We start from the raw sequence: 57,044 nt of genomic DNA on the forward strand, positions 1-57,044 counted from the left end.
CCTCGAGTGCCGCGTGGAGCTGGACGGCGAGGCGTCGCCAGGCACCGGCCCGGCCGTGGATCACGTCGCGGTCGTGGCGGTCGTCCCAGACGAAGAACCACGCGCTGTAGTCGCAAATCGCGGAGAGGAGGTCGTCGGGGGCTCCTATGTAGTAGCCCGCCATGAGGTCGGTGTAGCAAAGGCCATCGGCATATTTCTCCACCTTGTCGGCCGGCATGAGTCGCTTGTGGAGCAGCCAGGACCGCGTCTTCTCCTGAAGCTTTGGCCAATACGGATGCAGGTTGCGAGGAAACGCCTCCTCGATCGCCGGTAGTGCCAGCGCCGGTGGGACCACTGTCTGCGTCTGTGTCTGTGTCTGCACCCGAGTCCGTGAAGTGCCGTGTGAGAAAGCAGGCACGAACAAACCCCTCTCAGCCGCCTGATGGCGTGCGCCCCTGTGCTGTGCCGGGCGCGCGCCGTTGCGTATCCCCGCACTTTCTATTCAGCACTACAACTGACCGTTCTGGGAACGGATTTGCTCCCCTCACTACCCCCACGCGCCGGAAAAGTCCGCTTAGGTGACTGATTCCGGATCATCTGCGGCCGGGCCAGTTCGCACACCTGACCGCCGGGGCGGTCCGGGCCCCGAACGCGCGAGCGGCGCCCGGTCAGTTGAAATCCGGCCGGACGCCGCTCACGTGTCACTTGGTGCACTCGGGACCCAACAGGCCCTTCCCGCTCAGTCGTTGGGGACGACCTCGTAGCGCGGGGTTCCCTCGGCCATCTGCTTCAGGGCGTCCTTGCGCTCGCGCTTGGAGAGGCGGTCGATGTACAGGTACCCGTACAGGTGGTCCGTCTCGTGCTGGAGGCAGCGCGCGAAGTAGCCCGTGCCGCGGACCTTGACCGGGTTGCCCTTCTCGTCCTGCCCGGTCACCACCGCGTAGTCGGGGCGCGCGAGCGGCGCGTACGCCGTCGGCACGGACAGGCAGCCCTCGTTCGAGTCGTCGAGGCGGCGCTGGTCCGCGGGCAGCTCCTGGAGCACGGGGTTGCAGACCACGCCGGTGTGGCGCGCACCGTCGTCGTCCGGGCAGTCGTAGACGAAGACCTTCAGGTCGACGCCGATCTGGTTGGCGGCGAGGCCCACGCCCTCCGCGGCGCGCTGGCTGGCGAACATGTCGTCGACCAGCTGCGCGAGCTCGTCGCCGAACTCGGTGACGTCCTTGCACTCCTTGTGCAGGACGGGGTTCCCGACGACGGTGATCGGCCGCGACGTGCCGCGCGCGACGGCGGCCTCCTCGCGGGCGGCGTTGTCCTCGGTGTCGAGGACGAAGCCCTCGTCGTCCACGGGGAGCACTCCGGCGTGCTCGTGCTCGATGTCCTGCTGCGCCATGTCCGACGTACGCCTTCCGGTACCTGCTGCGACAAATTTTCCGGGGTACAGCCTACGGGGACCGGTCAGCAGACCTCTTCAAGGTCCCGCCAGTCCCTGGAGTCCGGGCTGTCGGCGACCCAGCCGTCGAGCAGCCCCCGCACGAGCGACGCGGGCGCAGCGACACCGCACTCGCGCTCGGGCGCCCACAGCTGGCCGTCCGTGCGGTGGCCGAGCGGCCCGGGATGTCCAGGCTCGCTGTGGTCGTGCGGGTCCAGGTGCTCGCCGTCGCCCTCGTCGGACGGCATCCGCGACTCGGAGCACATCCGGCACAGCAGCCGCACGGAGGACGACCAGTCCTCGGCGGCGTAACCGGCGTCGGAGGCGAGCTGCTCCAGGGCGTCCCGGTCGGCCTCGGTCGCGGCTTCCAGCAGGACGACCCAGGTGGGGACGGGCGAGGGGGCCCACAGCTCGATCTCGTCGAAGACGGGGTACGAGTGCCCGGCGGCCGTCGTCCGCTCCCCGTGGGGCACGCCGTCGTGCAGTACGACCTCGCCCCAGCGGCGCCCGGAGGACGGCAGCGGGATGGACAGGACCTCCACACGGGCGGGGTCGAGCCTGCGCCCCCACACCACCTCGGCCTCGCCCTCCGGCGAAAGACGCACCGCGGCACTGCCCAGGTCCATGCCGGTCGGCTCACCGGCGGCGGTCGCACCGCCCGGCACCTTCAGGCCGTACGCCTGCCAGGCACGCCGCGCGAGCGGCCAGTCCTGCAGGGCGGTGGCAGCGATGCCCACGTTCCACCAGTCGGGGGCGCCGCTCTCACGGTCGAGGAGGGCCACCGCGCGCAGGCCCGCGGCCCGCGCCTGCTCCCAGTCGTGCCGGAACTTGTGCAGCAGCGCGAGGTTGAACCAGGACTCCGACAGCCAAGGCTCGAGGTCGGCGGCTCGGGTGAGCAGGGCCCCGGCGTCCTCGTAGCGGCCGTCGCCGATGAGCGTGAACGCCCGATCGGTGGCCTGCCGCCATGAGGCGGAGGGCCGGTGCCGTCCCTTGCCGAAGATCCTCACGATTCCCGCCTGCATTCCCGCCTGTCGGTCCGGGGGACAGTGCCCTCGGGGGGCCTTCCCCCAAGGAGCACGGCCGGGGCCCCAGCCCCCGGACATCCTCTTCTTCGCATCCAACCACGTACGGCCGGACAGCCGCTCATTACCCATGGGTTACCCAGCCGGGGGCAGGGTCACCCCGCCCCTCGACACGACCCTGGCCAGGGATTCCACCACATCGGGCTGGTAGTCGCGCCCCGTGGCCAGACGCAGTCGCTCCAGGGCGGTGAGGGGGCCCTGAGGGCCTTCTCCCCGGGCCATCTCGTCGTATGCGTTGGCGGTGCGGACGATGCGCGCGGTGAGAGGCTGCTCACGGTAGGGGTCGGCCTGGCGCTCGACGACGACGGCGACCTCCGCGTCCACCCCCGTCTGGCGCACGACGGCCCCGCCGAGCAGCGCGATGCGGCGCTGCTCCTGGGCGGGCAGGGCGGCGGTGGCGCCGTCGGCGACCGGGTCGACGAGGGACAGCTGCCCGATGTCGTGCATGAGGGCCGCGTACTCCAGGACGGTGAGGTCGGGCTCGGAGAGTCCCAGTTCACGGCCCACGGCGCGGCTGAGCGCCGCGACGCGCAGGGCGTGACCCTGAGGCGTGTAGCCGGCGATCTCGGTCGCGCGGGCCAGCGAGGTGATCGTCTGCCGGTACGTGGTCCGCACGGCGGCGTACCGGCGGAACGCGAGCTGGGTCAGGAGGAGGGGCAGGCAGAAGACGGGCAGCGCCCACAGCCCGGCGACGGCCACGGCGAGGGCGATGACGGCGCCGGTGGCGCACACCGCGGAGCCGATGCCGATCATGGCCCGCAGCTCGTCCCTGAGCAGCGGCCCGAACGGCCAGCCGGTACGGGCGTGCGCCATGGCCGCGGCGAGGACGGCGTCGCACAGCGCGGTCAGGACGAGCAGCCCGACGAGCAGCAGCGCGTAGGCCGCGCCGTCACCGAGCCAGGCGCCGAACCTGCCCTGGTTGTAGAGAGGCTGGAAGCAGACGGCGGCGAAGGCGACGGTCAGGACGCGCCGCGCCATGTGGTCGGCGGACGGGCCGTGCCCGAGCGCGAGGTGCGGTACGGAGCCGACGAGCGCGGCCGCGACGCAGACGGCGACGACCTGGAGCGCTCCGTGATGCGTCGCCTGTCCCGCCGTCTCCCCGAGGAGCGCGTACGCGAGAGCGCCGGCGGCCCCCAGGGGTGCGCGCTCTCTGTCCCCTCCGGGTGATCCCCAGCGGGCGAGTTCACCGACGGCGATGAGCACACCGAAGGCGAGCGCCGTCCCGGGTTCCTGGACGCCGTCCCAGAGAGTGCTGCCGAGGGAGACGGCGGTGAGCGCGACGGCGAGGCCCTGGACGGCCGCGACCGTGGTGCGCGCCCGGCCACTTCCCGGACCCGGGGACCGCGTCCACGTCACCGCGGGGCCCCGCGCCGCGCGACGCGGGACCCGGGCACCTGTGCGGCGGCCTCGTCCGCGGTCACGGCGGGGTGCCACCCGTGCCGCCCGAGCGCCCGCACCAGCGCCCCGACCATCTGCGGGTCGAACTGCGCGCCCGCACAGCGGGACAGCTCGGCGAGCGCGACGTCGACGGGCCGGGCCCGCGAGTAGGACCGCGTGGACGTCATCGCGTCGAACGCGTCCGCCACCGCCACGACCCGCGCGAACTCCGGGATCTGCGGCCCCGTGAGCCCGTAGGGGTACCCGCTGCCGTCCATCCGCTCGTGGTGATGCAGGATCGCCGCCCGCGCCTCCCCCAGGAACCCGATCCCGCGCACCATCTCGTGCCCGTACTCGGGGTGCAGTTCGATGATGCGCCGCTCCTCGGGGGTCAGCGGGCCGTCCTTGCGCAACAGGCGGGTCGGTACGCCGAGTTTGCCGACGTCGTGCAGGATCCCGGCGAACCGCAGGACCTCGGCGCGCTCGTCCGCCATGCCGAGTTCGCGGGCGATCATCATGGACGCCTGGCCGACCCGCTCGCTGTGGCCGCGCGTGTACCCGTCCTTGATGTCGACGGCCTGCACGAGGGCCCGGATCGTCTCCTGGTGGGCGGCGCGCTCGCGGTGGTACTGGCCGAACACCCAGCAGGAGATGTACATCGGCAGCAGCACGAGGAGCGCGGCGAAGGGGCCGTACGGGCTGCGCCACAGGACGGCCATCATGAGGCCCGCGAGGCCGTGCACGGCGACGGGCCCGAGGGCGCGCGGGAAGAGGCCGCGCCAGGCGGCGCGCAGCGGGACGCGTTCGGCGGTGGCGAGGATGCCGCCGTCGAGCAGGGCGAGGGCGGCGCAGAAGACCAGGACGGCCGCTCCTGCGGGCACCAGCGCGTACGGGAAGTGGGGCGCGGACACGGCCGCGGCGCCGCCGAGCGCTCCGTGGACGCGGGCGGCGGCCCAGGTGGCCAGGGCGAGCTGCGCGGCGCGCCAGACGCGGCGCAGGCCGGCCGGGCGCCGGTCCGTCCTCGCGACGAGCGCTCCGGGCACGGCGACGAGTGCGGCCGCCGCGGGCGGCAGGAGGAACGCTCCGGCGAGCAGGACGGGGAAGAAGGTGCCCATGCCCTTGGGGACGCGCCGCCCGATCACGCGGCACTGGCCCGCGTGTTCGCATCCCGTGTAGAGGACGACGAGGAGTCCGACGGCGGGCCACGGTGTGGCCGGCCCCGCGGCGGGTGCCAGGCACGCGAGGGCGCCGCCGGCCGCGCACAGGACATAGCCGAGAGCCACTGGCGGAACCGTGCGCATACCGACCCCCCTCCCCGTGATCCCGCTTCAGGTTCCGGAGGATAGAGCGGTCGGAAGGGCGCGCGGGCGGCATCGCGAGGATTCCCCGGGCCACCCGACGGCGGATTAGCACATTCGGGTGACGGGGCGGGGAACGGCGGCGGGACGTGACGTATCGCCGTCACGTCCCGCTCGTCACCGCTCGGCCTCGCGGCCGCAGTCTCAGGCTTCGCGCAGCTTGGGAGCCGACGCCGTCACGTCCTGGTCGGGCACGGCCTGCCCCGACCGGATCAGGTCGATGCGGCCCATGACCTTCGACCGGAGGTCGCTCGGTACGTCGTCCTGCCCGCAGCACCGCTTGACCAGCTTCTTCACGGCCTGCTCGAGGCCGTACTTCTCCAGGCACGGACTGCACTCCTCGAAGTGCGTCTCGAACTTCGTGCAGTCGCTGTCCGGCATCTCGTGATCGAGGAACTCGTAGAGATGGTCGAGGACTTCACTGCAATCCGTCTCGTGCGGCTCTCCGCAGCTCATGAGCCCGAGCCTTTCGCTTCGTTCGACTCTCCGGCGCCGGCCGGGACCAGACCGCGGTCGCGGGCGTAGTCCTCGAGCATGCCGCGCAGCTGGCGACGGCCCCGGTGGAGGCGGGACATCACCGTCCCGATGGGTGTCCCCATGATGTCCGCGATCTCCTTGTACGCAAAGCCCTCTACGTCGGCGAGATAGACCGCGATGCGGAACTCCTCGGGGATCGCCTGGAGCGCCGACTTCACGTCCGAGTCGGGCAGGTGGTCGAGCGCCTGCGACTCGGCGGAACGCAGGCCGGTCGACATGTGCGACTCGGCGCGCGCCAGCTGCCAGTCCTCGATCTCCTCGGCGGCACTGCGCTGGGGCTCGCGCTGCTTCTTGCGGTACGAGTTGATGAAGGTGTTCGTGAGGATGCGGTACAGCCACGCCTTGAGGTTCGTGCCCTCGCGGAACTGGTGGAACGACGCGTACGCCTTCGCGTAGGTCTCCTGCACCAGGTCCTCGGCGTCGGCCGGATTGCGCGTCATGCGCAGCGCCGCCGAGTACATCTGGTCGAGGAACGTGAGCGCGTCACGCTCGAAGCGCAGACTGCGCTCCGCGGCGGTCTCCTCGGGCTCTTCCGCCTGCCCGTGTTCGGTCCCTGCGTCGGTGCCAGTGACCGGACCCACCTCCTCCAACGACGTGGCGGGGCCGAAGGAGACCCCACTCGAATCGGAGAATAGACGACCCTCGGTCGGAGCGGCCTGGCGATCCTGTCCGCCCGCCGTCCGAATGGGGGCGCTCTTCGCCGCGTGCAACACGCTCCACTCCAGGTCAGCGGCGCTGCTGCGGCTCGGGCAGATGGTCGAACCCATGCGGCGGACTTCCTCTCGTCAGCACTCGTCACAACTCGTGACTTGACTTCTCGCAAGTCTTCGACAGCACTCTCGTACCGTCTGTTCCGGACAACAGACGTCCGGGCCGCAACATTCCCGGGGGCTACGCGAGTGATCCGGCCCACTTCACGACCGCGTCCACGATGAGCGCGAGGGCCTCGTCCTGGCCGATGTCCGCCCGCTTCGGCACCGCGAATCCATGGTCCCCGTAAGGGATTTCGACGAGCTGGTACGCGGTGGAGCCGGGGAATTCGGCGGGCTTCCCGAAGGGGTCGTTGCCGCCCTGGACTACGAGCGTGGGGACCCCGGCGCCGAGCAGTTCGTCGGCGCGGGACTTCTCGGGGCGGCCCGGCGGGTGGAGCGGGAAGCTCAGGGCGAGGACGGCGGCCGCGCCGAGCTCCTGCGCCGTGCGGCACGCCACGCGCGCGCCCGCGCTGCGCCCGCCCGAGACGACCGGCAGCCCCGGCTTCTCCAGAGCGGGCCACACCCCGCGCCAGCCGACGTCCAGGGTCTTCGGTGCGGGTGCCACCTTCTTGCCGGCCACCCGCCACGGCTGCTCGACGAGGGCGACGGTCACACCGTGGGCGGGCAGCGCGGCGGCGACGGCCTTCAGGTCACGCGCCTCGATGCCGCCACCGGCGCCATGGCTGAGGGCCAGGACGAGCCGGGCCTTCTTCGCGGGGGCCGGATGCCAGGTGATGCGCGCTTCACCGGCGCCGGTCCCGACGGTCTCGGTCCTGGCGGTGGGCTCGGCGGCGTGCGCGGTCGTGTTCTTGGTCACGTCAGAAGAGTGTGCCCTCCTCGGGCCCCTCCAGCTCCTTGAGCAGCTCCGGCCCGTTGTTGCGCACGTTGCTGACCGACGTCGACACGGGGTACGCCCGCATCAGGCCCTCCGGCGGCGGCGCGAGCAGGGACTTCAGGTCGTCGGTGCGGGCCGGGTCGAGCCAGGCGTCCCACCGGTCCGGCGTGAGCATGAGCGGCATCCGGGGGTGGATGTCGAAGAGCGAGCGGGGCCCCTCGTCGGGCGCGACGGCGAGCGGCGCGGTCTCCGCCTCGGTGGTGATGACGGTGCAGGTCACCCACCAGGCGAGGGGGTGCTCGTCGGGCAGGGTGCGGTCGCGCCAGAACTCGTACAGGCCCGCCATCGCGAAGACGGAGCCGTCGGCGGGCGTGACGAAGTAGGGCTGCTTGCGCGGCCGCTTCTTCTTGCCCTCGACCTCCAGGTCACGCTCGCCGACCCCGGTGACCCACTCGTAGTAGCCGTCCGCGGGCAGGATGCAGCGGCGGCTCGAGAAGGCGCGGCGGAACGAGGGCTTCTCGGACACCGTCTCGGCGCGGGCGTTGATCATCCGGGCGCCGCCCTCGGGGGTCTTCGACCACGACGGCACGAGGCCCCACTTGAGAGTGCGCAGCTGGCGAACCGGATTCGGGTCGGCGGCGTCCTTCACAGAGCGGTCGAGTACCGCGTAGACCTCCTTGGTCGGGGCCACATTGAAGTCGGGCGCGAGGGTCTCCTCGGGCTCCCACTTCTCGATCTCAAAGATTCCTGCGAGATCCTCGGGCCTACGACTCGATGCATACCGTCCGCACATACGTGCCACAGTGCCAGATACTGGCCCGCCAGAGGGAGCCTCCCCAACCATGTACGTCACCGCGAGTACCGGCGCCGCCGACCTGTGGGACCGGGTCTTCGGCAGCCAGTCCGACCCCGACCAGTGGGTGGTGTTCGCCACAGCGGCACTCGCGCTCGCCGCGGTCGTCCCGCACAACATATGGCGCCTCTCCCGCAACGCGATCACCATCGCCCACGAGGGCGGGCACGGCGTCGTGGCCCTCGTCAGCGGGCGCCGTCTCGACGGCATCAGGCTGCACTCCGACACCAGCGGCCTCACCGTCAGCCGCGGCAAGCCGTCGGGCCTCGGCATGATCCTGACAGCGGCCGCGGGATACACCGCTCCCCCGCTCCTCGGGCTCGGCGGGGCCGCGCTGCTCGCCGCGGGACACATCACGGCCCTCCTGTGGCTGGCCACTGCCCTGCTCGTGGCGCTGCTCGTGATGATCAGGAACGCGTACGGCGCGCTGACCGTGATCCTGACCGGCGGCACCTTCGTGCTCGTGTCCTGGCTGGCGGGACCACAGGTGCAGGCCGCGTTCGCGTACGTCGTCGTGTGGTTCCTGCTCCTGGGCGGCGTACGGCCCGCGTTCGAGCTGCAGAGCAAGCGCAGGCGGGGCGGGACCGGTGACTCTGACGCGGACCAGCTGTCGCGGCTCACGCACGTGCCGGCCGGGATGTGGCTGTTCTTCTTCCACGCCGTCTCACTGTGCTCACTGCTCGGCGGGGGCCGCTGGCTGCTCGGACTGTGACCCCCTGCTCGGCGGGGCGGGGGCTCGTGATCCGGCCCGATCGCCTGAGCCCACTAAAGTAAAGGCATGACCGAAATCCCCGCGCACACCTCCCTCTGGCCCGCCCCCCACGCGAGCGGCCCCGTCTTCGCGACGGTTCATGTGCCGGGGTCGAAGTCGGTCACCAACCGCGCGCTCGTCCTGGCCGCGCTCGCCGCCGAGCCCGGCTGGCTTCGCCGCCCGCTGCGCTCGCGCGACACGCTCCTGATGGCGGCCGCCCTGCGCGCCATGGGCGTCGGCATCGAGGAGGGCGTGGGCCCGGACGGTTCCGGCGAGGCCTGGCGCGTGATCCCCTCGGGGCTGCGCGGCCCGGCCACGGTGGACGTGGGCAACGCCGGTACGGTGATGCGCTTCCTGCCCCCGGTCGCGGCGCTCGCCGACGGCCCGGTGCGCTTCGACGGCGACCCCCGTTCGTACGAGCGGCCGCTGAACGGCGTGATCGACGCGCTGCGCGTGCTCGGCGCCCGGATCGACGACGACAGCCGCGGCTCGCTCCCGATGACCGTGCACGGCAGCGGCGCCCTCGACGGCGGCCGGGTCGAGATCGACGCGTCCTCCTCGTCACAGTTCGTGAGCGCCCTCCTGCTGTCCGCGCCGCGCTTCAACCAGGGGGTGGAGGTGCGCCACGTCGGCGGCCCGCTGCCCTCGATGCCGCACATCCGGATGACCGTCGACATGCTGCGCACGGTCGGCGCCCAGGTCGACACCCCGGAGTCCGGCGGCGAGCCGAACGTCTGGCGGGTCACGTCGGGCGCCCTGCTCGGCCGCGATCTGACGGTGGAGCCCGACCTGTCGAACGCCCAGCCGTTCCTGGCCGCGGCCCTCGTCACCGGCGGCAAGGTCATCGTCCCCGACTGGCCGGAGCGCACGACGCAGCCCGGCGACCGGCTGCGCGAGATCTTCACGCTCATGGGCGGCTCCTGCGAACTGACCGAGCAGGGGCTCGAGTTCACCGGTTCCGGCTCTGTCCACGGCATCGACGTGGACCTGAGCGAGGTCGGGGAACTGACGCCCGGCATCGCGGCCGTCGCGGCCCTCGCCGACTCCCCCTCCACGCTGCGGGGCGTGGCGCACCTGCGTCTGCACGAGACGGACCGCCTGGCCGCGCTCACCAAGGAGATCAACGAGCTCGGCGGCGACGTCACCGAGACCGCCGACGGCCTGCACATCCGGCCGCGCCGCCTGCACGGCGGGATCTTCCACACGTACGACGACCACCGCATGGCCACCGCGGGCGCGATCATCGGCCTCGCCGTGCCGGGCGTGGAGATCGAGAACGTGGGGACGACCGCCAAGACCCTGCCCGACTTCCCCGACCTGTGGGCCGGGATGCTGGGGAACTGACGGGCGGATCGAGATCATGCGCCGCTACGGCAAGAACCCCGACGAGGACGACATCCGCGTCCGCCCCAACCGCAAGGGCAACCGCCCGCGCACGAACATCCGTCCGAAGCACGAGGACGCCGCTGACGGCATGGTCCTGACCGTGGACCGGGGCCGCCTCACCGTCCTCATCGACGACATCCCCGTCACCGCGATGAAGGCCCGCGAGCTGGGCCGCAAGGCGGCCGTGGTCGGCGACCAGGTCTCCGTCGTCGGGGATCTGTCCGGCAAGAAGGACACCCTCGCGCGCATCGTCCGCATCGGGCAGCGCACCTCCGTGCTGCGCCGCACGGCCGACGACGACGACCCGTACGAGCGCGTGGTCGTCGCGAACGCCGACCAGCTCGCCATCGTCACCGCCCTCGCGGACCCCGAGCCGCGCCCGCGCATGATCGACCGCTGCCTCGTCGCCGCGTACGACAGCGGCCTCGACCCGCTCCTCGTGCTGACCAAGTCGGACCTCGACCCGCCGGACGAACTCCTGAAGATGTACGGGGCGTTGGGCGTCCCCTATGTCGTCACCAGCCGGGACGAGCTGGAGAGCGGGGCGGCGGTCGCCCGGGTGCGCGAGCAGCTCGACGGCAAGATCACCGTGTTCGTCGGCCACTCCGGCGTCGGCAAGACGACGCTGGTGAACGCGCTGGTGCCGAAGGGCAGCCGGCGTACGACGGGCCATGTCAACGCGGTCACGGGCCGCGGCCGGCACACCACGACGTCCGCGCTCGCGCTGCCGCTGCCCGACGACAACGGCTGGGTGATCGACACCCCGGGCGTGCGCTCCTTCGGACTGCACTACGTCGACCCGTCCCGCGTCATCCACGCCTTCCCCGACCTGGAGCCGGGCACGGAGAACTGTCCGCGTGCGTGCAGCCACGACGAGCCGGACTGCGCGCTCGACGAGTGGGTCGCTCAGGGACACGCCGATCCCGCGCGTCTGTACTCACTGCGGCGGCTGCTCGCCACGAGGGAGCGACGCGAGGGCGACTGACCTCAGCGTTGTTTGCGACCGCCCCGCGACGGTAAGTGCATAATCGCACCAAGCCGGACGCAAGATCGAAACCGTACGAAGCGGTCACGGAAGTCGAAGATGCTGGAGGCAAGCACATGGCGTGGCTGCTGGTCATCGTGGCGGGGATTCTCGAGACCGGCTTCGCGGTCTGCCTGAAGCTCTCGCACGGCTTCACCCGGCTCTGGCCGACGATCGCGTTCTCGTGCTTCGCCCTCGGCAGCTTCGGCCTCCTCACGCTCGCCCTGCGCAAGCTCGACGTGGGTCCCGCGTACGCGGTGTGGACGGGCATCGGCGCTGCGGGCACCGCGATCTACGGCATGGTCTTCCTCGACGACCTGGTCTCCACCCTCAAGCTCGTCTCGATCTCGTTCGTGATCGTCGGTGTGATCGGGCTTCAGCTGTCGGGATCGGCGCACTGAGCCGCCACGCTCACACGACGTCCCGTACGCGCGGGAAGTGACAGGCAGCGCTCTGCTTCCCGGCCACCGGGCTCGCGGGCACCTCGCGCTCGCAGCGTTCCTTGTCGACCCCGTGGAGGTCCGCGTAGACGGGACAGCGCGCCCGGAAACGGCATCCTTCGTAGCGCTGCGTCGGGCTCGGCGGATCCCCGGCGAGCAGGATCCGGTCCCTCTGCCGCGCCCGCTCCCGCTCGGGGTCGGGCAGCGGCACCGCGGACAACAGGGCCTGGGTGTAAGGGTGCAGAGGCCTCTCGAAGACGTCGGCCACGGGCCCGGACTCGACGGTCCGCCCCAGGTACACGACGCTCACACGGTCCGCGATGTGCCGTACGACGGACAGGTCGTGCGAGACGAAGAGGTAGGCGAGGCCCAGTTCCGCCTTGAGCCGCTGGAGCAGGTTGAGGACGCCTGCCTGTACGGAGACGTCGAGCGCGGAGACGGGTTCGTCCAGGACGAGCAGCTCCGGCTCGACGGACAGGGCCCGAGCGATCCCGACGCGCTGCCGCTGGCCGCCGGAGAACTCGTGCGGAAAGCGCTCCGCGTGGGCGGGGTCGAGGCCGACCTGTTCCAGGAGCGCGGGGATCCGGCGCGCGATCGCCGCCCGGTCCGCGCCCTGGGCACGCAGCGGTTCGGTGATGATGTCGCCGACCGGCATCCTGGGATCCAGGGAGGCCATCGGGTCCTGGAAGACGATCTGCACGCGCCGCCGCAACGCCGCCCGCTCCGCCTTCCCGAGCCCGCCCACGGACTGCCCGAACAGCTCGACGTCCCCGGCCTCGGGCCGTGCCAGTTCGAGGAGTTCGAAGAGGGTGGTGGACTTCCCCGACCCGGACTCGCCGACGAGCGCGAGGGTCTCTCCGCCGCGGATGTCGAGGTCCACCCCGTCGACGGCGTAGACGCTCCCGACCCGCCGCCTGAAGGCGCTCCCCTTGAACACGGGAAACGTCTTCCCAAGCCCGCGCACCTTCAACACGGTTTCCCCCACCGGGCGTTCACCGCGATCGGCCATCCCGGGCACGGGGAAGACGTCCTGTGGGGTGAGCCCACCGATCTCGTCGGCGCGCACACAGGCGGCACGGTGAGGCGCCGTCGAACCCACAGGGGTCCGCAGGGAAGGCACCTCGCTCAGACACGCCTCCACCGCCAAGGGGCACCTGGGCGCAAACGCACACCCTCCGCCCAACTCCCCGGCCCCTGGCGGAGCCCCCGGCACGGGCACCAGCACATCCGCCGCCCCGTCGAGCCGCGGCACCGCCCCCATCAGCCCCAGCGTGTAGGGCATCCGGGCCTCCCGGAACACATCGTCCACGGGCCCGCTCTCGACCACACGGCCCGCGTACATGACAGCCACCCGGTCGGCCATCCCCGCGATGACCCCCAGGTCATGGCTGACCAGCACGACGGCCGCACCCGTCTCCCGCTGAGCCGTACGCAGTACGTCGAGCACCTGCGCCTGGATCGTCACGTCGAGCGCCGTCGTCGGCTCGTCGGCCACGATGACGTCGGGGTCGTTGGCCATGGCCATCGCGATCATGGCCCGCTGGCGCATGCCCCCGGAGAACTCGTGCGGGAAGGCGTCGGCGCGCGCGGCCGGTTCCGGGATCCCTACGAGGTCGAGCAGCTCGACGGCGCGTGCGCGCGCCGCTTCCCTGGACACGTTCTGGTGGGCCCGCACGGCCTCGGCTATCTGGTCCCCGATCCGGTACACGGGCGTGAAGGCCGACAGGGGATCCTGGAACACCATCCCGATCCGGCTGCCGCGCACCCGCGAGAGGGCCCGGTCGGACGCGCCGACAAGCTCCTGCCCGTCGAGCCGCACCGATCCACGGACGGCGGCGCCTGCAGGCAGCAGGCCGAGGAGGGCCAGCGCGGTCGCGGATTTCCCCGACCCCGACTCGCCCACCAGACCGAGGACCTCTCCCCGCTCCAGCGCCAGGTCCACGCCGCGTACCGCGGGCTTCCCGTCGAAGTCGACCTGGAGCCCGGACACCTCAAGCAGCACGGCGCGCACCCTTCCTCGTATTGGTCGGGCTCGTCGGATCGAACGCGTCGCGCAGCCCGTCCCCCACCAGGTTCACCGCGAGCACGAAGACGATCAGGAGCCCGGCGGGGAAGAAGAACATCCAGGGGTAGGTGATGGCCGCGCCCGTCGACGAGGCGATCAGGGTCCCCAACGAGACGTCGGGCGCCTGCACGCCGAACCCGAAGTACGACAGCGCGGTCTCGCTCATCACCGCGCCGCCGACCGCGATCGTGGCGTCGATGATCAGGAACGACACCACGTTGGGCAGGACATGCCGCCAGATGATCCGGAAGGGTCCGACGCCCATGTAGCGGGCGGCGCGCACGAATTCGCGTTCCTTGAGGGACACGGCCATCGAGCGCACCACCCGCGCGGTGATCATCCAGCCGAAGACGGCCAGCAGTCCCACGAACGCGAACCAGCCGCCTCCCCGCAGCCGCGGCGAGACGATCGCGATGATGAGGAACGAGGGGAAGACGAGGAGCAGGTCGACGACGAACATCAGCGCCCGGTCCGCCCAGCCGCCGAAGTACCCGGCGCACGCGCCCACGAGCGCCGCGAGCCCTGTCGAGAACAGGGCCACCAGAACCCCGATCACCAGGGACTTCTGGAGCCCGCGCACGGTCTGCGCGAAGACGTCCTGACCGATGCGGTTGGTGCCCCACCAGTGGTCGGCCGACGGGCCCTCGCGCAGCGCCGTGTAGTCGACCTTGCTGTACGTCCACTGGGCGAGGTACGGGCCGAGCACGGCGAGGGCGACGAGCAGCAGCAGGACCGTCGCCCCGGCGAGGGCTCCACGGTGGCTCAGGAAGCGGCGTGCGACGACGCCGGACCGGCCCCGGGGGCGTACGGCCGAGGGCACCGGGTCGAGCACGGCGCTGGTGGTGGTCATGGCAGGGGACGTCCTCGGGCGTCAGGCGCGCCGGACGCGCGGGTCGAGTGCGGCGTGCAGGGCGTCGGCGAGGAAGCCGGACAGCAGCACGACCACGGCGGCGAAGACATTGACGGCGACGACGGAGTTGACGTCGTTCTTGCCGATGGAGGAGACGAACCACTCGCCCATGCCGTGCCAGCCGAAGATCGTCTCGGTGAAGGTGGCGCCCGTGAACAGGGCGAGGAAGCCGTAGCTGAAGAACGTGGACATGGGGATGAGGGCCGTGCGCAGTCCGTGCCGCAGCAGCACCGTGCGCCTGGTCAGCCCCTTCGCCTGCGCCGTGCGCAGATAGTCGGCGCCGAGCACGTCGAGCATGGCGGAGCGCTGGTAGCGGCTGTACCCGGCGATGGCGCCGAGGGCGATGGAGATCGTCGGCAGCAGCAGGTGCACCGAGCGGTCCTTCAGGACGGCCCAGAAGCCGGAGTCGACACCCGGGCTCTTCTCGCCCGTGAACTGGATGAGCTCGGTCCCGGTCCGCTGGTTGAACCAGATGGCGCCGATCTTGAGCAACACGGCCAGCAGGAAGACCGGGGTCGAGAGCAGCGCGAACGAGGCGAGGGTCAGGGCCCGGTCGGACAGCCGGTACTGGCGCACCGCCGTCCACGCCCCGACGATCACTCCGAGCACCGTCCCGGCGATCGTGCCGAGCAGCAGCAGGCGCAGGCTCACCCCGATCCGCCGGCCGAACTCGGCGGCGACGGGCGACCCGTCGATGGTCTGCCCGAGATCGCCGTGCACCGCGTGCCCGGCCCAGGCCAGGAAGCGTTCGAGGAGTGGCTTGTGGTCGTTGACGCCCATCGCGGTGAGATGGTGGTCCACCGCCGAGGGCGACAGGGGCGGCTGGCGGCCCTCGTAGTACCCGCGCGGGTCGAGCGCGAGCGAGGCGATCAGGTAGGAGAGGCAGATGGCGACGAGCAGCAGGACCGCGTAGTAGCCGAGCCGCTTGGCCAGATATGCCGACACCGTGCCTGCCCTCTTAGCGGATTGCGCCGAACTCTCGCTGAAACACACCTGATGACGACTGGGGACCGTGCCCGGCTCCCCCCATCGGCTGTCATCGATGCAGGTCATCGGCTTTCAACTCCAGCATGATCGCGGGTTGTTGCTGTTTTGTGAAGAGCGCATGTCAAGGTCGCCGCACTCTTCCGCCGTCAACTCCCGCGGGTCTACGGTCTCGGCTGACATGCGGCCGCTCCGCCGCCGCAGCCCGGACCGAAGGAAGCCCCATGCGCAGATCCACCGTCACCGCCGTCGCCGCAGCCCTGTCGGCCACCCTGGTGCTGGCGGGCTGCGGGTCGTCCGACGACGACAAGCCGGCCCGGAAGAGGGCCGCGCCGGCGGTGGACGGTCAGGACATCAACGCGCATCCGGTGAGCGATCTCCGGCAGGGCGGGACGCTGAAGATGGGCCTGTCGACATGGCCCGCCAACTTCAACTGGAACACCCCCGACGGCTTCATGGGCGACGCCCAGGAGGTCGACGCGGCGGTGCTGCCCGACCTGTTCGACAACGACGCCAAGGGCGCCCAGCACGTCAACCCGAACTTCCTGGTCTCGGCGAAGGTCGTCTCCACCGACCCCCAGGTCGTGGAGTACGAGCTGAACCCGAAGGCCAAGTGGTCCGACGGAAAGCCGCTGAGCTGGAAGGACTTCCAGGCCCAGTGGAAGGCCCTGAGCGGGTCGGACAAGGACTACGAGGCGGCCGTCACCGACGGCTACGAGCAGATATCCAAGGTCGAGCAGGGCAAGGACGAGCACGGCGTCAGGATCACCTTCGACAAGCCGTACGCGGAGTGGCAGAACCTCTTCGACCCGCTGTACCCGGCGGCGTACATCGACACCCCGGAGAAGTTCAACAAGGGGTGGACGCAGAAGGTCCCGGTCACGGGGAACGCCTTCAAGATCAAGAACATCGACAAGACGGCCCAGACGATCACCATCGTGCCGGACCCCGGCTGGTGGGGTCCCAAGCCCAAGCTGGACTCCGTCGTCTACCGGATCGTCGACTTCACCGCGACCACCGAGGCATACCTCAACAAGGAGATCGACTCCGCCACCGCGCTGCTGCCCGAGGACTACAAGCGCCTCGTGAAGTCGACCGGCACGGACATCCGGCGCGGCGCGCGCTGGGACGAGGTGCACATCGCGCTCAACGGCGCGCACGGCCCGCTGAAGGACGTCCGCGTGCGCCAGGCGCTCGGCAACGCGATCGACCGCAAGGGCATCAACGCCGCCTTCAGCAAGGATCTCTCCTTCGAACTGAAGCCGCTCGACAACCACTTGTTCATGCCCAACCAGGAGGGCTACCAGAACAACTCGGGCGAGTACGGGAAGTACGACCCCGAGAAGGCGAACAAGCTGCTCGACGAGGCCGGCTGGAAGTCGGCCGGCGAGGGGAAGACGCGTACCAAGGGCGGCAAGGAGCTCACGCTCGAGTACACGCTGAGCGCGGGCAGTTCGTCGGCCCAGGTCGACCAGGCGGAGCTGGTGCAGCAGCAGCTGGCGGCCGTCGGCATCAAGGTCACGCTGAAGAAGGTCCCGGCGAACGACTACTTCCCGAAGTTCGTGAACACCGGCAACTTCGACCTGACGAGCTTCCGCAACGTCGACGCCGTCTTCAAGAGCGTCGTCGTCCCGACCTTCGTCCAGCCGCAGGGCAAGAACCTCTTCCAGAACTACGGCTCCATCGGTTCCCCGAAGATCGACGGTCTGCTGAAGAAGGCCCAGCGGACCACCGACACCACCGAGGCGAACAAGCTCTACAACGAGGCCGACAAGGAGCTGTGGAAGCTCGGCCACTCCATCGAGCTGTACCAGCGGCCGCAGATTGTCGCGGTCCGCTCGAGCCTCGCGAACTTCGGCGCCGATGGCCTCGCCAGCAGCGACTACACGAAGATCGGCTGGCTCAAGTAGCTGACCGGGTAGGTCGCTTCAGGCGGTGGCGCCCCGGCGCCGGTGCGGCAGCGCCTCTCTCACGAGGCGCCCCACCCCACCGTCGCCCGGCGGGGCTAGCAGACAGGACAGGGCGAGCCGGACGGCCAGTTCGCAGTCGCGGGCCAGCTGGTCCGCCTCCGCCCTCGGTCGCCCCGCCGAACGGAGCGCGGCCGCGGCCCGCTCGCGGACCAGCTTCACCAGGTCGCCGGGACCGGGGAGCGGCCCGTCGGCCCGCCGCTGTGCGGGCACGGTGGACGACGAGGGCACCCCGCCAGACGCCGGGGCAGGTAAGCGCTCACCCCAGCAGCCGGTGAGCACGGCCCGTACGAGTGCGCTGGAGCCCGCCGCGGTGACGGTCCACTCCGCGACGGCCTCGATCCCGGCCTCCTTCACGGCCCGGTCGACGCCGGCCAGATAGGCGTCCACCTCGCGCCGGACCAGGGCTCGCGCGAGCCCGTCCTTGGTACCGAACTCGTTGTAGAGGGTCTGCCGGGACACCCCGGCGACGGCCGCCACGTCGATCATCCGCACCAGGGGCCAGGGGCGTCCGGCCAGCGCCGTACCGGCCGCGTCGAGCAAGGACTCCCGCGCTGTGGGCATCGTCGCCTCCCCACGCCGTAGCGGCTCAACCGCCAGGGTTGACGCGCCCGTGTGCCCTGTCAATAGCCCACGCGGGCCGCCGGGCCCAGCGCCCTGTGGCCCCGGACCGACCTCGATCGATACTGTTCACCCATGCCCGACTATCACGATGATCTGCGTCTCGCCCACGTCCTCGCGGACGCCGCCGACGCGGCGACCATGGGCCGGTTCAAGGCCCTCGACCTGAAGGTCGAGACCAAGCCGGACATGACGCCGGTGAGCGAGGCCGACAAGGCCGCGGAGGAGCTCATCCGCGGTCAGCTCAAGCGGGCACGGCCGCGGGACGCGATCCTCGGCGAGGAGTACGGGATCGAGGGCACGGGCCCGCGCCGCTGGGTCGTCGACCCGATCGACGGCACCAAGAACTATGTGCGCGGCGTGCCGGTCTGGGCGACGCTCATCTCGCTGATGGAGGCGGGCGAGGGCGGCTACCAGCCGGTGGTCGGCGTCGTCTCCGCGCCGGCGCTCGGCCGCCGCTGGTGGGCGGCGAAGGGCGCGGGCGCCTACACGGGCCGCAGCCTGACGTCGGCCTCGCGCCTGCACGTCTCGAAGGTCGGGCGCCTCGCGGACGCGTCCTTCGCCTACTCCTCGCTGAGCGGCTGGGAGGAGCAGGGCCGGCTCGACGGCTTCCTCGACCTCACGCGCGCGGTGTGGCGCACGCGCGGTTACGGCGACTTCTGGCCGTACATGATGGTCGCCGAGGGCTCGGTCGACATGGCGGCGGAGCCGGAGCTCTCCCTGTGGGACATGGCGGCGAACGCGATCATCGTGACGGAGGCGGGCGGCGTCTTCACCGGCCTCGACGGGCGCCACGGCCCGCACAGCGGCAACGCGGCGGCGTCGAACGGCCTGCTCCACGGCGAGCTGCTGAGCTACCTGCAGACGTGAGCCTCACGCCGCTACGGCGTGCGGAAGCACCGTAGCGGCGCAACGGACCTTCCGCGCCCCCTTGTTGACGGCCCGAACGGCTGCGACTCTGAGAGTCCCCCCACTTGTGAACTTGTGAATCCGTTCTCCAGGTCGGGACCGGAGGCAATCCTTCGGCATCCCGGAGGCCGCGGATTCACCAAGGAGGTGGCTCACGCCCATGCTCGTCCGCGACGCCATGAGCACGATGGTCCTCACCATCGGCCCCGCCCACACGCTGCGCAGGTCGGCCCGACTGATGTCCGAGCGCCGCGTCGGCGCGGCGGTCGTCCTCGACCCCGACACCTGCGGAATCGGCATTCTGACCGAGCGCGACATCCTCAACTCGATCGGCCTCGGCCAGAACCCGGACCACGAGATCGCCGGCACCCACACCACGACCGACGTCGTCTTCGCCGCCCCGGCGTGGACGCTCCAGGAGGCCGCCGAGGCCATGGCCCACGGCGGCTTCCGGCATCTCATCGTGCTCGACGACCAGGAGCCGGTCGGCATCGTGTCGGTCCGCGACATCATCCGCTGCTGGGCCCCGGCCCGCCGCCGGTCGACGACACTGGTGAGCTAGGACCGCGCGTCAGGCGCACAAGAGGGCCGGCCCCCGAAGGGAGCCGGCCCTCTGCCTGCGTCAAGCGTCCCGGTCAGCCGCGAAGGGCCTGGACCGCGGCCTCGAGGCGCTTGCCGAAGTCACCGTCCGCCTGGCGGAAGTTGCCGATCGCGCGCTCGGCGATGTCGTCGCGGGAGACGCCCGCGATGTTGCCCGCGAGGTTCTCGATCAGACGGGCCTTCTCGTCCTCGGACATCAGGCGGTAGAGGTTGCCCGCCTGCACGAAGTCGTCGTCCTCGACGTGCGAGGGAGCCTCGTGGTTGCCGGTGCCGCCGGTGACCGGCGTCGACACCCACAGCGGCCGGTCCGTCTGGAACGGGCCTCCGAAGGAGTTCGGCTCGTAGTTCTTCCCGCCCTTGTGGCGGCCGTCGTACAGGAAGCCGTCACGGGAGTTGGTGCGCGCCTCGGCGGCGTGCGGGCGGTTCACCGGCAGGTGGTCAGCGTTGATACCGACGCGGTAGCGGTGCGCGTCGCCGTACGCGAAGAGGCGGCCCTGGAGCATCTTGTCGGGCGAAGGGCCGATGCCCGGCACGAAGTGCGCGGGGCTGAAGATGGACTGCTCGACCTCGGCGAAGATGTTCTCCGGGTTGCGGTTGAGCTCCAGCTTGCCGATCTCGATCGGCGGGTAGTCCTCGTGCGGCCACACCTTGGTGAGGTCGAACGGGTTGAAGCGGTAGTTCGCCGCGTCGGCGGCCGGCATGATCTGCACCTGCACGGTCCAGGACGGGAACTCGCCGCGCTCGATGGCCTCGCGCAGGTCGCGCTGATGCGAGTCCGGGTCCTCACCGGCGAGCCTCGCGGCCTCGTCGGCGGTGAGGTTCTTGATCCCCTGGTCGGTCTTGAAGTGGTACTTGACCCAGAAGACCTCGCCGGCCTCGTTGTTCCACTGGTACGTGTGCGAGCCGTACCCGTTCATGTGGCGCAGCGTCGCCGGGATGCCGCGGTCGCCGAAGAGCCAGGTGACCTGGTGCGTCGACTCGGGACTCAGGCCCCAGAAGTCCCACACGTTGTCGGCCTCCTGCGAGCCCGTGTAGGGGTCGCGCTTCTGCGTGTGGATGAAGTCGGGGAACTTGATGGCGTCCTTGATGAAGAACACCGGGGTGTTGTTGCCGACGAGGTCGTAGTTCCCCTCCTCGGTGTAGAACTTCAGCGCGAAGCCGCGGGGGTCACGCACGGCGTCCGCGGAGCCGAGACTGCCGGCGACGGTGGAGAACCGCAGGAACGTCTCGGTCTGCTTGCCGACCTCGGAGAGGAACTTGGCCCGCGTCCACCGCGAGACGTCCCGGGTCAGCGTGAACGTGCCGTACGCACCGGCGCCGCGGGCGTGCACGATGCGCTCCGGGATGCGCTCGCGGTTGAAGTGCGCGAGCTTCTCGAGCAGCGCCTGGTCCTGGACCAGTACAGGCCCGCCGACGCCCGCGGTCTCGCTGTTCTGGTTGTCGGCGACCGGCGCGCCGGCCTCCGTGGTGAGCGGTCCCTGCGACGTCACGTGCGCCTCCTGCCCCGGTGCAAGCACCGGCTCCACTGGAGCGGCTGTTGCCGCGCCCTCATCTGCTGCAAGTCCTGTCCCTTGGCCAAAGCCGTTTCCGATCCTACAATGGACAATGTCTAAGTCAAGTGGACTTCCAAAGTCACACCCGTTCGGGACCTGGTCCCTCCGCCTGTTAGGCTGGCCCTCATGAGTGACCTGCTGGAACGACTGCGCGGACGCGGCTGGCGTATGACCGCACAGCGGCGCGTCGTGGCCGAGGTCCTCGACGGGGACCATGTACACCTGACGGCCGACGAGGTGCATGCGCGCGCCGTCGCCAAGCTCCCCGAGATCTCGCGGGCGACCGTCTACAACACGCTCGGCGAGATGGTCTCCCTCGGTGAGGTCATCGAGGTCGCCACGGACAAGCGCGCCAAGCGCTACGACCCGAACGCGCACCGCCCGCACCAGCACCTGGTCTGCGCCCGGTGCGGCGCGATCCGCGACGTCCACCCGAGCGGCAACCCCCTCACCGACCTCCCCGACTCCGAGCGCTTCGGCTTCACGGTCTCGGACGTCGAGGTGACGTACCGGGGCGTCTGCCCGAACTGCGCGACGGCGTAGCGCACACGACTCCTCCGAAGAGGGCCCGCACCGAACGGTGCGGGCCCTCTTTGCTCACCCCTCTCGCACACCCCTTTGGTACGTATCTCAACAACCCGCCCCCTTCCCCAATCTGACGACCCGTCATATCGTCGGCGGCGCCCACCTCCACCGCACCCCGGGAGGGAAACCGTGGGAGATCCGCACCCCAAACTCCAAGCCCGCACACTCACCCGGTCCTTCGGCCGAGGCCACCGCACGGTGGCGGCCCTCGGCCCTCTCGACCTCACCATCGCCCCCGGCGAGTTCACCTGCGTGGTCGGCCCCTCCGGCTGCGGGAAGTCCACCCTCCTGCGCATCGCCGCCGGCCTGCTGCGCCCGACCGCCGGAGAGCTGGCCATCCGCACCGACAGCGCCCGGCCGGCCGCGATGATCTTCCAGGACTACGGGATCTACGACTGGAAGACGGTCCTGGCCAACGTGCGCTTCGGCCTCGACATCCAGAAGGTCCCCCGCCGGGAGGCCGACGCCCGGGCCACCGACTGGCTCACCCGCATGGGCCTCGCCGACTTCGCGGACGCCTATCCGTCCGCGCTGTCCGGCGGCATGCGCCAGCGCGTCGCCATCGCCCGCGCGCTCGCCGTAGAGCCCGAGATCCTCCTCATGGACGAGCCGTTCGCGGCCCTCGACGCCCAGCTGCGCACGATCCTCCAGGACGAGCTCCTCGACCTCACCCAGACCACCCGCACCACCACCCTCTTCATCACCCACAGCCTGGAGGAGGCGATCGTGCTGGGCGACCGCGTCCTCGTGATGTCGGCCCGGCCGGGCCGCATCATCGCCGAGCGCCGCCCGCCGTTCGCCCGGCCGCGCACCGGCGACATCCGCTCGACGCCCGAATTCACCGCCCTGAAAGGCGAGTTGTGGGATCTACTGCGGGGCGAGGTACGGCGCGACGAGGTGGTCCCGGCATGACGACGACCGCCCCGAAGGAAGACACGACGCTCCTGGTCAGACGGCCGGGCCCACAGGAGCTGCACCCCGCCCGCACCCACCGCAGGCGCCGCGCCCTCGAACTCTCGCTCGCCGTCGCCGTCCCTCTCGTCCTGGTCCTGCTGTGGCAGCTCGCCGCCACCCAGGCGTGGATCGACGACCGCGTCTACCCGGCGCCGTCCACGATCCTCGTCGACGGCTGGCACCGCGCCGCGGACGGCGACCTGTGGCCGGACGTGTGGGCCACCCTCAAGCGCGTACTCGCCGGATACGCGATCGGCACCGTCACCGGATACGCCCTCGGCCTCCTGATGGGCTCGCTCTCCGTCGTCCGCGCCGCCCTCGAACCGATGCTGGACGCGCTCTACGTCGTCCCGAAGCTGGCCCTGCTGCCGATCTTCCTGAACATGTTCGGCCTCGGTGAGGGCCCGCAGATCGCGCTGGTCGCCACGACCGTCTTCTTCTTCGTCTGGATCTCGACGATGGCGGCGGTGCTCGCCGTCCCCTCCGGTCACCGGGACGCCGGCCAGGTCTTCGGCGCCTCGCCGTGGCAGATGTTCCGGCACGTCCTGCTTCCCGCGTCGCTGCCCGCGGTCCTGGTCGGCGCCCGCATCGCCGCGGGCGTCGCGGTCCTCGTGATCGTCGCCTCCGAGCAGATCGCGGCCACGAACGGCCTCGGCCACCTGATCTTCGACGCCCGCGCCCTCTTCCAGAACGACGTGATGTTCGTCGGCATCGTCTGTGTCGCCGTACTCGGCGTCGTCTTCTCCGAACTGGTGCGCATCGCGGGCCGGCTGCTCACCCCGTGGGCGCCGCGCGACCGCGGCCGCGGCCAGTCCTGACCTCCACCGCCCCTTCCCGTACGGAGAATCCATGCGCACCAGACTCGTCTGTACGACCCTGCTCGCGACCGGCGCCCTGCTCGCCTCGGCCGGCTGCGGCGGCAACAGCAACTCCTCGTCGGACACGGCCGCGAAGCCCCGCACGGTCAAGGCGGTGGCGGGCTGCGGGAAGACCGGCTGGACCGATCCGTCGGACCTGTCCGCCGACCGCGCACCCGCCCGCTGCGACAAGGGCGCCCCGGCCCCGGTGAAGCTCGCGAAGACCCGCAAGCTCACCATCGCGACCGGCACCCTGAGCGCCGAGTACGTGGCCCCGCTCGAACTGGCCGTGCAGAAGGGCGAGTTCAAGAAAGAGGGTCTCGACGTCACCCTGAAGGTCCTGCCGACCCCGGACGCGCTCCCGCTGCTGGCCAAGGGGGACATCGACGCACAGTGGGCGGCGCCCGAGGCCGCGGTGATGAACGGCGTCAGCGGCGGCTTCGACATCAAGTGGGTCGCCGGGAACTTCTCCCCGGACCCGAAGTCCAAGAGCGGTATGTGGGTGCGCCTGAAGAAGGGGCAGAGCCCGGACCACGTGCCGATGGCGGGACGCAGGCTCGGCACGATGATCGGCAAGGGCTCGGTCATCTCGTACCCCATGGACAAGGCGCTGAAGAAGCACGGCGGCGGTCTCGACAAGATCCAGTTCCAGCAGCTCGGCTCGGCCGACGTCCTGACCGCGCTCCAGAACGGCGGGGTCGACTCGGCCTGGCTGCTCGACCCGGTGTGGCGCAAGGTCGACGGCGACAAGCGGTACGCGTTCCTCGGCGGCCAGCCGCTCGGCGAACCCCTCGGCGGTCTCCTGTTCGGCCCGAAGCTCCTCAAGGAGGACCCGGACGCCGGGGTCGCATTGCTGCGCGCGTACATCCGCACGGTCAACACGTACTTCGCGGGCGACTACAAGGAGGACCCGGCGTTCGTCACCGACCTCGCCGGGCTCCTGAAGACCGACAAGGCCGTATTGCAGTCGACGCCGTCGCTGCGGATGGACTGGGAGATCAGGGCGGGCACGACGGACCGTCTCCAGGCCGCGTACCGCGCGGCGGGCGTCTCCAAGGGGGACCCGCTGCCGGAGGACAAGGTCGTGGACCGGGCGCTGTACGGGGAGGCGGTGGGCCACAAGCCGTGAGCCGGGCGCACCCGGCCGGAAACAGAGCTGAGGCCCGGAACCAATGGTTCCGGGCCTCAGGCCTTCAGTAGCGGGGACAGGATTTGAACCTGCGACCTCTGGGTTATGAGCCCAGCGAGCTACCGAGCTGCTCCACCCCGCGTCGGTAAACACGACTCTACGCGAGCGCCCCCGACCAGCGCAAATCCCTTCCGGCGCCTGGCCTGCGCGGGCGAAAAGGGGCGGACCAGGGGCGGAGAATCGGGGTGCGGCAGGGGCCCGGACGGGCCTCCGCCGCACCCTCACATGCCTCCGTTACGCGGACAGCTCCGACCGCAGTGCGTCCCGCAGCCGCCCGGCCCGCTCGGACACCTCGGCCGGACCGAGCTCCACGGCCCGGTGCGCCCACCGCTGCCCCTCGACGAGGTCGCCGCGGCGCGCGCACAACAGCGCGAGCCGCAGCGCCGCGCGCCCGTGCCCGGCGTCGGCCGCGCGCGTCCACCACAGCGCGGCCTCCGGCTCGCTCCCCTCGCGGGCGAGCAGCAGCCCGAGGTTGAACGCACCGTTGCGCGAGCCCGCCTCCGCGGCCTCGCGGTACCAGCGCGCCGCGCAGACGATGTCGCCCCGCGCCGCGGCCAGCATGCCGACCCGCACCTGCGCGCGCCGGTGCCCCTGCTCGGCGGCCCGCTCGTACCACTCCTCGCACTCGGCGCGCTCACTGACGCACTCTCCGAGCGCGGGAGGCCCGACCGGGGGCTGCCGCGCGTCGAGCACCGTGGCCAGGCGGTACGCGCCCTCCGCACTGCCCCCGCCGGCGGCGCACCGCAGATGCCGCTCGGCGTCCCGCTCGTCGCCGTCGCGCAGCCGGGCGATCCCGGCCTGGAGCGCGGCCTCGGTGTGCCCGCCCGCCGCGGCCCGCTCGTACCACTGGAGGGCGGCGCCCTCGTCGCCCCGGCCCGCGTACAGGATGCCGAGGTTGAAGGCGGCGTCCACGCTGCCCGCCTCGGCGGCCTTGGAGAACCACGGTTCGGCGCCTGCCGCGTCGCCGCCCTGGAGGAGCAGCACGGCCAGCGCGTTCGCCGCCTCGCGGTGGCCCGCGTACGCGGCACGCCGGTACCACTGGTCGGCCTGCGCGGTGCGGCCCTGTTCGGCGCAGAGCAGGCCGAGGTTGTACGCGCCGTTGATGTCGCCCGCGTCCATGGCCGCGCGGTACCAGCGCTCGGCGGTCTGGGTCTCGCCGCGCTGGGCGTGCAGGGCGCCGAGCGCGTTGGCCGCGTTGCCGTCACCCTCCTGGGCGGCGCGCAGCCACCAGACCCCGGCGCTCTCCTCGTCACCGGCGTCGCGCAGCAGGAAGCCGAGCGCGCAGGCGGCGCGGGGCTCGCCGTCCTTCGCGGAGTTCAGGTACCAGCGGCCGGCCTCCTTGAGTTCTCCGCGCTTCTCCAGGATCGCGCCGAGGTGCAGGGCGGCCCGGCGGTGTCCGCGCGCGGCGGCCTGCCGGTACCACTGCTCGGCCTCCGCGGCCACGGGCAGCTTCCTGCGGGCGCCGGTCGCGGTCGCCTCGCCGGGGGCGCCGCTGTCGTCGTCGGCGGGCGCGGGCGCACCACGGAGCGCTCCCTCGGGGCGCTCCTGTGTGGCGCGCCGGTCGAGGGTGCGGGCGAGCCGGTAGGCGGCCTCGCGGTGGCCGTGCTCGGCGGCGGCGCGCATCCAGCGCTCGGCGCCGACATCGCTGCGGTGTTCGAGGAGGTCGGCGAGCGCGTACGCGCCGAGGGCGTGGCCCTGTTCGGCGGACTGCCGCAGCCAGTATTCGGCGGCGGGCTCGTCGCCGCGCTCGCGGTGGTGGCGGCCGAGCGCGTGCGCGGCGGGGGCGGATCCGGCGACGGCGGCGATGCGCCACCAGCCGGCGGCCTCGTCCGCGTATCCGCGCTGATGCAGCAGGACACCGAGGTTGTTGGCGGCGGCGCGGTCGCCCGCGGCGGTGGCAGCGCGCAGCTGGGGCTCGGCTCCGTCGAGGTCACCGCGGCGCAGCAGCATGGCTCCGAGGACACTCATCGCCTCGACTTCGCCGGACTCGGCGGCCGGCCGATGGCGTGCTTCCTCGGCGGCCGCCCCGGGTTCCTCCCGGTCGGCCGGCTGCACAAACCGCCCTGTCTCCAACAGAGTTGCCTTGTCCCCCATAACGTCCATCGTCGCACCACCTGCAACCTGGGTACACCTGGTATACCGCAGCCAGTGAGGTCACTACAGCGTTTTGTCGACATGCCCACAGAGAGATAAGTGAAACACAAAAACTTCAACTACCCCCGAGAGAGGCACGCTTCGCACGTACGGACGGTTCCCGCGCACACGACGAAGGCCCGGATCCTGAAAGATCAGGATCCGGGCCTTTGTCTTCAGTAGCGGGGACAGGATTTGAACCTGCGACCTCTGGGTTATGAGCCCAGCGAGCTACCGAGCTGCTCCACCCCGCGCCGTTGTGTTCAAACCGTACCACGGCGCGAGACGGGTCTTCGCTCAGCTGCTCGAGCCCCCACTGTCTGTGCTGGTGTCCGTGCTCTTGTCCTTGTCGGCGCTCTGATCAGCACTCTTGTCGCTGGACTTGTCGGCGCTCTTGTCCGCGCCCTTGCCGTCGCCGGCCGCCTTGTCGGCCGCGGACTGTGCCTTCTCGGCGCGCTGGAGGGCCGCCTCCAGCTTGTCCTGCGCGTCGGCGTAGGCGTGCAGGTCGCCCTTCTTCATGGCGGCCTGGCCGTCCTCGAAGGCCTTCTCCGCGTCCGCGAGGGCTTCCTTGACGGTGGAGTTCTCCGGTGGCGTCGTGGTGTCGCCACCGGGCTTCTCCGGCTCGGCCGGCTGCGCGCCGTCCACGCCGAACGCCTGGTTCAGGGCGTCCCCGAGGTTGTCGGAGAATCCGGTTCTGTCGCCGTAGGAGACCGCAACCTTGCGCAGCAGCGGGTACTCCGCGTTGCGACCCTGTGCGTAGATCGGCTCGACGTACAGGAAGCCCTTGTCGAGTGGCACCGTCAGCAGATTGCCGTACAGGACCGTCGAGTCGGCGCCCTTCATGTCGCGGACGAAGTTCGCCACGGACGACAGGGAGTTCAGCTTGTTCTGCACCTGTTCCGGGCCGTAGACCTTGTCCTCGGTGACCCGCAGCAGTCTTATCGTGCCGTAGTCCTTGCTGGTGGCATCGGCGTCGACCGCCATGAACGCGCGCAGGTTGGGGCGCCCGCTCGGGGTGAACGTCGTCGTCAGCGAGAACTGCTGGTCGCTCTGGCCCGGCATCTTCATGGACAGGTAGTACGGCGGGACCGCGCTGTTGTCCTTCTTCGTCGGGTCGTTCGGGACCTGCCACGCGTCGGACGCGTTGTAGAACTGGTCGGAGTCCGTGACGTGGTACAGGGACAGCAGCTCGCGCTGCACCTTGAACATGTCCTGCGGGTACCGCAGATGGTCCTTGAGCTCCTGCGGGATCGCGCTCTTGGGCTCGACCGTGCCGGGGAACGCCTTCTTCCAGGTCTTGAGGACCGGGTCCTTGTCGTCCCATGTGTACAGCTTCACCGTGCCGTCGTAGGCGTCGACGGTGGCCTTCACCGAGTTGCGGATGTAGTTGACCTGGTTCTGCTGGGCCACCACAGCGCGCTGGTTGTCACCCTCGTTGAGGGAGTCGGCCGTCGTGTCACCGAGCGTCGTACGGGACGCGTACGGGTATCCGTTCGACGTCGTATACGCGTCGACGACCCACTGGATCTTGCCCTTGACGATCGCCGGGTACGCGTCGCCGTCGATGGTCAGCCAGGGGGCGACCGCCTCGACGCGCTCCTTGGGCGTGCGGTTGTACAGGATCTTCGAGCCGTCGCCGATGGCTCCCGAGTACAGGATCTGCGGCTCGCTGAAGGACACCGCGTACGCGGCGCGGGTGATCGGGTTGGAGAGTCCGACGCCGCCCTTGCCGCTGTAGCTCGTGGTCTTCTGGGTGCCGTCGTCCTGCTCGTAGTCGAGCTCCTTCTGGGGCCCGCCGACGATCGAGTACTGGCGCGTCTTCTCGCCGTAGTAGATCCGCTGCTGGTACGAGCCCAGGCTGCCGCCGGCGGGCAGGCCCGACTCGGTGAACAGGGGTGCGCCCGGGGAGTCCGGGTCGGTCTGCGTGCCCTTGGCCGCGACCGCTCCGAAGCCGTGCGTGTAGGTGAAGTGGTCGTTGATCCAGTTCCGCTTCTCGACGCCCGCGAGGTTGAGCTCGCGCAGGCCGATGACGGTGTCCTGGCCCTTGTAGCGGTCGACGTCGAGGGTCTTCGGGAACTGGTAGTACTTCCGCTCCTGCTCCAGCTGCTGGAACGTCGGCGAGACCACGTTCGGATCGTTGACCCGGTAGCTGGCCGCCGAGTCGGCGTCCGTGCGCTGCTTCTTGGAGTCCTTGACCGTGCCCTTGCCGGTGTAGTCCACCGGGGACACCCCGGCGATCCCGTACGCCTTGCGGGTCGCCTCGATGTTCTTCTCGATGTACGGGGCTTCCTTGGACTGCTCGTTCGGCTGTACCTGGAACTTCTGGACGATGGCCGGGTACAGGCCGCCGATCAGGATCGCGGAGAGCACCATCAGGCCGAAGCCGATGACGGGCAGCTGCCAGGTGCGCCGCCACAGCGTCGCGAAGAACAGCACGGCGCAGATCACGGCGATGCAGAACAGGATGGTCTTGGCGGGCAGATACGCGTTCGCGTCGACGTACCGCAGGCCCGTCCAGTTGTCCGTGGCCTTGAAGTCGCTGGACTTCACCGCGAGCCCGTACCGGTCGAGCCAGTACGCGACCGCCTTGAGGGCCACGAACACGCCGAGCAGCACGGAGAGATGGCCGGTGGCCGCGGCGGTGGCGCGCGCGCCCGGGCTGGTGATCCGCAGCCCGCCGTACAGGTAGTGGGTCAGCGCGGCCGCGATCAGGGAGAGGATCGTCGCCGCGAAGCCGAAGCCGAGCAGGAACCGGTACCACGGCAGGTTGAACGCGTAGAAGGCCACGTCGAGGTGGAACTGGGGGTCCTTCTGGTGGAACGGCACGCCGTTCACCCACATCAGCCACGTACGCCACTGGGTGGCGGCGGAGGCGCCCGCGATGAGGCCGACCAGCGCCGTGATACCGACCAGCAGCCACTTCTTGTACGGCGCGATGCTCATGCGGTACCGGTCGAGGCTCTGCTGCTCCATCGACATGGCGCTCAGCGGGGGCCGCAGCCGGTGCGCGAGCCAGACGTTCAGTCCGACGGCGATCGCCATCAGCAGTCCGAAGACGAAGAACAGCCCGATCTTCGTCCACAGGGTGGTCGTGAAGACGGACGAGTAGTTGACCGATCGGTACCAGAGCCAGTCGGTCCAGAACCCTGCGAACATGACGAACACCATGCCCAGTGCGGCAAGGACGCCGAGCGTCATGAGCAGGGAACGGACTCGCCGGGACGGTCGGCCCACTCTCATCCGCGGCCCCGTCGGGCCTCCGCCGCGGTCCGGCATCTGGAAAGCCAAGGTGCGCACCTCGAAAAGTTCGAAATCGATCGGTCAGGCCCCCGTGATCGCGGACCCATCACCTATGCAACTTACTCACGCTTTACTCAGTTCCCGGTTCCGGGTACTAACGAGGCAGGATTGTGACCATGTCCAACACTCCCATGGCAGCCAGCCCGCTCACCCGGGCCGTACTCGAGATCGACGAGTACGCCTCCGGCCTCGGCTGGAACCAGCCCGCCCGCCTCTTCGCCCTCGTCGACACCGCCCGCCTGCGGGCTCAGGAACCCGGCCTCGCGGCCCAGCTCGGCCTGGACGGCGAGCAGGAGACCGCGGCCTTCACCCCGATCGAGCAGGACGAGGTGCCCGCAGACAAGCCGCTCGACGAGTTCCTCGGCACCATCGCCTGGCCCGACCCGGTCGTCGGCTGCGCTCTGACGGTGGAGCGGCTGATGCTGCCGCCGTCCGCGGAGGCGTCCGTTCCGGAGGGCCTCGGTGAGGCGGAGCTCGCCCGGTGGGTGGCGAAGCACCCGGGCCGTCAGGAGGTCCGGATGACGGTCGCGGTGCTGCGTGACGGTGCGCGCGAGTCGGCGCTGCGCCTGCGCGAGAAGGACTCCCCCACCGAGGTCCTCACCGGGTCGGACCTGGTCCCGGGCCTGGCCGAGGCTCTCGCGGCGACGTTCGCGGAGTAACACCCTCCCCGCACGAAAGGGGGCGCCGCACGGTGTGCGGCGCCCCCTTCATGAACGTCTTGTCACCCCTTGACCGTGCACTTCGGCAGGTCGGCGGTGTTGCCCGAACGGATGTCCTTGAGAGCGTTCATCGCGTCGTCGATGGTGTTGACCTTGACGAGGGTGAGTCCGCCCGGGACGTCCTTGGCCGCCTCGGCGCAGTTGTCCTTCGGGGTCAGGAAGTAGCGCGCGCCCTTGCCGCGGGCCCCGACGGTCTTCATCTGGATGCCTCCGATCGGGCCGACCTTGCCGTCGTCGTCGATGGTGCCCGTGCCGGCCACGAACTTGCCGCCGGTGAGGTCCTCGGGCGTCAGCTTGTCGACAATGCCGAGCGCGAACATCAGTCCGGCGCTGGGGCCGCCGACGTCGGCGAGCTTGATGTCGATGGCGAACGGGAACGTGTGATCGGTGCCGGCCTGGATGCCGACGATCGCGCGGCCGTCCTTGGCCTTTTCCGTGGTGACCGTGACGTTCCGCGTACGGGTGGCCTGCTTGCCCTCCTTCTCGGCGGCGGCCGCGTCCTTGACGGGCACGATCGTGAAGGAGACGTCCTCGCCCGGCTTGTGCTTGGTGACGAGCTTCGCGACGTCGGCCGGCTTCTCGACCTTGGCGCCGTCGACGGCCCTGATCACGTCACCGGCGTGCAGCCGTCCCTCGGAAGGGCTGCCCTTGATGACCGACTGAACGATCACCCAGGACCTCACGGGGATCTTCAGCTCGTTCAGGGCGGCGACCTTGGCGCTCTCCTGGGACTGGCTGAACTCCTCGGCGTTCTCCTGCGAGGACTGCTGCTCGGTCTTGCCGTCGGGGTAGAGCGTGGCGTGCGGCACGACGATGCTGTCGTGCGCGAGCCAGCCGTAGACCGCCGAGACGAGGTTCATGTTGTAGTCGGCGCTCGTGACCCGGACCGTCGTCATGTTGAGGTGACCGGTCGTCGGGTACGTCTTGCGGCCGGAGATCTGGAGCACCGGCTCGCCGTCGTGGTCCCCGAGCGTGTTGACCGTCGGTCCCGGGGTCATCTCCGCATACGGAACTTTGATGAGCACTCCCGCGCAGAGCAGCGCGATCAGCATCAGGGTCGAGGCGAGCATCGTCGCGGTGCGGCGTGGCATGGAACGACAGTACGGGACCGGTCTGTCAGTGCACCGCTGGGGCGTCCGTCCGGGACTCGACCCCGGGCAGCGAGCCGGCAGCCGGGGCGAGGGGATCCGTTTCCGTCCCGGTGTGTGTGCGTTCCATGGCCTCGCGGAAGCGGGCGTACCCGTTGAGTTCCGTCACGTCGCCGGTCCTGCGGTTCCGTGCGGCCCAAGTGCCCCACAAACCGGCGCCGACCCCTGCGACAAGCGGAATCAGCAGCCACAAGAGCGCTGCCATGCCGGACCTCCGACCCCATGAGCCACTACAACTGACTGATCAGCAGATTAACCATCCGCTGCGTCAACGCTCGCCGCAGGGGTGCGGTTACGCAACCGGAACCGCCCGAGTGGGCGAAGGCGGTGATCGTGGCCGGGGTCCGGGAGGTCAGCAGGCGCCGACCCACTCCTCGGTGCCGTCCGAGAACTTCTGGTGCTTCCAGATGGGCACCTCGTGCTTCAGGTCGTCGATCAGCTTGCGGCAGGCCTCGAAGGCCTCGCCGCGGTGCGGGCAGGACACGGCGACGACGACCGCGATGTCGCCGACCGCCAGATCGCCCACCCGGTGGACGGCCGCGAGCGCGCGCACCGGGAACTGGGCGACGACCTTCTCGGCGACGGTCCGCATCTCGGCCTCGGCGGAGGGGTGGCACGAGTACCCGAGCGCGTCGACGTCGGCGCCGCCGTCGTGATTGCGCACCGTCCCCACGAACAGCGCCGTACCGCCCGCCGCGTCCTCCCCGACGGCCCGGAACACCTCGTCCACGGACAAGGGCGTGTCTCGGATCGCGATGAGCCGGATAGGGTCCCGCGCCGACTGCTCTCCTGGGTGGTCGTTCGTGGTGCGTGCCATGAGGTCATCGTGCCGTACGCGGCCACCGGCACGGAATAGCGCTTTCCACCGGCACGCGCGCGTAGTGGGTTGGAGCCTCCTACAGGCGAGCCGGTCCGGGAGCCGGCCGGGGCCGGGCCGTCAGATCCTGCGCCTGGCCTTGCGGGCCCGGCGCACGACGGCGGCCGCGCCGAGCAGGGCGACGGTGGCTCCGGCCGCTCCGGCGGCGGTCGCGTCCTTGCGCCCGAGGCGGCGGCCCGCGACGGTGTGCCGTCCGGCGACCTCTTCGAGGAGTTCGGCGAGGACCTCCTCGTTGGTCCACTGGGGGCGCCATCCTGCGTCGTGCAGCCGGCTCACGCTGACGACCCAGGGGTACATCGTGTACGCGAGGTCGCCGGCGGGGGACGGGGTGAGCCCGATCCGGTGAAGCCTGGCCGCGGCGCCCAGGGCGACCGCCGAGGGCAGCTCCATGCGGCGGATCCCGCTGAGCTCCTCGACCTCCTCCTGCTCCAGCCAGCCGTCGCAGCCGACGGCGAGTTCCCCTTCGACCTTCTCCAGGACGGCGTACTCGAGGGCGCTGCACAGGTCCTCGACGTGGCAGAACTGCCAGGCGGGCCGGGATCCCGCCACGACGAGGAGCCGTGGCGACTCGAAGTACCTGGTCAGGGCGGTGTCAGTGCCACCGACGAGGGTGGCGGGCCGGACCACGGTCACATTGAGTCCCGGGTGGGCGCGCGGTGCGCGTCGGGCGAGCCGCTCGACCTCAAGGAGGTCGCCGACGCCGGTGGCCTCCGCGGTCGCCCGCAGTTCGGCGTCTTCGGAGAGCGGCAGTTCGTTGTCCTCGAGCGCTCCGTAGACCATCGCCGAGGTGCACAGGACTACACGGTGGACACCGGCGGCGGCCGCGGCGGTGAGCACCGTCTGGGTGCCACGCACGTTGTACGCCGTACGGGCGGCGGGGTCGGTCTCCAGGTCGAGGTCGAGCGCGAGGTGCACGACGACGTCCGCGCCGCGCAGCTTCTCGGCGATCGCCGGGTCGCGCACGTCAAGGATGTGCCAGGTCGCGGACGCGCACTCGCCGCGCCGCTCGTCGATGGCCAGGACCTGCTTGATCTCGTCGGATGCGGCGAGGCGCTCGGCAAGGAGCGCGCCAACGCCGGAGGCGGCACCGGTGACGGCGACGACGGGGCCACGCCCCCCGGAACTGGTCGAAGGGTTTCGCGCTGCGCGAACCTGTGGATCTGGGGAACTCACCGGGCGTCTCCAGCGGTTGTATTCAGTACGAACGTGTATGACGCGTACGTACCAGGAGGCATCCATCCTGCCGCAGGCCGTGAGTCGGCGGAGCACCGAGGCCCGATCGCGCCACGGTGTCTACGCTGGGTGTGTAGTCGGGCAAACGCCGCCGGGACAGAACCGGTGGCCTTACCAGCCGAGGAATCCCGTGAGTGACACCCCATTCGGATTCGGCCTTCCGCCGGAGGAGCCGGACGACGGCGACGAGGGCAAGAAGAAGGATCAGCAGGGCGGTGGCGGTCAGGGCCCTGCCAACCCCTTCGGTTTCGGAGGACTGCCCGGCGCGGGCGGCGGGGACAACCCGTTCGCCGCGATGTTCGGTTCCCTGAACCCCAATGACCTGGGAGCCGCCTTCCAGCAGCTCGGCCAGATGCTCTCTTACGAGGGCGGCCCGGTGAACTGGGAGATGGCCAAGGACATCGCCCGTCAGACGGTCTCCCAAGGCACCGCCGACGGCACCAAGGACGCGAGTGTCGGCCCCGCCGAGCGCTCGCAGGTCGAGGAAGCCGTGCGCCTCGCCGACCTGTGGCTCGACGACGCGACGTCGCTGCCGTCGGGCGCCGGGTCCGCGGTGGCGTGGAGCCGTGCCGAGTGGGTCGAGGCGACCCTCCCGGTGTGGAAGGAACTCGTCGACCCGGTCGCCGAGCGTGTCGGCCTGGCCATGGGCGACGTCCTTCCCGAGGAGATGCAGGCCATGGCCGGCCCGCTCATCGGAATGATGCGCTCCATGGGCGGCGCCATGTTCGGCTCGCAGATCGGGCAGGCCGTGGGCGTCCTCGCGGGCGAGGTCGTCGGCTCGACCGACATCGGTCTGCCGCTCGGCCCGGCCGGCAAGGCGGCGCTCCTGCCGGTGAACATCGAGGCGTTCGGCAAGGACCTCGGCATCCCCAAGGAGGAGGTGCGGCTCTACCTGGCGCTGCGCGAGGCCGCCCACCAGCGGCTCTTCTCGCACGTGCCGTGGTTGCGCTCGCACCTGTTCGGCGCGGTCGAGGGGTATGCGCGCGGCATCAAGGTCGACACGGCGAAGCTGGAGGACGCGGTCGGCCAGCTCGACCCGCAGAACCCGGAGCAGCTGCAGGAGGCCCTTCAGCAGGGCATGTTCCAGCCGGAGGACACTCCGGAGCAGAAGGCCGCCCTGGCCCGCCTGGAGACCGCTCTCGCGCTCGTCGAGGGCTGGGTCGACGCCGTGGTCCACGCGGCCGCGAAGCCGCGCCTGTCGTCGGCCGACGCGCTCCGCGAGACGCTGCGCCGCCGCCGGGCGACCGGTGGCCCCGCGGAGCAGACGTTCGCCACGCTGATCGGCCTGGAGCTGCGTCCGCGCCGTCTGCGGGACGCCTCGCGGCTGTGGGCCTCGCTGACGGACGCGCGCGGTGTGGACGGGCGCGACGGCCTGTGGGCGCACCCGGACATGCTGCCGACCGCCTCGGACCTCGACGACCCGGACGGCTTCGTGCACCGCGAGCAGCTGGACTTCTCCGAGATCGACAAGATGCTCGGCGAGGCGGCGCGCGGCGGTCTGGACAAGCCGAACCTCTCCAAGGAGGACGACTCCAAGGACGACGGTCCCGCGGACGGCTCCAAGGACGACTCCAAGGGCGACGAGGGCAAGTGACGCTGCACGACGACGCGGTCCTCGTACTGAAGGCCTACGAGGGCCAGCCCGAGCTGTGCCAGGCGTACCTGGACCACCTCTCGGCCCATCCCGAGGACGGCATGTGGAAGGCCTGCACGGACGGGCATCTGACGGCGAGCGCGCTGGTCGTCGACCCGTCCCGCGGGCGGGTGCTGCTGACGCTGCACAAGAAGCTCCAGATGTGGCTGCAGATGGGAGGCCACTGCGAGCCGGGTGACCTGACGCTCGCCGACGCCGCGCTGCGGGAGGCGACCGAGGAGTCCGGCATCCCTGGGCTTACGCTCCTGCCGGGCGGCCCCGTGCGGCTCGACCGGCATCCCATCCCGGGACCGTGCACGCGGCATCTCGACACGCAGTACGCGGCTCTCGCTCCCGCCGACGCGGTGGCCGCCATCAGTGACGAGTCGCTCGATCTGCGCTGGTTCCCGTACGACCAGGTCGCGGGAGTGGCGGACGAGTCCGTCGTGCGCCTGGTGGAGGCGACGCGCGCCCGACTGTGAGCGGGCATGTGTAAGGGGCGGCCACTGCGGTGGCCGCCCCTTACACATGACTCATGGTCACCCCTCGGGGGTCAGCTCCAGACGTTGCCCTGGTTCTGGCCGCGGGCACCCTGCTGGCCCATGCCGTACTGGGCGCCGAGGCCCTGGCCGATCACCGCGTTCTGCGGGGGCAGCAGCTCGCTGGGCTGCACGAGGGCGTAGCCCTGGCCCATGAAGCTGAGCTCCCAGCCCTCGCCCGTGTTGCCGCGGCGCCGCCACACTCCGGAGGAGTGCGTCTGGGCCTGCATCTGCACGCGCAGGCCGTTGGACCAGGCGACGACCGCGTCCGCGTCGGCGTTGACGTAACGGTCCGGGGTGACCTGGAGCATCAGCGGCTGCCCCGACGTCATCAGGGCGACCTTGCCGCGCCCGGTGATGTTGAGCTGGTACTTGCCGGAGCCGGAGATGCCGTACTGGCTGTCGACGGCGACGACCTGGTGGCTGAGCGAGGAGTCGAGCGCGAGGACGTAACTGCTGTCCACGGTCAGACCGTCCTGCTCGACCTCCACCACGTGGATGTACTGGGCGAGGTTGGCGAGGTAGACGGTGCCCTGCCCGTGGCAGCGCATCAGGTCGAGGCCCTCACCCGTGTTGGCGCGGGCGCGCCGCTGACCGGAGGTCTGGATCTCGCCGTCGAACTCGACAAGCCCCTGGTAGGCGACCATGGCGCCCTTGCGGGCGAGGATGTCGTCGTGGCCTTCCAGGGTGACCCGCAGCATCTGCGGGTTCTGGACGGCGTAGCGCTCCTGGGTCTGCAGCTCGGAGTGCGCGAAAAGCGGGCTCTGCATGGTGTTCCGTTCCCCCTCAGCCCCGGACTCGGAGGCGGTCGGTGCTGTCCTCACTGGGCTGTACGACGACGATGCCTTCCCCGGAGAAGCCCATCTGGTAGGCCTCGCCGCTGCCGCGCCCGATGAGCGAGCCGGCCTTGAAGCTGCGCTTGCCCTTCACCTTGAGGTTCGGGGACCAGGCGATCAGCGCGTCCGGGTCGACGTACGTCTCGTCCTCGCCCCGGCCGCAGTCGACGACGATCGGGGTGCCCCGGGACGTGAGAGCGACATAGCCCTGCCCGGAGATCTTGATGTTCCACAGGCCCTGGCCGGCGAACTTGGCGAGGCCCTTGACGCGCTCGACGCCCCACTGGAGGTGCGCGTCGAAGGCGAGCAGGTTCGTGCCGTTCACCGAGATCGAGTCGCCGCCGAGGTTGATGACGACGATCTCGGCGCCGTAGTCGGCGAGGTAGAGGATGCCGTCTCCGGTGGCCTTCATCAGGGGCGCGCCCTCGCCGGTGATCCAGTCGCGGGCGATCTGGCGGACGGCGGGCGGGTTGGGCTCGTACTGGACGAACCCTTCGTAGGCGACCATCGAGCCCACGCGCGCGAGGAGGTCGTTACCGGTCTGCATGGCGACCTTGAGCATGTTGGCGCCGTGGTTCTCCATGCGGGCGGCTACCGGGGTCGGGGCGTAGCCCGCGAGCGGCTGGTTCATGACGGGCTCCCTCAGACCTCGAACGGCTGGACGACGATGAAGTTCCCTGGCGCACCCCGGAACTGGAGGTTCACGCTCTCCCCGCTGTGTCCCGGGTAGGCGTTGTAGCGCATGCGCACCTGGCTGGACACGATCGCCTGCGCGGCGGCCGACCAGGCGACGACCGCGTTGCAGTCGGCGAACGTCGTCGGCGTCACGGGCAGCACGACGGGCGTGCCGTGCGTCTTGACGACGACCGTGCCCGTGCCCTGGAACTGCATGACGAACAGGGCGCCGCCGGGAATGCCGTGCCCCTCGATCCGGCGCACCTCGTGCTGGAGGCTCTCGTCGAACGCCAGCACGTTCTCCGCGGATACGCAGATCGCGTCGCCCTGGAGCTCGATGGGGTGCAGATGTGTGGCCTCTTCCGCGAGGAAGACCTGGCCGCGGCCGGTACAGCGCATCAGCTGCATCTCCTGGCCGGTCACGTTGCCCACGATCCGGCCGGCGAAGCCCGCGCCCTTGTAGCTGAACTCGACCTTGCCCTGGTAGAGCACCATGCTGCCCTGACGGGCGAGCACCGGCTGGTCACTGGCACCGAGGTCGACGCGGATCAGCTTCTTGTTCTGCAGGGTCCACCGCTGACCGGTGGGCGCCTCGCGGAACGCCGAGAGCGCGGCGGCAACACCGGGAGCACCTCCGCCCTGTGGCACACCCTGAGGTGCCCCGTACGGCGACGGAGCGCCCTGCTGACCGGGGAACTGACCGGGCGGCTGCTGCCCGTAGCCGGGAGGCGGGGTCGGCTGGCCGTAGCCTGGGGGCGGGGTCGGCGCCTGGGGCTGCTGCCCGTAGCCGGGAGGCGCGGTCGGCTGCCCGTAGCCCGGGGGCGCGGTCTGACCGGGCACCTGTCCGATGGGCGGCGCGTGCGGGGTGGGCGCGGCCGGCGGCTGCATGGTGCCGGGCGGTGTGGCCAGCGGCGCGATGATCGTCGGCGCGGCGTGCACCGACGGCGGGGCCGGGGCGGGCGCAGGCGGCGGCGTGGCTCCCTGCGGCGGCGCGTAGCCCTGCTGGGCGGGCGCGGGCGTCGCGGGCGCGCCGAACGCGGGTGGCGCCGTGGCCTGCGCGGGCGGCGCGAACGACGGCGCACCGGACTGCTGCTGCGGCGGCGCCGCAGCGGGCTCCTCCTCGGCGACCTCACCGCCGAAGTTCTTCAGCAGCGCGTCGAGTCCACCGTCGAACCCCTGCCCGACGGCCGCGAACCGCCAGACGTCCTTCAGGTAGAAGTCGCCCAGCATGACGGCACGTTCGGTCGAGAACTCCGTGCCGTTGAACGAATAGCGGGCGACCTCTTCGCCGCCCGCGACGATCCGTACGTATCCGGGGGCGATCTGCGACATCTGCCCCGCACCGTCGATCGTCGCGGTGAACGAGAGCTTCTGGATGTTCGCCGGGATCCGGTCGAGGGTGACGCGGAAGGACTCGCTGTCGCCGGCCTGCGCACCGAGGAGCTGAATCGACTCCTCGGGCGATTTCGGCTGGTTGAAGAAGACGAAATACCGGTCGTCCGAGAGCCGTTCGTCGGCGTCAAGACCGAAGCAGCTGATGTCGAAGGTCAGCCCGGGCCCCGTGATCTGCACACCTACGTACAGATCGGTGCCCGCGGTGAGGTCACTGATCCTGGCCTTGTGGCCGCGCTGGAATTCCCTGGCCATGCGTAACGACCGTCCCCCATCCCGAAGGTGAATACGTCGCGTCAGGCTAACCGCTAACGCTGACAGCGGCGGCAGCCGGTACAGCCCTGGTACACAACGGGCACGTGACGGGCGGAATCAGCGAAGGGGCGACGGACGGTCACCCCTCTGCGGTCACTCTTCGCGAGCGGCCGGCAGGTGCGGCAGCCGGTCGGCCGCGACGACACCCTCGAGATAGCCCCGCGCCCGCTCCGTGCGCGGATACGCCTCGAGGAGACGCCAGAACCGCGGCCCGTGCCCCGGCACCAGCAGATGCGCCAACTCGTGTACGAGTACGTAGTCGACGACGTACTCCGGCATGCCCTGCAGCCGGTGCGACAGCCGGATGCTGCCCTCGGACGGCGTGCACGATCCCCAACGCGTGTTCTGATTCGTCACCCAGCGCACGGACGTTGGGCGGGCCCGGCCCTCGAAACACTGCTCGGACAGCCGCTCCGCCCGCTCGGCGAGCTCCGCGTCCCCCAGGACCCGCTTGCTCTCCTGCGCGGCCAGCTTGTCGAGCATGACGTTGACCCAGCGCTTCTCCTCGGCCTCCGACATGCGGGCCGGAATGAGGACGACGGTCCGGTCACCCTCGCGATAGGCGGAGACCGTCCGGCGCCGCCGGGCGCTTCTGCGGACCTCTACCGCGCTCGCCCTCGGGCCGCTCGGCGGCGGGCTGGTCGTGCTGCGCTGCGTGTTCGTGGCACGGTGCAGTGGGTCGGCGGGCACGCCCCGACGTTACCCGCTGCACATAGCGGAAGTCCCGACTCCGGGAGTCTTCGGTGCGGCCCCGCACCCCTCCCGCGCGATTTATACGACTAACACCCACCCTCTGTGGATAACTTTTCACACGGATTCCCCCCGCCGTGCATCCTGGCAATCGACCGAGACACCACCCGAATTCCGGACCACGGTCACGTCACCAACTTCACCAACCTCATCAACTTGACCGCCCTCATCAACTTGACCGCCAGAGCGAGAACACAGGCACATCACGGGGGAACAGATGGGCACTTCACCGCCGACAGCCATGCATCCGATCCTGAAACCCGCGCTGCGACGCGGCTGGCGCGACCTCAATACCGTCCAGTTCGGCGTGGCACCCGCTCACGCCGTCGTACTCGGCCCGGTCGACACCGCGACCGGCACCTTCCTCACCCTCCTCGACGGAACCCGCGGCGTGCCCGGTCTGCGCGACGAAGGCCGCCGGATGGGACTGCCCGACGGTCATGTCGACGCCCTGCTCCACCGGCTGACCAGGGCCGGACTGCTCGACGACGCCACCGGCGGCGGCCCGGCATTCGACGCGCTCCGCAAGCGCCAAGAAGTCCTCGACCGACTCCGCCCCGACCTCGCGGCCCTCACCGTCCTGTCCCCCGAACCAGCTGCGGGAGCAAGGAAGTTGGCGGCCCGCCGCAGCATGCGGATCCAGGTCCGGGGAACCGGCCGCGTCGGGACCGTCATCGCGTCCGTCCTGTCCGCCGCCGGCGTCGGCCACGTCGACGTGCGCGACGGAGGCTGCGTCGAACCGTGGGACGTCGCGCCGGGCGGACTCCCCGTCGAATCCGTCGGAGAACGCCGCGACACGGCCGCGTACCGAGCCGCACGCAAGGCCGCACCCGACCGCCCACCCCGCCCCGACCGCCGCTCCGGCCCGCCCCCGTCCCAAGCCCAGCCCCATTCCCCCTCAGAGATCCAAGCCCTGCCCCCAGCCGAGGAACCGGCCCTCTCCCTCGTGATCATCGCCCCGCGCGACGGTCTGTCCGCCCACACCCCCGACCCTCTGGCCGCCGAAGAACTCATCGCCTCGGGCACGCCCCACCTCTACGCCGGAGTGGTCGAGGCCACCGGAGTCGTGGGCCCCTTGGTACTGCCCGGCGGCACCGCCTGCGCCGGCTGCCTCTCGCTGGACCGCACGGACCGCGACCCGACCTGGCCGCGGCTGCTCGCCCAATGGCGTTCCGGACGTCAACTCCAGGTACCCGCATGCGACCTGGCGCTCGCCACGGCCGTCGCCGGACTCACGGCCGCACACGCACTGGCCTTCCTCGACGGCGAACTGCCGTCCAGCACCGGCGCGCGCTGGGAGGCGTCGGCCCCCGGACTCGACTGGCATGCCCGCCCGGTATGGGCGCATCCGGACTGCTCATGCGGAGCAGGTGGGAGAAGTAAGGGGGAGCAGACCTCCAAGGGTGGAGAGCAGCACGACACAATGGCCGGGTAACCGCCGCTGGCGGCACGGCAGGCTGGGACTTGGAGGGGCGCATGTCTGATCTTCCCCGGAAGGCGGTAACCCGTACCGCCAAACTGGCCGCGCTGCCACTCGGCTTCGCCGGGCGCGCGACCTGGGGCCTCGGCAAACGCATCGGCGGGAAGTCGGCCGAGATCGTCGGGCGGGAACTGCAACAGCGCACGGCGGACCAGCTCTTCAAGGTTCTCGGTGAGCTCAAGGGCGGCGCCATGAAGTTCGGGCAGGCCATGTCCGTCTTCGAATCCGCCCTCCCCGAGGAGGTCGCAGGCCCGTACCGCGCCGCGCTGACCAAACTCCAGGAAGCCGCGCCCCCGATGCCCACCAGGACGGTCCACGCCGTCCTCGCGGAACGGCTCGGCGACGACTGGCTGGAGAACTTCCTGGAGTTCGAGGACAAGCCCGCGGCAGCCGCGTCGATAGGGCAGGTCCACCGCGCCATCTGGCACGACGGCCGCGAGGTCGCCGTCAAGGTGCAGTACCCGGGAGCCGGCGAGGCCCTGCTCTCCGACCTGAACCAACTCGGCCGCTTCGCCCGCCTCCTCGGCCCCCTGATCCCCGGCATGGACATCAAGCCGCTCATCACAGAACTACGCGACCGCGTGTCCGAGGAACTCGACTACGGGCTGGAGGCACAGGCCCAGCGGGCCTGCGCCGAAGAGTTCGCCGACGATCCCGATGTGCACGTACCCGACGTGGTGCACCAGTGCGACCAGGTCCTCATCACCGAATGGATAGACGGAACCCCGCTCTCCGAGGTGATCATCGACGGCACCGACGAACAACGGGACCGGGCAGGACAGCTCCTCGCCCGCTTCCTGTTCTCGGGCCCGGCCCGCACCCGCCTGCTCCACGCCGATCCGCACCCGGGAAACTTCCGACTGCTGCCCGACGAGAAGAACGGCTGGCAACTGGGAGTCCTCGACTTCGGCACCGTGGACAGGCTCCCCGGCGGCCTCCCCGAAACCATCGGCACCTCACTGCGTATGACTCTGGCGGGCAACGCGGAAGCGGTCTACGAACTGCTGCGCACAGAGGGATTCGTCAAGGAGACGATCGACCTCGAACCCGACGCGGTGCTCGAGTACCTGCTGCCGATCATCGAGCCGGCCCTGGTCGACGAGTTCACCTTCACCCGCGGCTGGATGCGCAGCCAGGCCGCACGCATCGCCGACCTCCGCTCCCCCGCCCACCAGCTCGGCAAGCAGCTGAACCTGCCGCCCTCCTACCTCCTGATACATCGCGTGACCCTCAGCACCATCGGAGTCCTGTGCCAACTCGGCGCGACGGTACGGCTACGGGACGAACTGGAGAAGTGGCTACCGGGTTTCCTGGCGGCGGACGAGGAGCCGGTTGACGAGACGGCAGGCGCCAAGGCTCACGGCACGATCGAGGGCGCGACCAGCAGCACAACCGACGACGTGGTCGAGGGCACGGCCGTCGGCACGGTCGAAGACATAGCCGCGGAAGCAGCCGCGAGCGCGGGGACAACCGAGGGCGCCTCGGCTGCTGAGGCGTGATCAAAAATTGGGGGCGGGGCGGGGTGGGGAGGGGGCCGGGGGGGGGGAGGGAAGCCCCCAAGGAATGTCTGGCGGAAGCTCACCACCACTCCGAATCGAGCCGCCCCTCAATAGCCCGCAGGTTCTCTCGGGCGCAGCGGTCGCAGTAGTGCCGGCCGGTCCCGTTCTCCACTGAGTAGGTCCAGGTCGGCGGGGTGCCCTGGGCAGTGGTGCCGCACAGGGCGCACACGATGGGGTCGGGCTCGGGCTCGGGTCGCTGCGCTGAGTAGCCGTCAGGATGAGACGTCACGTGGTGACGATATCTCCGTCTTCCGAGGGTGTGGCGCAACGCACCGCGGGGGCCGGTCCGTTGTGGATCGGCCCCCGCGGGTTGGGTCACTGCATGACCGCCATGGCGAGCGCTCGGCGGGCGCGCAGTGATGCGCGCTCGGCGCGGCGCTGCATCCGGCGGGCCGTTGCCAGGCGCAGTGCGCGGCGTTCGGCCTCGGCGGAGCGCAGCTGCTCGTGCATATGCGCACGAGCCAGCGCTTCTGGGATGAGTTGCATCTCTCGGGTCCTGTTCTGGCGCGAGTCGTTCGCGTCGGTGGTGGTGAAGTCTGGGGTTGCAGAGCCGGTGGGCTCGCTGGTGGACGGCTTCATCGGGGCCTGCTTCTGGGGGTCGTGCGTCAGGGGGCGGTCGATCGTTCCTCGTGCGTTCATGCCGCGACCGGGTTCTTGCGCGGGCGGCCACGGGGCCGCTTCCGGGCTACGACGACGCCCTGGACGAACAGTTCGCCGCCCCAGACGCCCCAGGGCTCACGCCGCTCCTTGGCGCCGGCGAGGCAGGCCTCGACGAGCGGGCAGGTGCGGCAGAGGGACTTGGCGTACTCGACGTCCGCCGGCGACTCCGCGAAGAAGACCTCGGGGTCGTAGGCACGGCAGGGGACGGGTACGCCGAGGTTCTCGATGGCGTCGTCGAGCGCGGTGAGCGCAGTCAGGGGGTTCAAGGTGGAGTCCTCCGTGAGACCGGGCGGGGGGAGAGTGTCTGAAGGCGGTACTGACGGGGCGTGCGCTTCGAGTTGCACGGTGTTGTCTTCCTCGTCTGGTCGTTCCGGCCTGTGGGCCGGGTGGCGGTGGTACCGGGTCTTTTCTTGTCCCGAGGCCCCTTCGTTCTGTTGTCCCGTGCGGGCAAAACAGAAGGGCCGCGGATCCCGGGTGGGGTTCCGCGGCCCTGAAGGCGCCGGCCTGATCGAAGATCAGGCTGGATCACTCCAGGGTTCGAGCCCACGGAAGGCCCACATCGTGTGGTGGTGCGTCGTCTGCTTCCGGGATCCGGCACCGGCCGCCGCAAAGGCATAGGCCTGGGCCTGTGCCGTTGCTACTGCTTCCGGTGCCTTGGTCGGTCGCTCATTGCTCTCGCGGACGGGAAGGTCGGCGAGGGACAGGAAGGACTCCGGACGGGCGGCGGGAATGCCGGACGCACCGGTGCCCAGGTTCGAGAAACCGAGCAGGCAGGAAGCGACGACCGAGCGATCGGTCATTTTGGCGGTGCTGATGAAGCTGGCGTTGATGCTGATCACTGGAATTCGCCTCCTCTCGGCGTCTCTGGGACCGGTGTGAACCGGTCCGACGGCTTTAGTACAGCACGGAACCAGTGCCTCGGAGAAGAGGCGCTGTTCCCGTGCTTAAGAACCTATGGGGATTGCTGGGGCATGCGCAAACTATTTTTTCGACGAGTTTGCATCAGCCGTCCTCGTCGACTCCCCCAACGCCCGCATCTGGGGCCCCACCTGCGCAGATGGTGAGCACGTCGGTGCCGAACCGGTTGAGCTTGCGCATGCCGACGCCGGGGATGCGGGCGAGTTGGGCCGCGTCTTCGGGCATGGCTTCGGCGATGGCGACGAGGGTCTTGTCGGTGAAGACGCAGAAGGCGGGCTGTCCGAGCTGTTGTGCCTGGTCGGCGCGCCAGTCGCGGAGTCGCTCGTAGAGGCCCTCGTCCATGTCGGAGGGGCAGTCCTCGCAGCGCATGAGTTTCATCTCGCCGGCGTCGGTGAGGGTGCGTCCGCAGACGTGGCAGCGGGCGACGGTTCGGGCGGTGCGGCGTCGGACGGGGCCGGTGGTGGTGCGGGGCGTCGTCGGTGTGCCGTGTTCGATGCCGCCTTGTCCGGTGCTCGTGTTGCGGGCCGTTGCTCCTGAGGTGCCTGGCCGGATGCCGTCGAGGAAGCGGCTGGGGCGGCGGTTGGGGCGGCCGCCGGGTGAGCGGGAGAGGGCCCAGGACAGGCTGAGGTGGTGGCGGGCCCGGGTGACGCCGACGTAGAGGAGACGGCGTTCTTCCTCGATCTGTTCGTCGGTCTTGGCGTACGTGATCGGCATCATGCCTTCGGCGAGGCCGACGAGGAAGACGGCGTCCCATTCGAGGCCCTTGGCGGCGTGCAGGGAGGCGAGGGTGACGCCTTCGACGGTGGGTGCGTGCTGGGCGGCGGCGCGTTCGTCGAGTTCGGTGACGAGGTCGGTGAGGGTCGCGGTGGGTTTGGCGCGGGCGAAGTCTTCGGCGAGGCGTACGAGGGCGGCGAGGGATTCCCAGCGTTCGCGGACTGCTCCGGAGCCATCGGGGGGTTGGCTGGTCCAGCCTTCGCCGGAGAGGACGGCGCGGACCTGGGAGGGCAGGTCGACGGCGTCGTCGAGGAGGGAGTCGTTGTTTCCGAAGCGGGCGGCGCTGCGGAGGGCGTGGCCGGCTTTGCGTACTTCTGCGCGTTCGAAGAAGCGTTCTGCGCCGCGGAGCTGGTAGGGGATGCCTGCGTCGGCGAGGGCTTGCTCGTAGATCTCGGACTGTCCGTTGGTGCGGAACAGGATGGCGATCTCGCCGGCGGAGACGCCGTTGTCGATGAGGGCGCGGATGCGGCGGGCGGTGCCTTCGGCTTCGGTGGGTTCGTCGGCGTAGTCGGTGTAGGCGGGTTCTGGTCCTCGGTCCCGTTGGGAGATGAGTTCGAGGCGGTGTTCGGCGGCGCGGCCTCGGGCGTGGGAGAGGAGGGTGTTGGCGAGGTGGACGACCTGGGGCGTGGAGCGGTAGTCGCGGACGAGTTTGACGACGGTGGCGCCGGGGTGGCGGGTGCGGAAGTTGAGGAGGTGGTCGGGGGTGGCGCCGGTGAAGGAGTAGATGGTCTGGCTGGCGTCGCCGACGACGCAGAGGTTGTCGCGGTCGCCGAGCCAGAGTTCGAGGAGTCGCTGTTGGAGGGGGCTGACGTCCTGGTATTCGTCGACCACGAAGTGCTGGTACTGGGAGCGGACCTGTTCGGCGATGTCGTGGCGGTCTTGGAGGATGCCGACGGTGAGCAGGAGGACGTCTTCGAAGTCGATGAGGGTGCGATCGCGCTTGAGCGTTTCGTAGGTGGCGTAGATCTGGGCGGTCTCGGCGTTGTTGCGGGGGGTGAGGCGTCCGGTCTTGGCGGCTGCTGCGGCGTAGTCGGCGGGGACGGTCTGGGTGACTTTGGACCACTCGATTTCGGCCGTGACGTCGCGGAGCTCGCCGCGCTCGAGGCGGATGCGGCAGGCGGCGGCCGCGTCGGCGACGAGTTGGATCTTGCGGTCGACGATGCGGGGCAGCTCGCCGCCGACTGCTTTGGGCCAGAAGAACTGGAGCTGGCGCAGGGCTGCGGCGTGGAAGGTGCGCGCCTGGACTCCGCCGGCGCCGAGGTGGCGGAGGCGGCCGCGCATTTCGCCTGCTGCGCGGTTGGTGAAGGTGACGGCGAGGATGCTGTTGGGCTGGAGGATGCCCGAGCGGACGCCGTAGGCGATGCGGTGGGTGATGGCGCGGGTCTTGCCTGTGCCCGCGCCGGCGAGGACGCACACCGGTCCGTGCAGGGCGGTGGCGACGGCGCGCTGTTCGGGGTCGAGCCCGTCGAGCACCGCGTCGGCCGTGTCCGGAACCTGCGGGAAGAGGGTGGAGTGCGTTGCTGCTGTCACCCCGCCATGCTGCCAGGTCGGTGGGGGCGGGTGCGTCGCGTTGTCCACAGGGGGCGGGTGCAGTCGTATTAATGCGGTGCGTGTCACGTCTGCGGTTGTGATGGGCGTCATGCGCGGGCGGGGGTGGGGGGCTCGGGCGGGGGTCGGGAATGGTGGCCGGGTCGCTTACGTTCGACTCAGTGCGAATAAGCATTCCGAGCCGTGAAGGAGCATGAGGAATATGCCGGGGACTGTGACGATGTACAGCACGACGTGGTGCGGCTACTGCCGTCGGCTGAAGGGCCAGATGGACCGCGAGGGCATCGAGTACAACGAGGTCAACATCGAGCACGACCCGGATTCGGCGGCGTTCGTCGAGAAGGCGAACGGCGGAAACCAGACGGTTCCGACCGTTCAGATCGTCCCCGCGAGCGGTGGGGCCGAGGTCATCATGACGAACCCGAGCCTTGCGCAGGTCAAGCAGGCGCTCGGTGGCGCCGCCTGATCGCTCCGTACGTACAGACTGGCCCCTGCTTCGGCGGGGGTCTTCTGCGTTCCTGGTCACTTCGCGTTGACGCGTTCGAGCCCTTGGGGCTCGGCAATCCTGTTCAGCACGGTCGTGCGGCCTGTCCAAGCAGATGCCCTGCCCGGCCTGACCGGGGTCGGGTGCCCGGTCAGGTCAGTCAGGTCGGATCAGGGCGGGGCTTATACGGCGTCGCCGGGCTTGGGGAGGGGCTTGCCGTACCAGAGTTCGATGAGGCGGGCCGCGATCGAGATTCCGTAGGGGGGCATGACCTCTCCGGACTCGAATGCGGCGCGCAGGTCTTCGCGGGAGAACCAGCGGGCTTCGTGGATTTCTTCGCCGTCGACGTTGATCTCGGACGAGGTGGCGCGGGCCATGAAGCCGAGCATGAGGCTGGAGGGGAACGGCCAGGGCTGGCTGGCGACGTATTCGACGTCGGGGCCGACGACGACTCCGGCTTCTTCGAAGACTTCGCGGCGTACGGACTGCTCGATGGACTCGCCGGGTTCGACGAAGCCGGCGAGGGTGGAGAAGCGGCCTTCGGGCCAGTGGACCTGGCGGCCGAGGAGTGCGCGGTCCTCGTCGTCCGTGACGAGCATGATCACTGCGGGGTCGGTGCGGGGGTAGTGCTCGGCTCCGCAGGCCTGGCAGCGGCGGATGTGGCCCGCGGCGGCGATGACGGTGCGTTCGCCGCAGCGGGAGCAGAAGCGGTGCAGTCGCTGCCAGTTCTCGAGGGCGACGGCGTGCACCATGAGGCCGGCGTCCCTGGGGGACAGGAGGAGTCCGGCTTCGCGCAGGCCGGCGGGGCGGGCGGACTGGTCGATGCGGCCGGGGAGGGTGTCCTTCTGGAGGGCGAAGTAGCTGACGCCGTCGTCGTCGGTGCCCAGGAAGTAGCGGTGGGCTTCGGTGAGGGGCGCTTCGAAGGACGGGGTCATGACCAGTTCGGTGGCGCCGTCCGACGTCTCGTCGATGAGGACCTGTCCGCCGGAGACCACGAAGACGCGGGTGGTGGGGTGGCTCCAGGCTGCGGCGAGCCAGGCCTCGTCGAGGCGGTGGTGTGCGGCGCGGTCGATTCCGCTGGGTGCGGAGAGCGAGAGCGGACGGTCGGCTGTGCGGTCGGTCCAGGTGGTCACGGGTGCTTCCAACTCCCCCGGTGGAATGGGTGTTTCGGCGGGACGGTTCGGCTGGGCGGGTGCGGGGTGTGGCGGGTGGGGTGGCTCAGTGTGCATCGCGCCAGTTCTCCGCGAGGTCGCCCCATAGATGGGCGGCTGTTTCGACGCCCTTTTTGAGGAGGTCTAGTTCGACTTTCTCGTTGGGGGCGTGCCAGCCGTCGGAGGGGACGGAGATGCCGAGGAAGAGGACGGGTGCGTCGAGGACGTCCTGGAGGTCGGCGGCGGGGCCGGAGCCTCCTTCGCGCGTGAAGCGGATCTTCTGGTCGAAGGCGAGGTTCATGGCGCGGACGACGGACTGGAGGGCGGGGTGGTCGAGGGGGGTGAGGCAGGGGCGGGTGGCGGCGCCGAAGGTGATGGTGTGGCGGATGCCGGCGGGGAGCTGTTGGGCGACCCAGTCGGTGACGGCCTTTTCCACGTGGTCGGGGTCCTGTCCGGCGACGAGGCGGAAGGACAGCTTCAGCGTGGCTGAGGAGGGGACGATGGTTTTACCGCCGGGGCCTTGGTAGCCGCCTCCGATGCCGTTGACCTCGGCGGTGGGGCGGGCCCAGATCCGTTCGAGGGTGGTGTGGCCGGCCTCTCCGTGGGTGGCGTGCGACTTGGCGGTGCGCAGCCATTGGGCTTCGTCGAAGGGGAGCTCGGCGAAGAGTTCCCGTTCGCGGTCGGTGAGGGGGGTGATGCCGTCGTAGAAGCCGGGGACGGCCACGCGCGCGTGGTCGTCGTGGAGGGCTGCGACGAGGCGGGCGGCGGCGGTGGCGGGGTTGGGTACGGCGCCGCCGAAGGATCCGGAGTGGATGTCCTGGTCGGGGCCGTGGAGTTCGATCTCGCAGTCGGCGAGGCCGCGCATTCCGGTGCAGACGGTGGGGGTGTCCTCGGACCACATGCCGGTGTCGGAGACGATCACGGCGTCTGCGGTGAGGCGGTCCCTGTGCTGCTCGACGAGGGCGCGGAAGTGGGGGGAGCCGGATTCCTCTTCGCCCTCCACGAGGAGCTTGAGGTGGACGGCGGGGGTGGTGCGGCCGGTGGCGGCGAGGTGGGCGCGGACGCCGAGTGTGTGGAAGAACACCTGTCCCTTGTCGTCGGCTGCCCCTCGCGCGTGGAGGCGGTTTCCGATGACGACGGGTTCGAAGGGGTCGGTGTTCCAGCCGTCCTCGCGGGCTGCGGGCTGGACGTCGTGGTGCCCGTAGACGAGGACGGTGGGGGCGTGCGGGTCGTCGGAGGGCCAGTCGGCGAAGACGGCGGGGGCGCCGGGTGTCTCCCAGATCTCGGTGGTCGGGAAGCCGGTCTCCCGGAGTTTCACGGCGAGCCAGTCGGCGCTGCGGCGTACGTCGGGTGCGTGGTCGGGCTGGGCCGACACGGACGGGATTCGGAGCCACTCGGCGAGGTCCTGGAGGAACGCGTCGTGGTGGGTCTCGATGTACGCACGGACGGTGCTGACGGCGTTGTCAACGGGCTTGCTCATGGTCCCGAGCCTATCCGTCCGCCGGGGCGTGCTCGTGCGGTGGTTCCGGTGCTCTCCGGTCGCCGGGGCCGGGGGTGGGGTCTTCGAGGAGGAGGCGTTCCAGTTCGGCGCGTCCGGGGAGGTCGCGGGGGGTGACGGTTTCGCCGTCGCGTACGTAGACGAACGTCGCTTTGACGGCCTCGGGCGCGAGGCCGTGCTGCTCGGCCCAGGCGAGTCGGTAGACGGCGAGCTGGAGGGGGTCGGCGGTGCGGCCGCGAGTGGTCTTCCAGTCGACGATCTCGTACGTGGTGTCGTCGCCTTCGCCTTCTTTGTAGACGGCGTCGATGCGGCCGCGGATGACGCGGCCGGCGATGGCGAGCTGGAAGGGCGTTTCGACGCGGTGGGGGGTGCGGTGGGCGTAGGGCGTGCTGTCGAAGGCTTCTTTGAGGGCTTCGAGGTCGCGTTCGTCGGCGATGTCGGCCTCGCTGCCGGGGAGCTCTTCGGGGTCGAGCATGGGCAGGCGGAGCTCTTCGAAGCGGGATTCGACCCAGGCGTGGAAGCGGGTGCCGCGGCGGGCGGCGGGCTGGGGCGGGCGGGGCATGGGGCGGGCCAGGTCCTGGGCGAAGCCGTCGGGGTCGGCGGCCAGGCGCAGGAGCTGGGAGGCGGTGAGTGTGGTGGGGAGGGGGACGTCGCGGACGGCCTGGCGGGAGCGCAGGAGTTCGCCGGTGAGGGCGTCGAGGTCGCGGTCCCAGGAGGCGAGTGTGCGGGTCTCCTCCGGAGTCGGCCGGTGGCGCTCCGGGGGGACGGTTGGGGCGGTGCTCGTGGGTGCCGGGTCCTGGTGGGGGCGGGTGTCGGCGTCCTGGGGCGTGGCGGGGTGCGGGATGGCGCCCGGGAGGTGCGCGCCCGTGGGCGTGTGCGGGGCGTTGTGCACGGGCTTGTGCGGGGCGCCACGCATGGGTCGGGCGTCGTCCGGGTGCGGGTGTGGGTGCGCGTCGTTGTGCGGGGCATCGGCCGCGGGCTGCTCGTGCGCGGGGGGGCCGGTCGGGTGCGGGAGCGTGGGGCGTTCGTGGGGCAGCGCATCCCAGTCGTCCCACTCGTCCCAGTCCGGTCCGGGGCCATCCTCCGGTGAGCTGACGAAATCGCCCTCTTCATAAAGAGGCTCGTCTCCGTAGAGGGGCCCGTCTTCGTAGGAGGGCTCGCCTTCGTAGAGGTCCTCTTCGTCCGGCGGGGCCGGCCAGTCCGGGTCGGTGGACGTGGCCGAGTGACCCATCTCATGGGAGTGGGCGTCGGCGTCGGCCGGGGTTTCGAGGTGGGCCAGCACCGTGGCCGCGGCCGCGCGGCGGCGCGCCATGGCCTCGTCGTCGAGCGGGAGCGGCCACGCGTGTTCGGCGGATGCCTCCTGGAGCGCGGGGTTCTCCTCGTCCTCCTCCGGTTCGTCGGCCCAGGCCTCGATCTCCCCGTGTCCGGCGGCGCAGTGGTCGTACAGCGCCTGGAGGAAGTCGGAGGGGCCTCGGGGGCGCTTCTGGGCGGGGCCCCACCAGTGGCCCGAGCCGAGCAGGAGGGTGCGGGGGCGGGTGTACGTGACGTAGCCGAGGCGGAGTTCCTCGGTGCGCTGGTGTTCCTTCATCTCTTCGTGGAAGGCCTTCATGCCCTTGGAGTCCCACGCTTCGATGTCGGGCAGTGTGGCGGCGTCGCCGCGCAGTTCGTGCGGCAGGACCTTGCTCTGGGCGGTCCATTTCTCGCGGCCCTGGGCGCTGGGGAACGTCCCGGTGACGAGGCCGGGGACGGCGACGACGTCCCATTCCAGGCCCTTGGACTTGTGGGCGGTGAGCACCTTCACGGTGTTCTCGCCGCCGGGCAGCGCGTTGTCGAGGCCCTTTTCGTACTGGGCGGCGGTGCGCAGGAAGCCGAGGAAGGCGAGGAGGGTCGCGGAGCTGTCGTTCGCGGCGAACGAGGCGGCGATGTCGAGGAAGTTGGAGAGGGTCTCGCGGCGGCGGGCGGCCAGGGCGTGCGGTGAGGCGGCGAGTTCGACTTCGAGGCCGGTGACGGCGAGGACGCGGTGGAGTACGTCCATCAGCGGGTCGGCGAGTGAGCGGCGCAGGTCGCGCAGCTCGGTGGCGAGGCGCGCGAAACGTACGCGTGCCTCGGGCGAGAAGGGCAGCCTGTCGTCGCCCGGTTCGTCGAGGGGGGTCTCCAGGAACGTGTCGAGGGCGTCGGCGAGCGATATCACTTCGGAGGGGTCGACCCCCTCGACGGCTTGGGCGAGGCGGCGGTCGGGGTCCTCGTCGCCCCCGCGAGCGTGGGCGACGAGGAGGCGGGCGCGGCGGCCGAGGAGGGCGAGGTCGCGGGGGCCGATGCGCCAGCGGGGGCCGGTCAGGAGGCGGACCAGTGAGGCGTTGGCGCCGGGGTCCTGGAGGACTTCGCAGACGGCGACCAGGTCGGCGACCTCGGGGAGGTGGAGGAGGCCGGAGAGGCCGACGACCTCTACGGGGATGTCGCGTGCGACGAGGGCGCCCTGGATGGCGGCGAAGTCGGTCGCGGTGCGGCACAGGACTGCGATCTCGCCGGGGGCGGTGCCGGTGCGTACGAGGTGGGCGAGGGAGTCGCCGAGCCAGTCGATCTCCTCGGCGTGGGTGCGCAGGAGGGCGCAGCGGACGATGCCGTCGCGTTCGGCGCCGGGGGCGGGGCGCAGGGCTTCCACGCCCGCGTGGAGTGCGCGCAGCGGCTGGGCGAGGCCGTTGGCGAGTTCGAGGAGGCGGCCTCCGCTGCGGCGGTTCTCGCTGAGGGAGAAGCGGGTGGCGGGGCGGCCGCCGGTGTCGGCGAAGTGTTCGGGGAAGTCGTCGAGGTTGGCGACGGAGGCGCCGCGCCAGCCGTAGATCGCCTGGCAGGGGTCGCCGACGGCGGTCACGGGGTGGCCGGTGCCCGCTCCGAAGAGGCCGGCCAGGAGGATCCGCTGGGCGACGGAGGTGTCCTGGTACTCGTCGAGGAGGACGACGCGGAACTCGTCGCGGAGGATGGCGCCGACCTCGGGGCGGGTGCGGGCGAGGGTGGCGGAGAGGGCGATCTGGTCGCCGAAGTCGAGGAGGTCGCGGGCGCGCTTGGCTTCGCGGTACCGGGTGACGAGGCCGGTGAGGTCGAGGCGGGCGGCGGCTGCCTCGGGGACCTTGCGCAGGTCGGCGTTGGTGAGTTTGCGGCCTTCGAGGGTGTGCAGGAGGCGGGTGTCGTAGGCGCGCAGTTCGTCGGGCTGGACGAGGTGTTCGGCGAGCTCGCCGTCGAGGGTGAGGAGGTCGCTGACGAGGTCGGCGAAGGAGCGGGTGAGGGCCGGGTAGGGGCCGGGGGCCTCGCGCAGGACGCGGGCGGCGAGCTGGAAGCGGGTGGCGTCGGCGAGGAGGCGTGCGGTGGGTTCGAGGCCGATGCGCAGGCCGTGGTCGGTGAGGAGGCGGCCGGCGAAGGAGTGGTACGTGGAGATCACGGGCTCGCCCGGGGGGTTGTCCGGGTCGATGGCGTCGGGGTCGGTGACGCCTGCCTTGATCAGTGCCTTGCGGACGCGCTCGGCTAGTTCGCCGGCGGCCTTGTTGGTGAAGGTGAGACCGAGGACCTGTTCCGGGGCGACCTGGCCGGTGCCGACGAGCCATACGACGCGGGCGGCCATGACCGTCGTCTTGCCGGAGCCGGCTCCGGCAACGATCACCTGCGGGGCGGGCGGCGCGGTGATGCAGGCCGTCTGCTCCGGGGTGAACGGGATCCCGAGGAGCTCCTTGAGCTGCTCGGGGTCGGTGAGGCGTGTGGTCACCTCATCGAGGCTAACCGGCCCCACTGACAGCGCCGGCCCGATCCGGTGGAGGCGCACGTCACGCGACGTCCGGAGCGGTCGATGCACACGTCGCTGGGCACCGCGGTGGAGGCGCGTGTCACTCGACGATGTGTTTGCCCTCGGGGCGGGCGCTGCAAGAGGCGCGGAACGCGCAGTGGGTGCAGTGCTGTCCGGTGGTGGGCGTGAAGCGTTCGTCGAGGACCTTGCCGGCGGCGGTGGCGAGAAGGTCGCCGACCCACTCCCCCTCGCCTTCCCCGTGTTCGCCGAGGGGTTGTTGCGACTGCACCTTGGGGAGGGTGTCGCCGCCGTCCTTCTTGGCGGCGCCCTGGCGCAGCTGGACGAGTTCGGCGCCGCCGGGTTCGGGGCGTTCGCCGTCGAAGGGTTCGTCGACGGCGCCCTCGCGGACGGCGAGCTGGTACACGGCGAGCTGGGGGTGGCGGGCGACGTCGCCGGCGGAGGGGGCCTGCTTGCCGGTCTTGAAGTCGACTACGTAGGCGCGGCCTTCGGTGTCGCGTTCGACGCGGTCCATGGAGCCACGGATGCGTACTTCGTAGGAGCCCGCTTCGAGGGTGACGTCGAAGGCGTGCTCGCTGGCTACGGGGGTGCGCACGCGGCCGGAGTCGACGTGCCAGCGGAGGAAGCGTTCGAGCGCCACGCGCGCGTGCTCCTTCTCCTGGGCCGACTTCCAGGGGGCGTCGAAGGCGAGGGCGTCCCAGACCGAGTCGAGGCGTTCCATGAGGACGGCGAGGTCGGCGGGGGTGCGTCCGGAGGCGACCTCGTCGGCGAGGACGTGGACGACGTTCCCGAAGCCCTGGGCGGCGGTGGCGGGGGCGTCGGCCTTGACCTCGCGGCCGAGGAACCACTGCAGGGAGCAGGTGTTGGCGAGCTGGTCGAGGGCGCTTCCGGAGAGCACGACGGGCTGGTCGCGGTCGCGCAGGGGGAGCCTGCTCTCGGTGGGGTCGTCCATGCCCCACCAGCGGTAGGGGTGCGCGGACGGCACGAGGGGGCGTCCGTCGTCGTCGGTGAGGGCGGCGAGGCGGGCGAGCCGGCGAGCGGCGGCGTCGCGCAGCGTGTCGGAGGCGCGGGGGTCGACGGTCGTGGCGCGCAGTTCGGCGACGAGCGCGGCGACGGACAGGGGGCGGCGCGGGCGGCCGGTGACGTCCTGGGGGTCGACGCCGAGTTCGGCGAGAAAGCGGGACGGCTGGTCTCCGTCGTCGGCGGGTGCCTTGACCGCGGTGACGACGAGGCGCTCACGCGCGCGCGTGGTGGCCACGTAGAACAGGCGGCGCTCTTCGGAGAGGAGCGCTCCGGGGGTGAGGGGTTCGGCGAGGCCGTCGCGTCCGATGCGGTCGGCTTCGAGGAGGGAGCCGCGGCGGCGCAGGTCGGGCCACAGCCCTTCCTGTACGCCGGCGACGACGACGAGGCGCCATTCGAGGCCCTTGGAGCGGTGGGCGGTCATGAGGCGTACGGCGTCGGGGCGTACTGCGCGTCCGGCGAGGGTGTCGGCGGCGATGTCCTGAGCTTCGACCTCTTCGAGGAAGTTGAGGGCGCCGCGGCCCCCGGTGCGTTCCTCGGCGCGGGAGGCGGTCGCGAACAGGGCGCACACGGCGTCGAGATCGCGGTCCGCGTTGCGTCCTGCGGCGCCGCCGCGGCGGGCGGCGCGTTCCAGTCGCTGGGGCCAGGAGGTGCCGTTCCACAGCTGCCAGAGGGCTTCCTCGGCGGTGCCTCCTGAGGTGAGGGCTTCACGGGCCGCGCGCAGCAGTGCGCCGAGGCGCTGAGCGCCGCGGGCGTGGGCGGGGTCGTGGGCGGTGAGGCGTTCGGGCTGGGCCAGGGCGCGTGCGAGGAGTTCGTCGGAGGGCGGCGGCAGGTGGTTGCCGGCGGCGCGTTCCTCCTCGCGCAGGGCGCGGCCGAGGCGGCGCAGGTCGGCGGCGTCCATGCCGGCGAGGGGTGAGGCGAGGAGGGTGAGGGCCGTGTCGTTGTCGAGCCAGACGGGCGGTTCCCGGCCCTGGTCGTCGTCGGGTTCGGGGGTGTCCTGCGCGACGCTGAGGGCGACGGCCCTGAGCGCGGTCAGCAGGGGCGTGACGGCCGGTTCGTGGCGCAGGGGCAGGTCGTCGCCGTCGATGTCGAGGGGGACGCCCGCGGCGGTGAGGGTGCGGCGGATCGCGGGGATGGAGCGGGTGCCGGCGCGGACGAGGACGGCCATGTCGTTCCAGGGGATGCCGTCCTCGAGGTGGGCGCGGCGCAGGATGTCCGCGATGTTGTCGAGTTCGGTGCCGGAGGTCGGGTACGTGTAGGCCTCGACGCGGCCGCCGTCCCGCGCGGGGGTCAGCTCGCGGTGGGCGCGGACCTTGTCGGCGGGCAGCCGGGTCAGGGGCATGCGCCGGGTGATGCGGCGGGTGGCGTCCAGGAGGTGTGCTCCGGAGCGGCGGGACGTCGTGAGGACCTCTACGGGGGCGGCGCTTTTGTCGGCGCGGGGGAACTGGTCGGGGAATTCGAGGATGCCGTTCACGTCGGCGCCGCGGAACGTGTAGATCGACTGGTCGGGGTCTCCGAAGGCGAGCAGGGTGCGGCCGTCGCCCGCGAGGGCGTGCAGCAGCCGCACCTGCGCCGGGTCGGTGTCCTGGTACTCGTCGACGAACACGGCGTCGTA

General features: G+C 70.8%; 50 protein-coding genes and 2 tRNA genes (2 of these 52 only partly in view). 17 read left to right on the forward strand and 35 right to left on the reverse strand.

What is annotated here, in order from left to right; translation table 11 throughout:
- From ACWFR4_RS08720 to ACWFR4_RS08760, 9 genes are all read right to left on the reverse strand, one after another.
- Positions 1-397 carry the 5' end (the start) of a terpene synthase family protein gene (locus ACWFR4_RS08720; protein ID WP_453651623.1) on the reverse strand. 704 nt of this gene lie to the left of the window's left edge, so 397 of the gene's 1,101 nt are visible here — the first part of the coding sequence; its start codon is at positions 395-397; the stop codon falls past the left edge of the window.
- A gap of 321 nt (positions 398-718) precedes the next feature.
- Positions 719-1,369, reverse strand: a complete 651-nt coding sequence (gene def, locus ACWFR4_RS08725) for a peptide deformylase (RefSeq protein ID WP_453463180.1) — start codon at positions 1,367-1,369, stop codon at positions 719-721.
- Positions 1,370-1,434: 65 nt separating this feature from the next.
- Positions 1,435-2,415, reverse strand: a complete 981-nt coding sequence (locus tag ACWFR4_RS08730) for a tetratricopeptide repeat protein (protein ID WP_453463178.1) — start codon at positions 2,413-2,415, stop codon at positions 1,435-1,437.
- Between the two features lie 150 nt (positions 2,416-2,565).
- Positions 2,566-3,924: an HD-GYP domain-containing protein gene (locus tag ACWFR4_RS08735; RefSeq protein ID WP_453463175.1), complete on the reverse strand. Its 1,359-nt coding sequence runs from the start codon at positions 3,922-3,924 to the stop codon at positions 2,566-2,568.
- On the reverse strand, positions 3,843-5,168 hold the full coding sequence (locus ACWFR4_RS08740; RefSeq protein WP_453651625.1) for an HD-GYP domain-containing protein: 1,326 nt from the start codon (positions 5,166-5,168) through the stop codon (positions 3,843-3,845). Before ACWFR4_RS08740 ends, ACWFR4_RS08735 begins: the two co-directional genes overlap by 82 nt.
- Before the next feature lie 201 nt (positions 5,169-5,369).
- Positions 5,370-5,681 carry a mycothiol system anti-sigma-R factor gene (rsrA, locus tag ACWFR4_RS08745; protein WP_116510175.1) on the reverse strand — a complete coding sequence of 104 codons (312 nt, stop codon included), beginning with the start codon at positions 5,679-5,681 and terminating at the stop codon, positions 5,370-5,372.
- The gene (gene sigR, locus ACWFR4_RS08750) at positions 5,678-6,343 is read right to left on the reverse strand and encodes an RNA polymerase sigma factor SigR (protein WP_199841903.1); all 666 of its coding nucleotides are present in this window, start codon (positions 6,341-6,343) and stop codon (positions 5,678-5,680) included. The genes rsrA and sigR overlap by 4 nt, the downstream gene beginning before the upstream one ends.
- 310 nt (positions 6,344-6,653) lie before the next feature.
- Positions 6,654-7,331: an alpha/beta hydrolase family protein gene (locus ACWFR4_RS08755; RefSeq protein WP_453651627.1), complete on the reverse strand. Its 678-nt coding sequence runs from the start codon at positions 7,329-7,331 to the stop codon at positions 6,654-6,656.
- 1 nt (position 7,332) lies between these two features.
- Complete coding sequence (locus ACWFR4_RS08760) at positions 7,333-8,142, reverse strand: SOS response-associated peptidase (RefSeq protein WP_453651629.1); 810 nt, start codon at positions 8,140-8,142, stop codon at positions 7,333-7,335.
- A 49-nt stretch (positions 8,143-8,191) separates the two neighbouring features.
- Here ACWFR4_RS08760 and ACWFR4_RS08765 point away from each other — a divergent pair, with 49 nt between their 5' ends.
- From ACWFR4_RS08765 to ACWFR4_RS08780, 4 genes are all read left to right on the forward strand, one after another.
- Positions 8,192-8,914, forward strand: a complete 723-nt coding sequence (locus ACWFR4_RS08765) for a M50 family metallopeptidase (protein WP_453463164.1) — start codon at positions 8,192-8,194, stop codon at positions 8,912-8,914.
- Positions 8,915-8,980: 66 nt separating this feature from the next.
- Positions 8,981-10,297, forward strand: a complete 1,317-nt coding sequence (gene aroA, locus ACWFR4_RS08770) for a 3-phosphoshikimate 1-carboxyvinyltransferase (protein ID WP_453463161.1) — start codon at positions 8,981-8,983, stop codon at positions 10,295-10,297.
- Between the two features lie 16 nt (positions 10,298-10,313).
- Positions 10,314-11,324 (forward strand): ribosome small subunit-dependent GTPase A, encoded by a 1,011-nt coding sequence (gene rsgA, locus ACWFR4_RS08775; protein WP_453651631.1) that lies wholly within the window; start codon positions 10,314-10,316, stop codon positions 11,322-11,324.
- A 116-nt stretch (positions 11,325-11,440) separates the two neighbouring features.
- Positions 11,441-11,764 (forward strand): DMT family transporter, encoded by a 324-nt coding sequence (locus tag ACWFR4_RS08780; protein ID WP_100595965.1) that lies wholly within the window; start codon positions 11,441-11,443, stop codon positions 11,762-11,764.
- Between the two features lie 10 nt (positions 11,765-11,774).
- Here ACWFR4_RS08780 and ACWFR4_RS08785 read toward each other — a convergent pair whose 3' ends face one another.
- The 3 genes from ACWFR4_RS08785 to ACWFR4_RS08795 are packed head-to-tail and all read right to left on the reverse strand — an operon-like array spanning position 11,775 to position 15,723.
- On the reverse strand, positions 11,775-13,814 hold the full coding sequence (locus ACWFR4_RS08785) for a dipeptide ABC transporter ATP-binding protein (RefSeq protein WP_453651633.1): 2,040 nt from the start codon (positions 13,812-13,814) through the stop codon (positions 11,775-11,777).
- Positions 13,795-14,718 carry an ABC transporter permease gene (locus ACWFR4_RS08790; protein ID WP_453651635.1) on the reverse strand — a complete coding sequence of 308 codons (924 nt, stop codon included), beginning with the start codon at positions 14,716-14,718 and terminating at the stop codon, positions 13,795-13,797. Before ACWFR4_RS08790 ends, ACWFR4_RS08785 begins: the two co-directional genes overlap by 20 nt.
- A gap of 21 nt (positions 14,719-14,739) precedes the next feature.
- Complete coding sequence (locus ACWFR4_RS08795) at positions 14,740-15,723, reverse strand: ABC transporter permease (RefSeq protein WP_453651637.1); 984 nt, start codon at positions 15,721-15,723, stop codon at positions 14,740-14,742.
- 263 nt (positions 15,724-15,986) lie between these two features.
- Here ACWFR4_RS08795 and ACWFR4_RS08800 point away from each other — a divergent pair, with 263 nt between their 5' ends.
- Positions 15,987-17,672, forward strand: a complete 1,686-nt coding sequence (locus tag ACWFR4_RS08800; protein ID WP_453651639.1) for an ABC transporter substrate-binding protein — start codon at positions 15,987-15,989, stop codon at positions 17,670-17,672.
- 18 nt (positions 17,673-17,690) lie between these two features.
- Here ACWFR4_RS08800 and ACWFR4_RS08805 read toward each other — a convergent pair whose 3' ends face one another.
- The gene (locus ACWFR4_RS08805) at positions 17,691-18,293 is read right to left on the reverse strand and encodes a TetR/AcrR family transcriptional regulator (RefSeq protein ID WP_453651641.1); all 603 of its coding nucleotides are present in this window, start codon (positions 18,291-18,293) and stop codon (positions 17,691-17,693) included.
- 132 nt (positions 18,294-18,425) lie between these two features.
- On the opposite strand from ACWFR4_RS08805, the gene hisN reads away from it, so the two are divergent.
- Together hisN and ACWFR4_RS08815 are read left to right on the forward strand one after the other, a co-directional pair.
- The gene (hisN, locus tag ACWFR4_RS08810) at positions 18,426-19,220 is read left to right on the forward strand and encodes a histidinol-phosphatase (protein WP_453463141.1); all 795 of its coding nucleotides are present in this window, start codon (positions 18,426-18,428) and stop codon (positions 19,218-19,220) included.
- Between the two features lie 199 nt (positions 19,221-19,419).
- Positions 19,420-19,821: a CBS domain-containing protein gene (locus ACWFR4_RS08815; protein WP_266560317.1), complete on the forward strand. Its 402-nt coding sequence runs from the start codon at positions 19,420-19,422 to the stop codon at positions 19,819-19,821.
- 73 nt (positions 19,822-19,894) lie between these two features.
- Here the strand turns inward: ACWFR4_RS08815 and ACWFR4_RS08820 are convergent, their stop codons facing one another.
- Positions 19,895-21,376 (reverse strand): catalase, encoded by a 1,482-nt coding sequence (locus ACWFR4_RS08820; RefSeq protein WP_453463139.1) that lies wholly within the window; start codon positions 21,374-21,376, stop codon positions 19,895-19,897.
- A gap of 162 nt (positions 21,377-21,538) precedes the next feature.
- On the opposite strand from ACWFR4_RS08820, the gene ACWFR4_RS08825 reads away from it, so the two are divergent.
- The 4 genes from ACWFR4_RS08825 to ACWFR4_RS08840 all read left to right on the forward strand — a co-directional run bounded on the left by ACWFR4_RS08825 (position 21,539) and on the right by ACWFR4_RS08840 (position 24,937).
- Positions 21,539-21,955 carry a Fur family transcriptional regulator gene (locus ACWFR4_RS08825; protein ID WP_355692480.1) on the forward strand — a complete coding sequence of 139 codons (417 nt, stop codon included), beginning with the start codon at positions 21,539-21,541 and terminating at the stop codon, positions 21,953-21,955.
- 171 nt (positions 21,956-22,126) lie between these two features.
- Entirely contained in the window at positions 22,127-22,909 is a 783-nt protein-coding gene (locus tag ACWFR4_RS08830) for an ABC transporter ATP-binding protein (protein ID WP_362903853.1), read from the forward strand.
- A complete protein-coding gene (locus ACWFR4_RS08835) occupies positions 22,906-23,769 on the forward strand; it encodes an ABC transporter permease (protein WP_405478652.1) in 864 nt (287 codons plus the stop codon). The genes ACWFR4_RS08830 and ACWFR4_RS08835 overlap by 4 nt, the downstream gene beginning before the upstream one ends.
- A 31-nt stretch (positions 23,770-23,800) precedes the next feature.
- Positions 23,801-24,937 carry an ABC transporter substrate-binding protein gene (locus ACWFR4_RS08840; RefSeq protein WP_453651643.1) on the forward strand — a complete coding sequence of 379 codons (1,137 nt, stop codon included), beginning with the start codon at positions 23,801-23,803 and terminating at the stop codon, positions 24,935-24,937.
- Between the two features lie 68 nt (positions 24,938-25,005).
- Here ACWFR4_RS08840 and ACWFR4_RS08845 read toward each other — a convergent pair.
- The 4 genes from ACWFR4_RS08845 to ACWFR4_RS08860 all read right to left on the reverse strand — a co-directional run bounded on the left by ACWFR4_RS08845 (position 25,006) and on the right by ACWFR4_RS08860 (position 30,406).
- A tRNA-Met gene (locus ACWFR4_RS08845) sits at positions 25,006-25,079 on the reverse strand.
- Between the two features lie 152 nt (positions 25,080-25,231).
- The gene (locus tag ACWFR4_RS08850) at positions 25,232-27,100 is read right to left on the reverse strand and encodes a sel1 repeat family protein (protein WP_453651645.1); all 1,869 of its coding nucleotides are present in this window, start codon (positions 27,098-27,100) and stop codon (positions 25,232-25,234) included.
- 210 nt (positions 27,101-27,310) lie between these two features.
- Positions 27,311-27,384: transfer RNA gene (locus tag ACWFR4_RS08855), tRNA-Met, on the reverse strand.
- Positions 27,385-27,427: 43 nt separating this feature from the next.
- Positions 27,428-30,406: a UPF0182 family membrane protein gene (locus ACWFR4_RS08860; RefSeq protein WP_453651860.1), complete on the reverse strand. Its 2,979-nt coding sequence runs from the start codon at positions 30,404-30,406 to the stop codon at positions 27,428-27,430.
- Positions 30,407-30,546: 140 nt separating this feature from the next.
- On the opposite strand from ACWFR4_RS08860, the gene ACWFR4_RS08865 reads away from it, so the two are divergent.
- Positions 30,547-31,089, forward strand: coding sequence for a PPA1309 family protein (locus ACWFR4_RS08865; protein ID WP_453465658.1), 543 nt, complete (start codon positions 30,547-30,549; stop codon positions 31,087-31,089).
- Positions 31,090-31,151: 62 nt separating this feature from the next.
- On the opposite strand, the gene ACWFR4_RS08870 is transcribed toward ACWFR4_RS08865, so the two are convergent.
- The 4 genes from ACWFR4_RS08870 to ACWFR4_RS08885 all read right to left on the reverse strand — a co-directional run bounded on the left by ACWFR4_RS08870 (position 31,152) and on the right by ACWFR4_RS08885 (position 34,347).
- A complete protein-coding gene (locus tag ACWFR4_RS08870; RefSeq protein ID WP_453651647.1) occupies positions 31,152-32,240 on the reverse strand; it encodes a YlbL family protein in 1,089 nt (362 codons plus the stop codon).
- A gap of 25 nt (positions 32,241-32,265) precedes the next feature.
- Positions 32,266-32,502 carry a hypothetical protein gene (locus ACWFR4_RS08875; protein ID WP_453651649.1) on the reverse strand — a complete coding sequence of 79 codons (237 nt, stop codon included), beginning with the start codon at positions 32,500-32,502 and terminating at the stop codon, positions 32,266-32,268.
- 147 nt (positions 32,503-32,649) lie between these two features.
- Positions 32,650-33,114, reverse strand: coding sequence for a molybdenum cofactor biosynthesis protein MoaE (locus ACWFR4_RS08880; RefSeq protein ID WP_453465662.1), 465 nt, complete (start codon positions 33,112-33,114; stop codon positions 32,650-32,652).
- Positions 33,115-33,234: 120 nt separating this feature from the next.
- Positions 33,235-34,347 (reverse strand): SDR family oxidoreductase, encoded by a 1,113-nt coding sequence (locus ACWFR4_RS08885; protein ID WP_376257990.1) that lies wholly within the window; start codon positions 34,345-34,347, stop codon positions 33,235-33,237.
- A gap of 190 nt (positions 34,348-34,537) precedes the next feature.
- On the opposite strand from ACWFR4_RS08885, the gene ACWFR4_RS08890 reads away from it, so the two are divergent.
- Complete coding sequence (locus tag ACWFR4_RS08890; RefSeq protein ID WP_453651651.1) at positions 34,538-36,001, forward strand: zinc-dependent metalloprotease; 1,464 nt, start codon at positions 34,538-34,540, stop codon at positions 35,999-36,001.
- The gene (locus tag ACWFR4_RS08895; protein WP_453651653.1) at positions 35,998-36,522 is read left to right on the forward strand and encodes an NUDIX hydrolase; all 525 of its coding nucleotides are present in this window, start codon (positions 35,998-36,000) and stop codon (positions 36,520-36,522) included. Before ACWFR4_RS08890 ends, ACWFR4_RS08895 begins: the two co-directional genes overlap by 4 nt.
- Before the next feature lie 71 nt (positions 36,523-36,593).
- Here the strand turns inward: ACWFR4_RS08895 and ACWFR4_RS08900 are convergent, their stop codons facing one another.
- From ACWFR4_RS08900 to ACWFR4_RS08915, 4 genes are all read right to left on the reverse strand, one after another.
- Positions 36,594-37,349: an AIM24 family protein gene (locus ACWFR4_RS08900; RefSeq protein ID WP_453465668.1), complete on the reverse strand. Its 756-nt coding sequence runs from the start codon at positions 37,347-37,349 to the stop codon at positions 36,594-36,596.
- Positions 37,350-37,365: 16 nt separating this feature from the next.
- Positions 37,366-38,046: an AIM24 family protein gene (locus ACWFR4_RS08905; RefSeq protein WP_266673918.1), complete on the reverse strand. Its 681-nt coding sequence runs from the start codon at positions 38,044-38,046 to the stop codon at positions 37,366-37,368.
- An 11-nt stretch (positions 38,047-38,057) separates the two neighbouring features.
- A complete protein-coding gene (locus tag ACWFR4_RS08910; protein WP_453465670.1) occupies positions 38,058-39,737 on the reverse strand; it encodes a TerD family protein in 1,680 nt (559 codons plus the stop codon).
- Between the two features lie 153 nt (positions 39,738-39,890).
- Positions 39,891-40,487 (reverse strand): M48 metallopeptidase family protein, encoded by a 597-nt coding sequence (locus ACWFR4_RS08915; protein WP_116510229.1) that lies wholly within the window; start codon positions 40,485-40,487, stop codon positions 39,891-39,893.
- Between the two features lie 301 nt (positions 40,488-40,788).
- Between ACWFR4_RS08915 and ACWFR4_RS08920 the strand changes: the two genes are divergently transcribed.
- Both ACWFR4_RS08920 and ACWFR4_RS08925 read left to right on the forward strand, forming a co-directional pair.
- Positions 40,789-41,982, forward strand: coding sequence for a ThiF family adenylyltransferase (locus ACWFR4_RS08920; RefSeq protein WP_453651655.1), 1,194 nt, complete (start codon positions 40,789-40,791; stop codon positions 41,980-41,982).
- Positions 41,983-42,023: 41 nt separating this feature from the next.
- Positions 42,024-43,526 carry an ABC1 kinase family protein gene (locus tag ACWFR4_RS08925; RefSeq protein WP_453651657.1) on the forward strand — a complete coding sequence of 501 codons (1,503 nt, stop codon included), beginning with the start codon at positions 42,024-42,026 and terminating at the stop codon, positions 43,524-43,526.
- Between the two features lie 79 nt (positions 43,527-43,605).
- On the opposite strand, the gene ACWFR4_RS08930 is transcribed toward ACWFR4_RS08925, so the two are convergent.
- The 5 genes from ACWFR4_RS08930 to ACWFR4_RS08950 form a co-directional block, all read right to left on the reverse strand.
- Positions 43,606-43,815: a hypothetical protein gene (locus ACWFR4_RS08930; protein WP_453651659.1), complete on the reverse strand. Its 210-nt coding sequence runs from the start codon at positions 43,813-43,815 to the stop codon at positions 43,606-43,608.
- Positions 43,816-43,901: 86 nt separating this feature from the next.
- Positions 43,902-44,225, reverse strand: a complete 324-nt coding sequence (locus ACWFR4_RS08935) for a hypothetical protein (RefSeq protein WP_116510236.1) — start codon at positions 44,223-44,225, stop codon at positions 43,902-43,904.
- The gene (locus tag ACWFR4_RS08940) at positions 44,222-44,590 is read right to left on the reverse strand and encodes a WhiB family transcriptional regulator (RefSeq protein ID WP_266560352.1); all 369 of its coding nucleotides are present in this window, start codon (positions 44,588-44,590) and stop codon (positions 44,222-44,224) included. The genes ACWFR4_RS08935 and ACWFR4_RS08940 overlap by 4 nt, the downstream gene beginning before the upstream one ends.
- Before the next feature lie 171 nt (positions 44,591-44,761).
- Positions 44,762-45,085 (reverse strand): hypothetical protein, encoded by a 324-nt coding sequence (locus ACWFR4_RS08945; RefSeq protein ID WP_100596669.1) that lies wholly within the window; start codon positions 45,083-45,085, stop codon positions 44,762-44,764.
- Positions 45,086-45,248: 163 nt separating this feature from the next.
- On the reverse strand, positions 45,249-47,468 hold the full coding sequence (locus ACWFR4_RS08950; protein ID WP_453651661.1) for an ATP-dependent DNA helicase UvrD2: 2,220 nt from the start codon (positions 47,466-47,468) through the stop codon (positions 45,249-45,251).
- A gap of 220 nt (positions 47,469-47,688) precedes the next feature.
- Between ACWFR4_RS08950 and ACWFR4_RS08955 the strand changes: the two genes are divergently transcribed.
- A complete protein-coding gene (locus ACWFR4_RS08955; RefSeq protein WP_453462974.1) occupies positions 47,689-47,952 on the forward strand; it encodes a mycoredoxin in 264 nt (87 codons plus the stop codon).
- A 200-nt stretch (positions 47,953-48,152) separates the two neighbouring features.
- Here the strand turns inward: ACWFR4_RS08955 and nudC are convergent, their stop codons facing one another.
- The 4 genes from nudC to ACWFR4_RS08975 form a co-directional block, all read right to left on the reverse strand.
- Entirely contained in the window at positions 48,153-49,103 is a 951-nt protein-coding gene (gene nudC / locus ACWFR4_RS08960; protein WP_453651663.1) for an NAD(+) diphosphatase, read from the reverse strand.
- A gap of 85 nt (positions 49,104-49,188) precedes the next feature.
- Positions 49,189-50,601, reverse strand: coding sequence for a dipeptidase (locus ACWFR4_RS08965; RefSeq protein WP_453462977.1), 1,413 nt, complete (start codon positions 50,599-50,601; stop codon positions 49,189-49,191).
- A 10-nt stretch (positions 50,602-50,611) separates the two neighbouring features.
- A complete protein-coding gene (locus ACWFR4_RS08970) occupies positions 50,612-54,373 on the reverse strand; it encodes a UvrD-helicase domain-containing protein (RefSeq protein WP_453651665.1) in 3,762 nt (1,253 codons plus the stop codon).
- Between the two features lie 118 nt (positions 54,374-54,491).
- Positions 54,492-57,044 carry the 3' portion of an ATP-dependent helicase gene (locus tag ACWFR4_RS08975; protein WP_453651667.1) on the reverse strand. 780 nt of this gene lie beyond the right edge of the window, so 2,553 of the gene's 3,333 nt are visible here — the last part of the coding sequence; the start codon falls outside the window, past its right edge — the gene reads right to left on this strand; it ends in the stop codon at positions 54,492-54,494.

It is taken from the genome of Streptomyces sp. NPDC055140 (genome assembly GCF_053607285.1).

Bases quoted from the DNA above. Each gene is read 5' to 3' on its own strand.
- def (WP_453463180.1), bottom strand. From the start codon at position 1,369: ATGGCGCAGCAGGACATCGAGCACGAGCACGCCGGAGTGCTCCCCGTG.
- ACWFR4_RS08740 (WP_453651625.1), bottom strand. From the start codon at position 5,168: ATGCGCACGGTTCCGCCAGTGGCTCTCGGCTATGTCCTGTGCGCGGCC.
- rsrA (WP_116510175.1), bottom strand. From the start codon at position 5,681: ATGAGCTGCGGAGAGCCGCACGAGACGGATTGCAGTGAAGTCCTCGAC.
- ACWFR4_RS08760 (WP_453651629.1), bottom strand. From the start codon at position 8,142: ATGTGCGGACGGTATGCATCGAGTCGTAGGCCCGAGGATCTCGCAGGA.
- ACWFR4_RS08765 (WP_453463164.1), top strand. From the start codon at position 8,192: ATGTACGTCACCGCGAGTACCGGCGCCGCCGACCTGTGGGACCGGGTC.
- aroA (WP_453463161.1), top strand. From the start codon at position 8,981: ATGACCGAAATCCCCGCGCACACCTCCCTCTGGCCCGCCCCCCACGCG.
- rsgA (WP_453651631.1), top strand. From the start codon at position 10,314: ATGCGCCGCTACGGCAAGAACCCCGACGAGGACGACATCCGCGTCCGC.
- ACWFR4_RS08780 (WP_100595965.1), top strand. From the start codon at position 11,441: ATGGCGTGGCTGCTGGTCATCGTGGCGGGGATTCTCGAGACCGGCTTC.
- ACWFR4_RS08790 (WP_453651635.1), bottom strand. From the start codon at position 14,718: ATGACCACCACCAGCGCCGTGCTCGACCCGGTGCCCTCGGCCGTACGC.
- ACWFR4_RS08800 (WP_453651639.1), top strand. From the start codon at position 15,987: ATGCGCAGATCCACCGTCACCGCCGTCGCCGCAGCCCTGTCGGCCACC.
- ACWFR4_RS08805 (WP_453651641.1), bottom strand. From the start codon at position 18,293: ATGCCCACAGCGCGGGAGTCCTTGCTCGACGCGGCCGGTACGGCGCTG.
- hisN (WP_453463141.1), top strand. From the start codon at position 18,426: ATGCCCGACTATCACGATGATCTGCGTCTCGCCCACGTCCTCGCGGAC.
- ACWFR4_RS08815 (WP_266560317.1), top strand. From the start codon at position 19,420: ATGCTCGTCCGCGACGCCATGAGCACGATGGTCCTCACCATCGGCCCC.
- ACWFR4_RS08825 (WP_355692480.1), top strand. From the start codon at position 21,539: ATGAGTGACCTGCTGGAACGACTGCGCGGACGCGGCTGGCGTATGACC.
- ACWFR4_RS08835 (WP_405478652.1), top strand. From the start codon at position 22,906: ATGACGACGACCGCCCCGAAGGAAGACACGACGCTCCTGGTCAGACGG.
- ACWFR4_RS08840 (WP_453651643.1), top strand. From the start codon at position 23,801: ATGCGCACCAGACTCGTCTGTACGACCCTGCTCGCGACCGGCGCCCTG.
- ACWFR4_RS08850 (WP_453651645.1), bottom strand. From the start codon at position 27,100: ATGGACGTTATGGGGGACAAGGCAACTCTGTTGGAGACAGGGCGGTTT.
- ACWFR4_RS08860 (WP_453651860.1), bottom strand. From the start codon at position 30,406: ATGCCGGACCGCGGCGGAGGCCCGACGGGGCCGCGGATGAGAGTGGGC.
- ACWFR4_RS08865 (WP_453465658.1), top strand. From the start codon at position 30,547: ATGTCCAACACTCCCATGGCAGCCAGCCCGCTCACCCGGGCCGTACTC.
- ACWFR4_RS08870 (WP_453651647.1), bottom strand. From the start codon at position 32,240: ATGCCACGCCGCACCGCGACGATGCTCGCCTCGACCCTGATGCTGATC.
- ACWFR4_RS08875 (WP_453651649.1), bottom strand. From the start codon at position 32,502: ATGGCAGCGCTCTTGTGGCTGCTGATTCCGCTTGTCGCAGGGGTCGGC.
- ACWFR4_RS08880 (WP_453465662.1), bottom strand. From the start codon at position 33,114: ATGGCACGCACCACGAACGACCACCCAGGAGAGCAGTCGGCGCGGGAC.
- ACWFR4_RS08900 (WP_453465668.1), bottom strand. From the start codon at position 37,349: ATGCAGAGCCCGCTTTTCGCGCACTCCGAGCTGCAGACCCAGGAGCGC.
- ACWFR4_RS08905 (WP_266673918.1), bottom strand. From the start codon at position 38,046: ATGAACCAGCCGCTCGCGGGCTACGCCCCGACCCCGGTAGCCGCCCGC.
- ACWFR4_RS08910 (WP_453465670.1), bottom strand. From the start codon at position 39,737: ATGGCCAGGGAATTCCAGCGCGGCCACAAGGCCAGGATCAGTGACCTC.
- ACWFR4_RS08920 (WP_453651655.1), top strand. From the start codon at position 40,789: ATGCATCCGATCCTGAAACCCGCGCTGCGACGCGGCTGGCGCGACCTC.
- ACWFR4_RS08925 (WP_453651657.1), top strand. From the start codon at position 42,024: ATGTCTGATCTTCCCCGGAAGGCGGTAACCCGTACCGCCAAACTGGCC.
- ACWFR4_RS08935 (WP_116510236.1), bottom strand. From the start codon at position 44,225: ATGAACGCACGAGGAACGATCGACCGCCCCCTGACGCACGACCCCCAG.
- ACWFR4_RS08955 (WP_453462974.1), top strand. From the start codon at position 47,689: ATGCCGGGGACTGTGACGATGTACAGCACGACGTGGTGCGGCTACTGC.
- ACWFR4_RS08965 (WP_453462977.1), bottom strand. From the start codon at position 50,601: ATGAGCAAGCCCGTTGACAACGCCGTCAGCACCGTCCGTGCGTACATC.